This is a genomic window from Streptomyces zingiberis (genome assembly GCF_012034935.1).
In the GTDB taxonomy this organism is placed as follows: Bacteria; Actinomycetota; Actinomycetes; order Streptomycetales; family Streptomycetaceae; genus Streptomyces; species Streptomyces zingiberis.
Genome location: NZ_JAATEN010000002.1, coordinates 1 through 57,671, shown reverse-complemented (window position 1 = coordinate 57,671; position 57,671 = coordinate 1). Strand labels below are relative to the sequence as shown.

The 57,671-nt window shown below is 73.9% G+C and carries 42 protein-coding genes, 2 tRNA genes and 1 pseudogene (1 of these 45 running past the window's edge); 7 read left to right on the top strand and 38 right to left on the bottom strand.

What is annotated here, in order from left to right; genetic code table 11:
- The 5 genes and pseudogenes from HCK00_RS02515 to leuS form a co-directional block, all read right to left on the bottom strand.
- Nucleotides 1-603 (bottom strand): annotated as a pseudogene (locus tag HCK00_RS02515) (ComEC/Rec2 family competence protein); its annotated part reaches 1,965 nt to the left of the window's first position; the annotation flags it as partial.
- On the bottom strand, nt 600-1,631 hold the full coding sequence (locus HCK00_RS02510; protein ID WP_168100067.1) for a ComEA family DNA-binding protein: 1,032 nt from the start codon (nt 1,629-1,631) through the stop codon (nt 600-602). The pseudogene HCK00_RS02515 and the gene HCK00_RS02510, both read right to left, overlap by 4 nt.
- Nucleotides 1,632-2,248: 617 nt before the next feature.
- Complete coding sequence (locus HCK00_RS02505; protein ID WP_168100066.1) at nt 2,249-3,097, bottom strand: DegV family protein; 849 nt, start codon at nt 3,095-3,097, stop codon at nt 2,249-2,251.
- A 234-nt stretch (nt 3,098-3,331) separates the two neighbouring features.
- Nucleotides 3,332-4,096 (bottom strand): hypothetical protein, encoded by a 765-nt coding sequence (locus HCK00_RS02500; RefSeq protein ID WP_168100065.1) that lies wholly within the window; start codon nt 4,094-4,096, stop codon nt 3,332-3,334.
- Nucleotides 4,097-4,262: 166 nt separating this feature from the next.
- A complete protein-coding gene (gene leuS / locus HCK00_RS02495; protein ID WP_168100064.1) occupies nt 4,263-7,229 on the bottom strand; it encodes a leucine--tRNA ligase in 2,967 nt (988 codons plus the stop codon).
- Between the two features lie 372 nt (nt 7,230-7,601).
- Here leuS and HCK00_RS02490 point away from each other — a divergent pair, with 372 nt between their 5' ends.
- Nucleotides 7,602-8,999: a hypothetical protein gene (locus HCK00_RS02490; RefSeq protein ID WP_240965179.1), complete on the top strand. Its 1,398-nt coding sequence runs from the start codon at nt 7,602-7,604 to the stop codon at nt 8,997-8,999.
- Nucleotides 8,996-10,570 carry an NADH-ubiquinone oxidoreductase-F iron-sulfur binding region domain-containing protein gene (locus tag HCK00_RS02485; RefSeq protein WP_168100372.1) on the top strand — a complete coding sequence of 525 codons (1,575 nt, stop codon included), beginning with the start codon at nt 8,996-8,998 and terminating at the stop codon, nt 10,568-10,570. Before HCK00_RS02490 ends, HCK00_RS02485 begins: the two co-directional genes overlap by 4 nt.
- 524 nt (nt 10,571-11,094) lie before the next feature.
- Here HCK00_RS02485 and HCK00_RS02480 read toward each other — a convergent pair.
- Nucleotides 11,095-11,167, bottom strand: a tRNA-Ala gene (locus tag HCK00_RS02480).
- Between the two features lie 221 nt (nt 11,168-11,388).
- Here HCK00_RS02480 and HCK00_RS02475 point away from each other — a divergent pair.
- Nucleotides 11,389-12,729: a glycosyltransferase 87 family protein gene (locus HCK00_RS02475; protein WP_311765134.1), complete on the top strand. Its 1,341-nt coding sequence runs from the start codon at nt 11,389-11,391 to the stop codon at nt 12,727-12,729.
- On the opposite strand, the gene HCK00_RS02470 is transcribed toward HCK00_RS02475, so the two are convergent.
- The 8 genes from HCK00_RS02470 to HCK00_RS02435 all read right to left on the bottom strand — a co-directional run bounded on the left by HCK00_RS02470 (nt 12,719) and on the right by HCK00_RS02435 (nt 18,021).
- Nucleotides 12,719-12,952 (bottom strand): hypothetical protein, encoded by a 234-nt coding sequence (locus HCK00_RS02470; protein ID WP_168100063.1) that lies wholly within the window; start codon nt 12,950-12,952, stop codon nt 12,719-12,721. The genes HCK00_RS02475 and HCK00_RS02470 overlap by 11 nt on opposite strands.
- Entirely contained in the window at nt 12,952-13,116 is a 165-nt protein-coding gene (locus HCK00_RS02465) for a hypothetical protein (RefSeq protein ID WP_168100062.1), read from the bottom strand. Before HCK00_RS02465 ends, HCK00_RS02470 begins: the two co-directional genes overlap by 1 nt.
- 179 nt (nt 13,117-13,295) lie before the next feature.
- Nucleotides 13,296-13,368: transfer RNA gene (locus HCK00_RS02460), tRNA-Ala, on the bottom strand.
- Between the two features lie 155 nt (nt 13,369-13,523).
- Nucleotides 13,524-14,177, bottom strand: coding sequence for a histidine phosphatase family protein (locus HCK00_RS02455; protein ID WP_168100370.1), 654 nt, complete (start codon nt 14,175-14,177; stop codon nt 13,524-13,526).
- A complete protein-coding gene (gene rsfS, locus HCK00_RS02450; protein WP_168100061.1) occupies nt 14,174-14,623 on the bottom strand; it encodes a ribosome silencing factor in 450 nt (149 codons plus the stop codon). The genes HCK00_RS02455 and rsfS overlap by 4 nt, the downstream gene beginning before the upstream one ends.
- A gap of 345 nt (nt 14,624-14,968) precedes the next feature.
- Nucleotides 14,969-17,158, bottom strand: coding sequence for a LytR C-terminal domain-containing protein (locus HCK00_RS28340; RefSeq protein ID WP_168100060.1), 2,190 nt, complete (start codon nt 17,156-17,158; stop codon nt 14,969-14,971).
- Nucleotides 17,159-17,189: 31 nt separating this feature from the next.
- Entirely contained in the window at nt 17,190-17,813 is a 624-nt protein-coding gene (nadD, locus tag HCK00_RS02440; RefSeq protein ID WP_168100059.1) for a nicotinate-nucleotide adenylyltransferase, read from the bottom strand.
- A 43-nt stretch (nt 17,814-17,856) separates the two neighbouring features.
- Nucleotides 17,857-18,021, bottom strand: coding sequence for a hypothetical protein (locus HCK00_RS02435; protein WP_168100058.1), 165 nt, complete (start codon nt 18,019-18,021; stop codon nt 17,857-17,859).
- A 184-nt stretch (nt 18,022-18,205) separates the two neighbouring features.
- Here HCK00_RS02435 and HCK00_RS02430 point away from each other — a divergent pair, with 184 nt between their 5' ends.
- Nucleotides 18,206-19,273: a M48 family metallopeptidase gene (locus HCK00_RS02430; protein WP_168100057.1), complete on the top strand. Its 1,068-nt coding sequence runs from the start codon at nt 18,206-18,208 to the stop codon at nt 19,271-19,273.
- Between the two features lie 138 nt (nt 19,274-19,411).
- Here HCK00_RS02430 and HCK00_RS02425 read toward each other — a convergent pair whose 3' ends face one another.
- From HCK00_RS02425 to proB, 5 genes are all read right to left on the bottom strand, one after another.
- The gene (locus HCK00_RS02425) at nt 19,412-20,548 is read right to left on the bottom strand and encodes an SCO2583 family membrane protein (protein ID WP_168100056.1); all 1,137 of its coding nucleotides are present in this window, start codon (nt 20,546-20,548) and stop codon (nt 19,412-19,414) included.
- Between the two features lie 133 nt (nt 20,549-20,681).
- Nucleotides 20,682-21,311 (bottom strand): SCO2584 family spore wall biosynthesis protein, encoded by a 630-nt coding sequence (locus HCK00_RS02420; protein WP_168100055.1) that lies wholly within the window; start codon nt 21,309-21,311, stop codon nt 20,682-20,684.
- A 178-nt stretch (nt 21,312-21,489) separates the two neighbouring features.
- Nucleotides 21,490-22,812 carry a glutamate-5-semialdehyde dehydrogenase gene (locus tag HCK00_RS02415; RefSeq protein WP_240965178.1) on the bottom strand — a complete coding sequence of 441 codons (1,323 nt, stop codon included), beginning with the start codon at nt 22,810-22,812 and terminating at the stop codon, nt 21,490-21,492.
- A 232-nt stretch (nt 22,813-23,044) separates the two neighbouring features.
- The gene (locus HCK00_RS02410; protein ID WP_168100054.1) at nt 23,045-23,581 is read right to left on the bottom strand and encodes a DUF8830 family protein; all 537 of its coding nucleotides are present in this window, start codon (nt 23,579-23,581) and stop codon (nt 23,045-23,047) included.
- Between the two features lie 256 nt (nt 23,582-23,837).
- Entirely contained in the window at nt 23,838-25,034 is a 1,197-nt protein-coding gene (gene proB / locus HCK00_RS02405) for a glutamate 5-kinase (RefSeq protein WP_311765109.1), read from the bottom strand.
- Nucleotides 25,035-25,709: 675 nt separating this feature from the next.
- Here proB and HCK00_RS02400 point away from each other — a divergent pair.
- A complete protein-coding gene (locus HCK00_RS02400; RefSeq protein ID WP_311765108.1) occupies nt 25,710-27,857 on the top strand; it encodes a CDP-glycerol glycerophosphotransferase family protein in 2,148 nt (715 codons plus the stop codon).
- 275 nt (nt 27,858-28,132) lie between these two features.
- On the opposite strand, the gene galE is transcribed toward HCK00_RS02400, so the two are convergent.
- The 16 genes from galE to HCK00_RS02320 all read right to left on the bottom strand — a co-directional run bounded on the left by galE (nt 28,133) and on the right by HCK00_RS02320 (nt 52,003).
- Nucleotides 28,133-29,119 carry a UDP-glucose 4-epimerase GalE gene (galE, locus tag HCK00_RS02395; RefSeq protein WP_168100053.1) on the bottom strand — a complete coding sequence of 329 codons (987 nt, stop codon included), beginning with the start codon at nt 29,117-29,119 and terminating at the stop codon, nt 28,133-28,135.
- A gap of 99 nt (nt 29,120-29,218) precedes the next feature.
- Nucleotides 29,219-30,658 (bottom strand): GTPase ObgE, encoded by a 1,440-nt coding sequence (obgE, locus tag HCK00_RS02390; protein WP_168100052.1) that lies wholly within the window; start codon nt 30,656-30,658, stop codon nt 29,219-29,221.
- Between the two features lie 257 nt (nt 30,659-30,915).
- Complete coding sequence (rpmA, locus tag HCK00_RS02385) at nt 30,916-31,173, bottom strand: 50S ribosomal protein L27 (protein WP_168100051.1); 258 nt, start codon at nt 31,171-31,173, stop codon at nt 30,916-30,918.
- A gap of 14 nt (nt 31,174-31,187) precedes the next feature.
- Nucleotides 31,188-31,508 carry a 50S ribosomal protein L21 gene (rplU, locus tag HCK00_RS02380; protein ID WP_168100050.1) on the bottom strand — a complete coding sequence of 107 codons (321 nt, stop codon included), beginning with the start codon at nt 31,506-31,508 and terminating at the stop codon, nt 31,188-31,190.
- A gap of 592 nt (nt 31,509-32,100) precedes the next feature.
- Nucleotides 32,101-36,414, bottom strand: coding sequence for a ribonuclease E/G (locus tag HCK00_RS02375; RefSeq protein ID WP_168100049.1), 4,314 nt, complete (start codon nt 36,412-36,414; stop codon nt 32,101-32,103).
- Between the two features lie 216 nt (nt 36,415-36,630).
- A complete protein-coding gene (locus HCK00_RS02370) occupies nt 36,631-37,479 on the bottom strand; it encodes a TIGR03936 family radical SAM-associated protein (RefSeq protein WP_168100367.1) in 849 nt (282 codons plus the stop codon).
- Between the two features lie 367 nt (nt 37,480-37,846).
- On the bottom strand, nt 37,847-39,775 hold the full coding sequence (locus HCK00_RS02365) for a TIGR03960 family B12-binding radical SAM protein (RefSeq protein WP_168100366.1): 1,929 nt from the start codon (nt 39,773-39,775) through the stop codon (nt 37,847-37,849).
- A 106-nt stretch (nt 39,776-39,881) separates the two neighbouring features.
- Nucleotides 39,882-41,015: a rod shape-determining protein RodA gene (gene rodA, locus HCK00_RS02360; protein WP_168100365.1), complete on the bottom strand. Its 1,134-nt coding sequence runs from the start codon at nt 41,013-41,015 to the stop codon at nt 39,882-39,884.
- Between the two features lie 56 nt (nt 41,016-41,071).
- On the bottom strand, nt 41,072-43,243 hold the full coding sequence (gene mrdA, locus HCK00_RS02355; protein ID WP_168100048.1) for a penicillin-binding protein 2: 2,172 nt from the start codon (nt 43,241-43,243) through the stop codon (nt 41,072-41,074).
- Nucleotides 43,244-43,373: 130 nt separating this feature from the next.
- Complete coding sequence (gene mreD, locus HCK00_RS02350) at nt 43,374-44,117, bottom strand: rod shape-determining protein MreD (protein WP_168100047.1); 744 nt, start codon at nt 44,115-44,117, stop codon at nt 43,374-43,376.
- A 4-nt stretch (nt 44,118-44,121) separates the two neighbouring features.
- On the bottom strand, nt 44,122-45,054 hold the full coding sequence (mreC, locus tag HCK00_RS02345; protein ID WP_168100046.1) for a rod shape-determining protein MreC: 933 nt from the start codon (nt 45,052-45,054) through the stop codon (nt 44,122-44,124).
- Nucleotides 45,055-45,244: 190 nt separating this feature from the next.
- Nucleotides 45,245-46,264 (bottom strand): rod shape-determining protein, encoded by a 1,020-nt coding sequence (locus HCK00_RS02340; RefSeq protein WP_168100364.1) that lies wholly within the window; start codon nt 46,262-46,264, stop codon nt 45,245-45,247.
- A gap of 299 nt (nt 46,265-46,563) precedes the next feature.
- Nucleotides 46,564-46,977, bottom strand: a complete 414-nt coding sequence (gene ndk / locus HCK00_RS02335; protein ID WP_168100045.1) for a nucleoside-diphosphate kinase — start codon at nt 46,975-46,977, stop codon at nt 46,564-46,566.
- Between the two features lie 305 nt (nt 46,978-47,282).
- Nucleotides 47,283-47,621, bottom strand: a complete 339-nt coding sequence (locus tag HCK00_RS02330; protein ID WP_168100044.1) for a DUF4233 domain-containing protein — start codon at nt 47,619-47,621, stop codon at nt 47,283-47,285.
- Nucleotides 47,622-47,624: 3 nt separating this feature from the next.
- A complete protein-coding gene (gene folC / locus HCK00_RS02325; RefSeq protein WP_168100043.1) occupies nt 47,625-49,145 on the bottom strand; it encodes a bifunctional tetrahydrofolate synthase/dihydrofolate synthase in 1,521 nt (506 codons plus the stop codon).
- A 221-nt stretch (nt 49,146-49,366) separates the two neighbouring features.
- Nucleotides 49,367-52,003 carry a valine--tRNA ligase gene (locus HCK00_RS02320; RefSeq protein WP_168100042.1) on the bottom strand — a complete coding sequence of 879 codons (2,637 nt, stop codon included), beginning with the start codon at nt 52,001-52,003 and terminating at the stop codon, nt 49,367-49,369.
- Nucleotides 52,004-52,124: 121 nt separating this feature from the next.
- Here HCK00_RS02320 and HCK00_RS02315 point away from each other — a divergent pair, with 121 nt between their 5' ends.
- Entirely contained in the window at nt 52,125-53,111 is a 987-nt protein-coding gene (locus tag HCK00_RS02315) for a hypothetical protein (protein WP_168100041.1), read from the top strand.
- A gap of 337 nt (nt 53,112-53,448) precedes the next feature.
- The gene (locus HCK00_RS02310) at nt 53,449-54,291 is read left to right on the top strand and encodes a hypothetical protein (protein ID WP_168100036.1); all 843 of its coding nucleotides are present in this window, start codon (nt 53,449-53,451) and stop codon (nt 54,289-54,291) included.
- A 117-nt stretch (nt 54,292-54,408) separates the two neighbouring features.
- Here the strand turns inward: HCK00_RS02310 and clpX are convergent, their stop codons facing one another.
- The 3 genes from clpX to HCK00_RS02295 all read right to left on the bottom strand — a co-directional run bounded on the left by clpX (nt 54,409) and on the right by HCK00_RS02295 (nt 57,238).
- Nucleotides 54,409-55,698 (bottom strand): ATP-dependent Clp protease ATP-binding subunit ClpX, encoded by a 1,290-nt coding sequence (gene clpX, locus HCK00_RS02305; RefSeq protein ID WP_168100040.1) that lies wholly within the window; start codon nt 55,696-55,698, stop codon nt 54,409-54,411.
- Nucleotides 55,699-55,879: 181 nt separating this feature from the next.
- Nucleotides 55,880-56,566 (bottom strand): ATP-dependent Clp protease proteolytic subunit, encoded by a 687-nt coding sequence (locus HCK00_RS02300; RefSeq protein WP_168100039.1) that lies wholly within the window; start codon nt 56,564-56,566, stop codon nt 55,880-55,882.
- A gap of 69 nt (nt 56,567-56,635) precedes the next feature.
- Nucleotides 56,636-57,238, bottom strand: a complete 603-nt coding sequence (locus HCK00_RS02295) for an ATP-dependent Clp protease proteolytic subunit (RefSeq protein WP_168100363.1) — start codon at nt 57,236-57,238, stop codon at nt 56,636-56,638.
- Nucleotides 57,239-57,671: the final 433 nt, after the last annotated feature.

Sequence of the window (57,671 nt, the reverse complement as noted above, 5' to 3'; positions counted from 1 at the left end):
CACGGTGCCGTCCGGTCCGAGGATCCGCCGGGCCTCCCCCGCGACCACGACGACGGGCGGGACGGTCCGGGGCCCGTTCACCCGCGGACGGGTGAGCCGCGGATCCCCGGTGACCTCGGCCTCCACCGTCACCTGCGCAGCCTGCCGGGCCAGACCGGGAAGCGGCCCCCGGTACAGGTCCGCCGCGTGCAGCGCGGCGGACCCGGCCGCCGCCGAGGCGCACAGCAGAACTCCCGCCGCCGCCACCCGCGCGCTGCCCGGCCGGGCCGACCACCGGCCCGGAGCGACGGCACCTCCTCCGGGGAGGTCCGGGGCCGGCCCCGGGCCTCCCCGGAGAGGTTCCGCACGCCGTCCCCTGGCGGGCCGCCGCGCCACCCCGGCCAGGACACGCCGGGCAGGAGCGGCCGCCAGCAGCGCCACGCCCGTGACCGCACAGCACACCGCGCCGACCGCGCCGGCGGCGGGGCGTGCCCCGAGCGCGACGGCCGCTGCGGCCCAGCCCGCCACGGCGCAGGGAATCAGCCGCAGATCCACCGGCCCCTCCCTCACCGGCCGCGGCACGTCCGGTGGGGTTCCGCGGTCGCGACGGGCCGTGCGGGTCACGGCCGCACCAGCGGGCTGATGTCTGCGAAACGGCGTTCTCCGATGCCGTTGACCTCACGGAGCTGATCGACAGAGCTGAACCCGCCCTGCTGGTCACGATGGTCGAGAATGCGCTGGGCCAGCACCGGGCCGACGCCCGGCAGCCCGTCCAGCTGCTCCAGGGTGGCAGTACCGAGACTGATCGGCGCGGTGGGGGTGCCCCCACCGCCGCCGACGGCGGGCGTCCCCGGCCCGGCCGCTCCGGCCGGGGCCCCGCCGGCGGCGGGCGGGTCCGCCGCCGGGGCGCCCACCACGATCTGCTCGCCGTCGGTCAGGATCCGGGCGCGATTGAGCCCGTCGGTGTCGGTGCCGTCGCGGACACCGCCCGCCGCGCGCAGCGCGTCGGCGACCCGCGAGCCGGCGGGCAGCCGCTGGACGCCCGGGCGGCGCACCTTCCCCACCACGTCCACCACGACGGCGCCGCCGCCGGCCACGGCCGGTGCGGAGCCATGGGCGCGCGCGGGTGCCGCGCCACCCGGCCCTGCGGCGGTCCCGGGCTCGGCCGGGGCTTCCGCGGCGGCCGGTTCCGCCGACCGCGCCCGCACCGTCTCCGCGCGCCCGGTCCAGAAGTGGTAGCCGGCGTACCCGACGGCGAGAGCCAGCACGACGGCCAGGGCCGCGAGGGTTCTCGGGTCGGTACCGCACCGCGCCCGCACCCACAACGGGAGGCGTTCGCGGACCGCGAGCCACCAGCGGGTGGGCCAGCGGACTTCGGGCTCCTCCGCACGGCCTCCCCCCGCCGGACCGGGGACGACGGAGGGGAGAGGCCCGCTCTCCGGCAGTTCGCCGAAGAGCCTGCCGGCCCTGGCCCGCGGAGTGACGGACGGCCCGGGCCGGTCGTGTCCCGGGGCGGTGGGCCGCCGCGCACGGTGGCGATGCCGGGGGTGCCGGTCGCTGTCCGGGGCCCGGCCCGGGGCCCGGTGGGGATCGCCGCTGCCGTCACGGAGGAGCGCGGAACGATCGGCTACGGAGCGTGAGGAGAGGTCCATGGCGGCGACGGTAGAGGAGCCCGGAGGAACTCCGCCGGGACCACCGCGGAGCTGTGGACAACTCACCAGTTGTGGATAACTTCATGACCGGATCGAAGGAAAAGCCGGTCCTACCCCACCTGTTCGGCCCGTTCTCCGCTTCACTGCGAGACATGAACCGATCTCGCGTCTCCGCCCCGCTCCGCCGTCGGGTCCTCCCGGCCTTCGCGACCGTCCGGGCCAGCCGGACCACCCGCGCGGTCCCGGGAGCCCGGACCATCCGGGCCGTCGGCCTCTTCGGTGCTCCGGGTGCTCCGGGTGCTCCGGGTGCTCCGGGTGTACTCGGTCTCTTCCGGCGCCGGGTCTCCGGGGCCTTACAACGTTCCCCGGCGGCACGCGCGCGGGGCCCGGCCGGTGGGCCGGTACCACCGGACTCCCTGGTTGCTCCCGGCGCCACTCACCGGCCGAGGGGCGACCGGCCCCGGCCGGCCGCGACGGATCCGGGCCCCTTCCATCCACCTGGGCCGCCGCCGTTCCGTCCCTCCTCCGTGCCTCGGCCCGCTGCGCCAGGCGAGCCGCCCTGGCCCGGGCGCCCGCCGGAGTGGAACCCGCCCGGCCGCCCGGGAGAGGAGACCGATTCACAACCGGGGGGAGACCACCGTCCCGAGCAGCCCGGGGCCGGTGTGCGCGCCGATGACCGCGCCCACTTCGCTCACCAGCAGTTCCCCCAGCCCGGGGACGCGGGCCCGCAGCCGTTCGGCCAGGGACTCCGCCCGGTCGGGAGCCGCGAGATGGTGCACCGCGATGTCCACCGGAGCCGTCCCGGCCCGCTCCACGGCGATCTCCTCCAGCCGGGCGATGGCCCTGGAAGCCGTGCGGACCTTCTCCAGGGCCTCGATCCGGCCCCCGGCCAGTTGCAGGAGGGGCTTCACCGCGAGGGCCGAGCCCAGCAGGGCCTGTGCCGCCCCGATCCGGCCACCACGCCGCAGATAGTCGAGGGTGTCCACGTAGAAGTAGGCGGTGGTGCCCTCCGCCCGTTTCTCCGCGGCGGCCACGGCCTCGTCCAGGGTGCCGCCGGCCTCCACGGTCTCCGCCGCCGTCAACGCGCAGAACCCGAGGGCCATCGCGACCATGCCGGTGTCCACGACCCGCACCGGGACCGGCGCGTCACGCGCGGCGAGCACCGCGGCGTCATAGGTGCCGGAGATCTCCGACGACAGATGAAGGGAGACGATGCCCGTCGCGCCGGCCTCGGCGGCCTGGCGGTAGGCGGTGGCGAACATCTCCGGACCGGGCCGGGACGTGGTCACGGGGGTTCGCCGCCGCAACGCCTGGGCGACCGATCGTGCGGACACCTCCGTGCCCTCCTCCAGCGCCCGGTCGCCGAGTACCACGGTCAGCGGCACGGCCCGCACGGCATGCCGGGCCATCGCGCTCTGCGGCAGATAGGCCGTGGAATCGGTGACGATCGCGACATGGCGGGACATGACAAGGAGGTTATCGGGGGGAGACAAGAGCGGATACCGGGGGGACCACGGCCCCTGCCGCCACGCGACCGGACGGCCTCGCGGGGTGCGGGCCGCCGGGGCGCACGGGCGGTACGGGCACACCCCGCCACGGCGCAGCTGGGCGTCCCGGGCCGCGGAGACCTCCCGTGACCGTGGCTCCCGTGGTGGCCGTCGGCTTGGTCCTCGCCGTGGTGCCGGCCATGACGCGGAGGGTCATGTGGTGCTCTCGGGGCGGCGGGTCTTCTCCCAGGGGAAGCCGGTGGCGGCGCGTGGGTCCCGAGCGGTGATGGCCGGTGGTTCCTGACGCGCCGGACCCGCCGTCCCGGCCGGGGAGCCCGGTGCGGCGCCGTCCCTCCCCCGTGCTCCGGCGGATCCGGCGCTGCCGGCGGCCCGGCCTCCGGGGGTGCCGCCGGTCGCCTCGGAGGGATCGTCGGACGGGGCCCAGTGCCGTAGCGCTCCGGCCTCCATCTGAATGCGTCCGCTCAGTTCCGCCAGATCGTCGTCGGCGAAGCGCTGTGCCCGGTCCTGGGCCGCCCAGCGCAGCGCGTCCGCCGAGTGCACGATGCGCTCCGTACGCTCCCGCAGCTCCGGTAGACGGGCGGCGAGCCCGGCGCGGTCCGGCTCGCCCTCCAGGCGCCTCAGCTCGGTGTCCAGTTCCCGCCCATGGGCGTTGAGCCGGTCGAAGAGGCCGAGCGCCTCACCGAGTGAGGGGTCCTCCGGCGCCGCGGCGCGCAGGGTCTGCTCGGTGGCCCGGAGGGAGGCGCGGAGACCGACCCGCAACTGCGCGACCTCGCCCGCGGCCCCGGGCCGCGCGAACTGCCGGGCCCTGAGCGTGGTGTCCTCCACGGTGCGGCGGGCCTGCTCGACCGTCCGGTCGACGCCGCGCTTGGCCGCGCCCACCGCCTTGGCCGCGGCGTACACCCCGGCCGCCACGAAGAGTACGAAGAGGAGAACCACCACCATGATCGCGGCTTCCATGAGCGTTCCCTCGCAGTCTTCCGGAACCGATGCGCGCCGAGCGGCGCCACCCGTCCCCGGCCTGCGGGGCGGCGCGCGCCATGTCCTCCACCGTAAACGGCCGGGGCGGGCGGCGGGTTCCTCCGAACCCCCGCCCGCCCCGGGGCGGTCCCCTACGGGTCGCCGGTCACGCCGGGACGATGTTCACCAGCTTCGGCGCCCGCACGATGACCTTGCGGACGCCGCCGTCGCCGAGCGCCGTCCGCACCGGCTCCTGTGCCAGGGCCAGCTGCTCCAGTTCGTCCTCGGAGATCGACGGGGCCACCTCCAGCCGGGCCTTCACCTTGCCCCTCACCTGGACCACGCAGGTCACCGTCTCGTCCTGGACGTACGCCGGGTCGGCCACGGGGAACGCCGCGTGGACGACGGAGCCCTCATGCCCCAGCCGGTGCCACAGTTCCTCGGCGATGTGCGGCGCCAGCGGCGCGACCAGCAGCACCAGCGGCTCGGCCACCGCGCGCGGGACGGGGCCACCCGACTTGGTCAGGTGGTTGTTCACCTCGGTGATCTTGGCGATGGCGGTGTTGAAGCGCAGTGCGGCCATGTCCTGGGCGACCCCGTCGATGGCCTTGTGCAGCACGCGCAGGGTCACCTCGTCGGGTTCGCCGTCGGTGACGGTCACCGCTCCGGTGCCCTCGTCGACCACGTTCCGCCACAGCCGCTGCAGCAGGCGGTACTGCCCCACGACCGCCCGGGTGTCCCAGGGCCTGGAGACGTCCAGGGGTCCCATGGCCATCTCGTAGAGCCTGAGGGTGTCCGCGCCGTATTCGGCGCAGATCTCGTCGGGGGTGACGGCGTTCCGCAGCGACTTGCCCATCTTGCCCAGCAGCCGGGAGACCTTCTCCCCCCGGTACCAGTAGGCGCCGTCGCGCTCCTCGACCTCCGCCGCCGGCACGGCGATGCCCCGGCTGTCGCGGTAGACGAAGGCCTGGATCATGCCCTGGTTGTAGAGCTTGTGGAAGGGCTCGGCGGACGACACGTGCCCCAGGTCGTACAGCACCTTGGACCAGAAGCGGGCGTACAGCAGGTGCAGCACGGCGTGCTCGGCACCACCCACGTACAGATCCACCCCACCGTGGGGCATTCCTTCCCGGGGCCCCATCCAGTAGCGCTCGTTCTCCGGGCCGACCAGCCGCTCGCCGTTGTGCGGGTCCAGGTAGCGCAGCTCGTACCAGCAGGAGCCGGCCCAGTTGGGCATGGTGTTGGTCTCGCGCCGGTACTTCCGGGGGCCACGGCCGTCGCCCAGGTCCAGGGTGACGTTCACCCAGTCCTCGTTCCGGGACAGCGGGGTCTCCGGCGAGGTGTCGGCGTCGTCCGGGTCGAAGGTGCGCGGGCTGTAGTCCTCCACCTCCGGCAGTTCCAGCGGCAGCATCGACTCGGGCAGCGGATGGGCGATGCCGTCCTCGTCGTAGACGACGGGGAAGGGCTCGCCCCAGTAGCGCTGGCGGCTGAACAGCCAGTCGCGCAGCCGGAAGTTGACGGTGCCCTCGCCGAGGCCCCGCCCGCTCAGCCACGCGGCGGCCCGGGCCTTGGCCTCCGTGACGGTCAGCCCGTCCAGCGACAGGCCGGGCCCGGCGGAGTTGATGATCCGCGCGTCGTGGGAGACGAAGGCGTCGTCCCAGGTGTCCGGGTCGGTGGAACGGCCGTCGGACGGCTCGACGACGCAGCGCACGGGCAGGCCGTAGGCGCGGGCGAAGGCGAAGTCCCGGGCGTCGTGGGCGGGAACGGCCATGATGGCTCCGGTGCCGTATCCCATCAGCACGTAGTCGGCGACGAAGACCGGTACGCGCTCCTCGTTGACCGGGTTGACCGCGTAGGCCCCGGTGAAGACGCCGGTCTTCTCCTTGGCGTCGGCCTGCCGCTCGACGTCCGACTTGGCGGCGGCCCGCTTGCGGTACTCGGCGACGGCCTCGGCCGGAGTGGCGTGCCCGCCGGTCCAGGAGGAGGGGGTGCCCTCCGGCCAGGCCGCCGGGACGACGCCGTCCGCGCCGGAGACCAGCTCGTGTTCCGGCGCCAGCACCATGTAGGTGGCCCCGAACAGGGTGTCCTGGCGGGTGGTGAAGACGGTGACGGCCCGCTCGGCGCCGGCCTCGGTGCGCACCGGGAAGTCGACCCGGGCTCCCTCGCTGCGGCCGATCCAGTTGCGCTGCTGCAGCTTGATGGCCTCCGGCCAGTCCAGCGCCTCCAGGTCGTCGAGCAGCCGGTCGGCGTAGGCCGTGATGCGCATGTTCCACTGGCGCAGCTTGGCCTTGAAGACGGGGAAGTTGCCCCGCTCGGAGCGGCCCTCGGCGGTGACCTCCTCGTTGGCCAGCACGGTGCCCAGCCCGGGGCACCAGTTGACCGGCGCGTCGGAGGCGTAGGCCAGCCGGTACTCCCCCAGCAGGTCGGCGCGGCCCTTCGCGTCCAGCTCGCTCCAGGGCCGCCGCCCCCGCGGGGTCTCCCGCTCACCGCTCTCGAACTGCTCGACCAGGGTCGCGATCGGGCGGGCCCGGTCCGCCTCCCGGTCGTACCAGGAGTTGAAGATCTGCAGGAAGATCCACTGCGTCCACCGGTAGTAGTCCGGGTCGATCGTGGCGAACGCCCGGCGCTTGTCGTGGCCCAGGCCCAGCCGGCGCAGCTGGGACGTCATCTTCTCGATGTTGGCCTCGGTGCTGGCCCGGGGGTGGGTGCCGGTCTGCACGGCGTACTGCTCGGCGGGCAGGCCGAAGGCGTCGAACCCCAGCGTGTGCAGCACGTTGTGGCCCGTCATTCGGTGGTAGCGGGCGTAGACATCGGTGGCGATGTACCCCAGGGGGTGGCCCACGTGCAGGCCCGCACCCGAGGGGTAGGGGAACATGTCCATGATGTACTTCTTGGGCCGTGCGATCGCCGGGGCCGCGTCCGCCGTGTCCGCCGTGTCCGTCGTGTCCGCGGCGTCAGCCGGGTTCTGCGCGTGCGCGCCGCGCGGCGCCAGGTCGCCCGTCGGGTTGGGGGCCTCGTAGACGCCCTCGGCCTCCCAGAAGTCCTGCCAGCGTGCCTCGATCTCGGCCGCCAGAGCCGCCTCGTACCGGTACGGCGCCATGGCGGAACCGGGGGCGGGGGGGGAGTCGCTCATCGTGTCAAAGCTCCATCGATCGTCTCTGCCGCCTGCGCGGAAACTGTCCGGAAATGGAAAGACCCCTCACACAGGAGGGGACGCCGCGCCGATTCCGGCCCGGGGATCCGGGGAGACCGGCGTTTCCGGTTCTCCGGGACCGCCGTGGCCGGGACTGATCAGCGCGGCCCGCTAAGCAGAAGGCGTACGGCACGCATAGGGCTCAGGGTACCGCAGCGGCCCTCGGCGCCGCACGGGACGCCGATTGAACGCTCCGCCCCGCGGATCCGTATGGGTCGTTCGAGCAAATATCCAAACACCCGGACGTCGCCGATCAGGCCACCTAGCATGCGGAGCCGGGACCCCTTCTTCGCACCACAGGAGTCGCCTCGCATGAAACCTCGCCGCAAGGTTCCACGCACTCTCCCCACCACGCCCAAGCCGGGCATGTCCCAGCAGAAGGTGTTCGCGGTATCCGTCACGCTCCTGCTCGTGGTCCCGTTCGTGCTGGCCCTGGCCACGGGCGAGCGTTTCCGCGCGTTCTTGAACTTCGGGGCCGGGGTCCTCTCCCTGCTGACCCTCACGGGGTCGGTGGTCTGGGGCCTGATCGCCGCCCACCGGGTCCTGCTCAACCCGCGTGACCGGCTGCTGGCGCAGGGCGTCCACCGGGCGGTGGCCGTCGCCTCGATCGGGTTCCTGGTGGTGCACGTCGTCGTCAAGGTCTCGCTGGACCACGCCCCGGTGATCGCCGCGCTGATCCCCTTCAGCCTGGGGCTGAGCGGCGCCGGGGGGCTGATCGGCATGGGCTCGCTGGCGGCGTACCTCATGGTGGTCGCGGGTGCGACGGGGGCGCTGCGCAGCACCTTCGTCCCCAATCGCGAGGTGGCCGGCCGCTGGCGCGCCATCCACTGCGTGGCCTATCCGGCCTGGTGTTTCGCGCTGGTGCACGGCCTGTACGCGGGGCGCCCGGCGGCCGGGTGGGTGACCACCATGTACGCGCTGTGCCTGGCGGCGGTGGCGGTGGCGCTCTCCGTCCGGCTGCTGCCGCTGCCGAAGCGCCGCCGGCTCGCGCAGCTCGTGCTGGAGAGGGTGAAGCCGGGGGCGGACTCCCTGGGTCCCGGCGCGTCCGCCGCGTCGGGAGGGCGTTCCGGCGCCGACCCGGCCCGGGACCCCTCGGTGGCGCCCCTGCCGGGGGCGGGGCCGCGCCCCCGCCGGGCGAGCATCCCGGCGGAACCGGCTCCTCCGCGGGAACAGCTCCGGCCGCCGCTGGACTCGACCCGCGCGGTGCCGATCGGCAGCGGCATGGGGGTGGGGATATCCGCCGGTTACCGAGCGATGTCCAGCCCGGACCAGACCGGCGGGATACCGGTGGTGGAACCCCTGGCCCCCCAGCCCGGTGGTCCGGGTTACCCGGACCCCACCACCCGGCCGATGCCCGCCTACGGGTCCGGTGGCCCCGGCGGGGGCTGGGATCCGTCGCCGGGCGGCCCGCTCGGCGGGACGCCCGATCCGCTGACGGCCCCCCTGCCCCGGCAGCCGGGCGACCCGTTCGCCGATCCCTACGCGCGCGACCCCGGCCGCACCCCCGACCCGCTGACCGAGCCGTTCCCCGGCGTCTCGCAGCTCCAGTCCTCGGAGCGCTGGCCGACGCCCTCCCCACCGCCGCCGGCCGCCGCGGAGAACATCCGGCCCACTCCCCAGCCGGATCCGCTGACCGACACCTCGACAGGATTCTCCTATCCACCCCCGCCCGGTGAACCCTGGCAAGAGCCCGCAGGAGGCCGACCATAAACGCCGAGCTGCCCGACGTACTCGATCTCCGAGTCGTGGGAGTCCCCCAGCTGACAGCCGGTCTCGACCAGGCCCAACGCCTGGATCTCGACATGCACCTGAAAGTGCACGGACCGCTCCAGCCCATGCCCGGGGAACGCCTGGCCGAACTGGCCGAGCTGATCTCGCTCAAGGGCAAGGGCGGCGCCGGTTTCCCCTTCGGCAAGAAACTGCGGGCCGTCGCCAAATCCGCGATACGCCGCGGAGTTCGCCCGGTCGTCGTGATCAACGGCAGTGAGGGGGAGCCCAACTGCCGCAAGGACACCCTGATCATGAACCGCGCGCCGCACCTGCCGCTGGACGGGGCGCTGCTCGCGGCCGAGGCCCTGGGGGCGCGCACCCTGGTGATCGCCGTGACCCGGGACTCCACCGAGGCCTCGATGCGCCAGGCGCTCGCCGAGCGCGGGCTCTCCGACCGCCGCGGACAGTCCCTGCGGGCGCGCGTCATCCGCACCCCCGAACGCATGGTCTCCGGCGAATCCTCGGCCGTGATCCGGGCGGCGAACGGCGGTCCCTCGCTGCCACCCGGCCGCAAGGTCCGCGCGTCGGACTCGGGTGTGGCCAACGCTCCGACGCTGCTGTCCAACTGCGAGACCTTCTCCCAGCTGGCGGTGGCCGCGCGTCTCGGCGCCAACCGCTACGGCAGCATCGGGCTGGCCACCGAGCCCGGCACGGTGATGCTGACGGTCTCCGGTTCCGTCCCCCGGCCGCTCGTCATGGAGGTGCCCAGCGGGGTCCCGCTCCGCTACGTGCTGGAGCTGGCCGGGGCGCCGCCGATGCCCCAGGGCGTCCTCTCCGGCGGCTACCACGGCAAGTGGATGGACGGGATGTCCGCGCACGGCGCCACCATCTCCCGGGCCTCGATGGACGCGGCGGGCGGGGCGCTCGGGGCGGGGGCCCTGCTGCCGGTGGGGCCGGACACCTGCCCGCTGGGCGAGTGCCTCCGGGTCGCCAACTGGCTGGCCGCCGAGACGGCCGGCCAGTGCGGCCCCTGCAAGCTCGGACTGCCGGCCGCGGCGGCGGGCCTCGCCGAGGTGCTCGGCGGTGGCGGCCGCACGGCGCTGGAGGCGCTGCGGCAGGTGACCCAGTCGGTACGGGGCCGGGGGGCGTGCGCGCACCCGGACGGCTCCGTGCGGTTCCTGACCTCATCCCTGTCGGCCTTCACCGACGACCTCGCCGCCCACGCCCTCCAGGGCGGCTGCGGGCGGCCCACCCACGGTGTCCTGCCCCTCCCGTCCCCGGGCTACCAGGAGGAGGGTGTGCCCAGCGGGCAGAAGCTCATGGTGGACTGGACCCTCTGCAAGGGCCAGTTGATCTGCGTGGGGGTGCTGCCGGAGCTGGTCCGCATGGGCCCGGACGGCTTTCCGGTGCTGGCCGACACGCCCGTGCCGCTGCATCTGCAGAACGAGGCGGTGCGCGCCGTCCGCCGCTGCCCGGAACTGGCGCTGCGGCTGGAGGAGGCTCCGGCGCCCCGCAGCGCCCTTCCCCCGGGTGGAGGAGGAGGCCGCAAAGCCCTTCCGCGCGGCAACTGAGCGCACGGGCACAGCCGCCGGACCCGCCCGGAACGCCCGCATGGACCGTCCCGGCCCCCACCGGGCCGGGACGGTCCGGGCGCGGAGAACGCCGGTCCGGGCCACTCCGGGCACCCCATCCCGCAGACGGGCCGGCACCGCCCGTCACGAGCAGAACCGCGTGGCCGGAAGCGCCGGGAGACGGCCACCGGACACCGGACACCGGACACCGGGAGAGTGACCCGTCCGGTAAAGCGGCGGGGCCGGCACGGCGGCCCCGCGGGCCGGGACCCGGGGGTCCGAACCAGGGGCCCGGAATTCCGCTGCCGGGAATGTTCAGCCGGCCATCGGCCACCGGTGACGGGAAAACCGCCGGGACCCCGCCGCACGGCCCGCTCGGGCCCCGGCGCTCCGCCGTCCGGTGCGGGCTCACGCATGCCGACAGGGCCGCCTCCGCTGGGGAGACGGCCCTGATTCTTCGGTGATACCGGGAATCCTGCCGCGAGGGCACTCACGCCCTTCCGTCCGCGACGGACCCTCCGAGGTGGAGCTAAGGAGAATTGAACTCCTGACCTCCTGCATGCCATGCAGGCGCTCTACCAACTGAGCTATAGCCCCTCGGTTCCGCCCGGTTTCCCGTGGCGGCTGCGCCAACATTACACGGATCCAGCGGCTCAACACCAAATCATTGGCCTCCCCCGACTCGGGCATCCGTCCTATTAGCATCGGTCCCCGCGCCCGGAGCACAGCCGGGTCCGTCCCCGAGCCCCCGTCTGGAGCCCCGCAGCGTGTCCGCTACGGAGTCGGCCGAGAAGGCCCTCGCCCTTCCCTTCTCCGCGGTGGCCCGCGCGCTGGTCCGCGACCGCCCCGTGCTCACCGCCCTCGGCTGCTGCTTTGCGTCCTTCGCCCTCTTCTGGGTGGCGCAGCGCCTCATCGGGGTGTCGATGGTCGACCTGATGGTCTACCGGGCCGAGGGCTGGGCGGCCCGCGCCGGGCAGGATCTGTACGGGGCGCCCTTCACCGAGGCCCAGCTGCCCAACACCTATCCTCCGTTCGCCGCTCTGCTGTTCATGCCGCTGACGCTGTTCCCGGTGGGCGAGATGAGGACCCTGGCGACGGCGGGGAACCTGGCGCTGCTGGTCGCCCTGGTCCACCTGGCGCTGCGCACGGTGGGCCGCCCACGCCGGTGGCCGAGGGCGGCGGTGACGTTCGGGGTGGCGGCCGCGGCGGTCTGGTGCGAGCCCGTGTGGACGACGCTGCGCTACGGGCAGATCAATCTGCTGCTGGCCGTACTGGTGCTGTGGGACCTGTCCCGCCGCCCAGGGGACGCCGGTCACCGGTGGGCGGGGATCGGCACGGGGATCGCGGCGGGGCTGAAGCTGACCCCCGCGCTGTTCGCCGTGGCGCTGGCCGTGGCGGGCGTGGCGAAGGCAGCCGGGGAGGTGCGGGCCCGGCGCCGGCACGGCGCCCCCCGGCCCGGTACCACGGCCCTGTGGAACCCGCTGCTGCGCCGGTCGGCGACGGCGTGCGCCACGTTTTTCGCGACCGTCGCGCTGGCCGGGGTGGTACTGCCGCGCGACTCCCTCCGTTTCTGGACCGAGGTGGTGGTCAACCCGGACCGTCCCGGGCTGGTCGAGCAGACCGCCAACCAGTCCCTGCGCGGGGTCGCCGCGCGGCTGCTGCACACCCCCGAACCGGGCCTGTGGTGGGCGGGTGCCGCCACGCTCGCGGTGGTGGCCGGGCTGGCCGTCACGACGGCCGCGTTCCTCGCAGGGCTCGACGCCTGGGCGGCGGTGGCCTGCGCCATGACGGCTCTGCTGGTCAGCCCGGTCTCCTGGTCGCACCACTGGGTGTGGTGCGTGCCGCTGCTGGTCCTGCTGGGCTCCGAGGCGCTGCGCCGGCCGGGCCGTCCGGCATGGTGGGTGGCCACCGCCGGCACGGGGCTGGTCTTCTGCTCGTACGCCCTGTGGTGGGTGCCGCATGCCCCGGGTGAACGGTCCGAACTGGACCAGAACGCCGGGCAGATGCTGCTCTCGGCGGGCTATCCGCTGCTGGCCGTGGCGTTCCTCTGCCTCGCGGCGGTCGTCGCGCTGCGCGCCCTGCGGCGCCGGGCCGCCGCGCGCCCCACGCCGCCGGCACGGTCGCCCGGCGCCCGGACGCCGGCCCCGGTCAGGCCGTGACGAACGAGTAGAAACGCTTCAGCGTGCAGTACTCCTCCAGCAGCCGCCCGTAGATGGGCTCGCCCTCGAGTTCGCGGTAGGTCTCGATGGGGTCGCCGACGATGATCAGCGCCCGGGCGCACTCCTCGCACCAGTACTGGTAATCGGAGTTGAGCGGTTCCATGTCGCGGACGACGGGCGTACCGCTGCTGCACCAGTCGCACTTCCGGCTGTGGGCACCCATCAGTCACTCCAACTGTGGCCACAGGCCGTGCAGACGTAGGAGACTCCGCCGTTGTCCCCGAGCACCTGGGCCACGAGGGACGATCCGCAGGAAGGGCAGTGGAGCCGGGTCGCGGCGGCGCGGACGCGAGGGCGGGGGGCCGCCTCGATCACGCTCGCCGGCATCTCGCTCCCTTCCTGTCAGGGATCCGATTCTGCCATGGGACCACCCGTCCGGTCAGCGCCCCCGGAGGGACCGGCCGGGCGGTGCCGCCGCACGCCGTCCGGTCCCTCCCGGAGGGCCGCACCGCGGCGCCCCGCAACGCGATGATCCCGCCTCCCTGAGGGAGACGGGATCGAAGGTGTGGAGCTAAGGAGAATTGAACTCCTGACCTCCTGCATGCCATGCAGGCGCTCTACCAACTGAGCTATAGCCCCGCGCCACCTGCGCTCCGTCCGGTTCTCACCGGTGCGCCGTGAACGAGCAGTAGCTTAACCGGTGACCGGCCCGAATGAGAAATCCGTTCCGGGCCCCGGGCGGCGGCCGCGTCCGTCCCACGCCGTCGTCGCGCGGCCCGTCCGCGGACCGGCCCTCAGGTGTCGTCGCCGAGCACGGGCTGGGGAAGGGTCCCGGCGTTGTGCTCACTCAGCCGCCAGCCGCGCACGCCCTCGCTCAGCACCGACCAGCAGCAGTTGGAGAGCCCGCCGAGCGCCTCCCAGTGCTGCGCCTCCAGGCCCAGCAGCCGGCCGATGGTGGTGCGGATCGTGCCGCCGTGGCTCACCACGACCAGCGTGCCGCCGTCCGGCAGCTTGTCGGCGTGGCTCATGACCACCGGCGCCGCGCGGTCGGCCACCTCGGTCTCCAGTTCCCCACCGCCGCGCCGCACCGCCTCGCCCCGCTTCCAGCGGGCGTACTGCTCACCGTGGCGCTCGACGATCTCCTCGTGCGTCAGCCCCTGCCAGCTACCGGCGTAGGTCTCCCGCAGGGCCGGATCGTGGGTGACGTCCAGGCCCGACAGGGTGGCCAGCTCGGCGGCCGTGTGGGCGGCCCGCCGCAGGTCGGAGGCGATGATGGTGTGCGGCTCCAGGGCCGCGAGCAGCCGCGCGGCGCGCCGTGCCTGGGCGACGCCCTCCTCGGTCAGGTCGATGTCGGTCGTGCCCTGGAAGCGGCGCTCCACGTTCCACGCGGTCTGGCCGTGCCGCCACAGGACGATGCGCCGCCTGCGGCCTCCTTCGATCCGGTTCAGTTCAGCTCACCGTCCCGGCCCGGCCCGTCCTCGCCGGCCTCCGCGGTGCGCGCGTGCTCGTCGGCGCGGCCGCGGGTGGCGACGGCGTCGGCGGGCAGCTCGAGCTCCGGACAGTCCTTCCAGAGCCGTTCCAGCGCGTAGAAGACGCGTTCCTCACTGTGCTGGACGTGCACCACGACGTCCACGTAGTCGAGCAGCACCCAGCGGGCCTCCCGGTCGCCCTCGCGGCGCACCGGCTTGGCGCCGAACTCCTTGTTCAGCCGCTCCTCGACCTCGTCGACGATCGCCTTCACCTGGCGGTCGTTGGGGGCGGAGGCGAGCAGGAAGGCGTCGGTGATCGACAGCACGTCGCTGACGTCGTAGGCGATGACGTCGTGCGCGAGTTTGTCGGCGGCGGCCTGGGCGGCGGTTTTGATCAGCTCGATGGAGCGGTCCGTGGCGGTCACAGGCAGGCTTTCGGATCGGGAGACAGGGGACCGGCCGTGGAGCAGGGGCGCCACGACCGGTATCCAGGATCGCACGCCCGGCGGGGCACGCCGTACGGCTCCGTCCGGCGGGACGGCCCGCGCTCCCGGCGGGGCCGGACGCGCCGGCCGGGCGGCCTCCCACGCGGCGGTGGCCCGGGGCCCGGGCGCCGGCCGGCTGACCACCCCACCGCACCGGCCCCGGCGGGCGCCCGCCCATGGCATGCGTCACACCGTGTGGCCCGGCGTGCCCGGCGCCGGGCACGCCGGGCCACACGGCGCGGGGGACGCCGTCACCACCCGCGCCGAGCCGCCCGGACCGGCCGGCTACCCGCCGGTGGGCCGCTCGAAGTCGCTGCCGAGGACCACGGTCACATCGGCGTTCGCCGCCCCCTGCCCGCGGCTGACCGCGCTCTCGGGCAGCCCCAGTGTGACCGCGATCTCCTTGGCCTCCGCCTCCTGCCCGGGGTCGGAGTAGGTCACCTCGGAGCGCGGCCGCACCGCCCCCGCGCTCCCGTCGCCGGCCCCGGCCCCGGCCCCGGCCCCGATCACGGTGTACCCGCCGTTGACCAGGACGACCCGGGCCGCCTCCGCCGCTCCGGCGTCCCCGCCGGCGCTCCGCACACTGACCCTCGGCGTGGAGTCGGGGTCGGCGTTGGTGACGTCACCGCCGAGGATCTTCTTGACGACCGTCTCGGCGGTCTCCGGACTCAGCGTCCCGTCCCGCTCGACGGGCAGCAGCTCGGTGGAGTACTCCCCGCCGTCCCCGCTCTTGGCCCGCTCGCCGAGCTGGGCCAGGGAGGCCCCGAGCTGTTCCTCGGTGAGCGACGGGTCGGGGACCTGGTTGAGGGAACGGACGGTGGTCGTCGCCATCTTGGCGTCCCCGGGCATCTTCCGCAGCACGGCGCGCAGGACCTCGCCGAAGCGGCGGAGCTGGTCGGCCTGGTCCTCGCCGGTGCGGAGCAGAGTGGCGTAGGCCACGGCCGCCTGGCCGCCGAGTTGCTGGCCGGCGCCCTGTTCCACCAGCGGGTCGTCGCCCTTCTTCTCCCCGGGCACGGCCGCGTCGGTGTCGAGCGTGATGCCGCCCACCAGTTCGACGAGGTTCTCCAGATACGGGGTGTCGAGCCGCCAGCTGTGCTCGATCTCGGAGCCGAGGAGCGTGTTCAGGGCGTCACGGGTGGGTCCGTTGCCGCCCTCCTCCACCGCCTTGCCCAGCGTGGTGGAGCCGCCGCCCTCGGCGGTGACCGCGAGGGCGTTGGGGAGCAGCAGCGTCGTGCCCCGGCCGGTGGTCTCGTTGTCGACGAGGAGGGCGGTGGAGCTGCCGCCGCCCTTCGTGTTCCGCAGATGGACGATGATCACGTCGCGCTGTTGGGGGCCGCCCGCGGCCCGGGTGGTGCCGCCGTCGCCGGAGAGGCCCGGCAGGCCGCCCGTGTGCCAGAGGTAGCCGGTGCCGCCGAGCAGGGCGAGTACGAGGAGCGCGACCAGCGCCACGACCCGGTTGCGGTTCTTCCGCTTGCGCTTGTCCCGGCGTTCGGTGCGGGTCTCGGCGAACTTCAGCCAGTCGATGACGTCCTCGGCGTCCTCGTCCGGCTCCTCGATGAAGGCGAACTGCTCGGTGCGGTAGTCCTCTGCGTCCCCGGTGGCCCCGGTGGCCCCGTTGGCTTCGGGATCACCCGCGCCGCCGGTACGGTCCGGGCCGCCGCTCCCGCCGTCACCCCGCTCCCCGGCCCCTTCGGCCGGGCCCCCGCCCCGCCGGCCCCGGCGTCCGCGCCCGGAGGCGCCTGACGGCTCCGGACCGGGTCCCGCGGCGCCGGCCCGCTCCTCCTGCCGCGGCAGCCGGGACGAGTCGCCGGACCGCGGTCCGGGTGCGGGCGATGGGTCCTGCGGGACGTACCGGTCCTGCCGGTCCTGCCGGTCCTGCCGGTCCTGCTGCCCGGTGTCCGCGGGGTTCGCGTGGCCGACGGCACCGGTGGGGCCGGCGGGGGCGTGACCGGAGGGGACGGCGGAATCCGGGGAGGCGTAGTCGGCCGGGTCGTAACCGGGGCCGGGGTACCCGGGGGTGGCGTGTCCCGCGCCGGCGTAACCGGGGCCCGCGGGGCCGGGGGCGCCGTAACCGTAGGCGCCGTAGCCCTCGTGCCCGCCATGGCCCGCGCCGGCGCCATACGCTTCGTTCCCGCCGGCGTAACCGCCGTAGCCCTCCTGGCCGGTGGGCTCCTGCGGGTACTGCGGCTGCGGGTACCCGTACTGCTGGTACTGCTGGTACTGCTGTTGGTGCTGCTGAGACTGCTGGTGCTGCTGCTGGGGCTGCTGGGGCTGGTAGGAGGGGTCGTAACCACGCTGCGGGTCAGGGCCGCCGCCGTACGGGCCGTAGGGCCCGTTCCCGCCGCCGGGGGCATCCGGCCCGGTGGCGGGGCCGCCATCCGCGGGAGGGGCGGTTCGGCGCCCGGTGTACGGGTCGTAGTAGGGGTCCCCGCCGTCCTCGGGCCGTCCGTACCGACCGGAGTGTGCGTCGTTCACCCGTGCCCCTTCCCGTGCTCGGCCGGACCGCTCAACCGGCGTCCCGGTACAGGCCGCGCTTGTCGATGTAGCGCACCACCCCGTCCGGCACCAGATACCAGACGGGTTCGGCGGCCGCCACCCGCGCCCGGCAGTCCGTCGACGAGATGGCGAGCGCCGGGACCTCGATCAGCGAGACCCCGCCGTCGGGCAGCCCGGGGTCGGAGAGCACGTGCCCCGGCCGGGTGACGCCGATGAAGTGCGCCAGCGAGAACAGCTCGGGCGCGTCACGCCAGCCGAGGATCTGCGAGAGGGCGTCGGCCCCCGTGATGAAGAACAGGTCCGCGTCGGGGTTGAGTTCCCGCAGCTCCCGCAGCGTGTCGATGGTGTAGGTCTTGCCGGCCCGGTCGATGTCGATCCGGCTCACCGAGAACTGCGGGTTGGAGGCGGTCGCGATCACCGTCATGAGATAGCGGTCCTCGGCCGGGGAGACCCGCTGGTGGCTCTTCTGCCACGGCTGCCCGGTCGGCACGAACACCACCTCGTCCAAGTGGTACTTGGCGGCGACCTCGCTGGCCGCGACCAGGTGGCCGTGGTGCACCGGATCGAACGTCCCGCCCATCACGCCGAGCCGGCGCTTGGCCGGACCGGTCACAGGCATGTCCTGCTCTCCCATGCGTGCAGAGCCTACTTGCCGGTCCGGTGCGGCGCCCCCGTCCTCAGCGGTCGCGGTTGAGGCGCGTGGTGATCCACAGCAGCAGGAGCAGCCCGACGAGGGCGCCACCGCCGGTGAGGTAGGGGCTGAGGCTCTCGTGGTTGCCGCCGTGCTCGCCGCCCTCGGAGGCGAGCAGGACCAGGGCGTGGGCGGAGCTGGGGAGAGTCATCGCGCGGACCATCCAGGGTTCGTCGGGCAGGGACGCTTGGGGACATCGTAAGCGGGGCCCCTGTGCAACCCGACGGCGACTCCTGGCGTCCTAGGGAGCCGACCGGCACGCCCCGGATGTCGGCCCGCCCGTCTAGGGTGGCGGCACCGGGCGAGGCCATTTCCCGGCCGACAGAGGGGGCCAGATGACCGATCCGAGCCAGGAGCGGGTGCCGGAGCGCAGCCGCAGGCGATTCCCGGGGATCTCTTCCCGCGCGTACGAGCACCCCGCCGACCGCTCCGCGCTGGTCGCGCTCCGCAAACTGAGCGGGTTCGACACCGTGTTCAAGGCGCTCAGCGGGCTGCTGCCGGAGCGGTCGCTGCGCCTGCTGTTCCTGTCGGACTCGGTGCGCGTCGGTGAGCTGCAGTTCCCGCATCTGCACACCATGCTGCTCGACGCCTGCCGCATCCTGGACCTGGAGAAGGTCCCCGCGATGTACGTGACGCAGAATCCGCAGCCCAACGCCATGTGCATCGGCCTCGACGAGCCGATCATCGTGGTCAGCACGGGTCTGGTGGAGCTGCTGGACGAGGAGGAGATGCGCGCGGTCGTGGGGCACGAGGTGGGCCACGCCCTCTCCGGCCACTCGGTCTACCGCACGATCCTGCTCTTCCTCACGGGTCTGGCCGTGAAGGTCGCCTGGATACCGCTGGGCAATGTGGCGATCATGGCCATCGTCACGGCGCTGCGCGAGTGGTTCCGCAAGTCGGAGCTGTCGGCGGACCGGGCGGGCCTGCTGGTGGGACAGGACCTCCAGGCGTCGATGCGCGGCCTGATGAAGATCGCCGGTGGCGACCATCTGCACCAGATGAACGTCGACGCCTTCCTGGCCCAGGCCGAGGAGTACGAGAAGGGCGGCGATCTGCGCGACTCCGTGCTGAAGATCCTCAACGTGCTGCCGCGCAGTCACCCCTTCACGACGGTCCGTGCCGCCGAGCTGAACAAGTGGGCGGCGAGCCGTGACTACCAGCGGCTCATGGACGGCCACTACCCGCGCCGTGACGAGGACGCGGACACCTCGGTGAGCGATTCGTTCCGCGAGTCCGCCGGTCACTACGCCGACACGGTCCGCAGCAGCAAGGACCCGCTGATGGGCCTGGTACGGGACATAGCCGGCGGCGCCGGGGATCTGGGCGGCAAGCTGCGGGACCGGTTCACCGGCGCCGCGAACGGCCGTGGCCAGGACGGCGCCCCCGGGCCGAAGGGCGAGTAACGGGGGTGCCCCGGCCCCGGTCTCCCCGGCCCCGGTCTCCCCGGACCCGGCCGGTGGTCCGGCGGCAGACGGCCGCGAGCACCCGCGAGCGGCGCGGGCAGGCGGCCGGGGAGCGCGGGGCATCGGGAGCGCGAGGAGTCAGCGGGAGCGCCCGGGCAGGTCCGGCTGGGCGGCACCGGCCAGCACACCGCAGCCCCCGGAGGCGGGGCGGCCGTCCGCGGTGTACGGATCGGTCGCGGCCGGACCGGCCCGGGCGGCCCGCTCCCCGGCGAGCAGCGGCCGGAGGTACTCGGCCGTCTCCGCGGAACAGCTCATCGGCCCGGCCCGCAGCCGGCTCTGCACCACCTCGAGCTGGTGGTCGCGGAGGTCGCCGCGGTCGAAGCGGAAGCGGGTCTCGCGGCGCACGGTGAACAGCGAGGCGCGGTCCGCGTCGCGGCCCTCCCGCGCCTTCTTCCCGCCCCCCTCGCGCCGCTCCCCGTCCGCGGAACGGGCCGGTTTCACGGCGTAGACGAAGGTGTGGTCGCCGGTGACCTCCAGCTGGTCCGGTCCCGCCTCCGTGACGGTGAGACTGCCCCGGACCCGCACACCGGTGTCGGCGAGCGTCACCTCACCGGGGTGGAAGCGGAGCAGCCAGCCGGTCGCGGCGTGCCGGCCGTCGTCGTCCGGCTCATCCATGCTGCGGTCGAACTGCGCGTGCTGCCCCGGGTCCACCAGCACCCGCACCGGCCGCACGGTCGAGCCGGTGAGCACCTCCGGGTCGAGGGAGGAGCGCACGAGGTACTCCTTGGCCGCGTCGAGGGCCGAGAGCACCTGCGTGTCGGTGAAGTTGCCGGTGCGCCGCGCGGCGGGCATCGCCACGCCGTCCGCGCCGGTCCGGAAACGCGCCGCGGGGCTGTGCGCGAAGAGTTCGCCCGGCTCACCGCCGGGCACGCCGTCCCGTGGCGCCAGCGGCAGCACGGCGCTGCGCAGCGGCTCCGGCTCGCGTTCCGCCACGGCCTGGTAGGGGCTGCGGATCCCCAGGTACACGGCCGTGCTGAAGGCCATCGTGATCAGCAGGACCAGCAGCAGGACCTGACGGTGGCCGCGGGTCCGGCTCCACGGACCGCGGTCACGCACCGCGGGGGCGCGGTCACCGAGACGCTCGCGGGCCGAGGACTCCTGAAGCCGGGCAGCGCGTATGAACGACTCGTCGAAGACGACGGATCGGTAGTCGTCGTCGCCACCGCCCGGGACGCCCTTGGGTGTCCCCTCAGGTGGGTCTCCAGGTCCGGCCATACCAACAGAGTGGGCCGGAAGGGCACCAGGTAAACGCGGGTTCCGGCGCCAATCGGGGAGTGCGGCGGCAGCCCGGGGGAACGGCTCGCGGGGCCTCCCGCCGTCCCGGGACCGGGCCCGCGCGGGACCGGCCCTACCGCCCGGCGGCCGAGGCGGTGGGCGCCGGGGACTCCGCCGGGACCCGCGGCAGGACGTCCCCCGCGCCGTCGGGGCCCCGGAGCCCGCCGACCCGGTCGCCGTCCACCCCCGTGGTGGCCGGCGGCGGCGCGGGATCCTGCCCGGCCCCGCTCCCGCCGCGGTAGACGGCCACGAAGGCGAGGGCCACCATGCCGACGCCCATCACCACGGCGAGCACCCAGGCCACCGACCGGTGCCAGCGGGTCCGGCTGCGGTACGGGCGCAGGGCGCCGCCGTAGGGCCCGTAGGGGTCGTGCGGATCGTGGCTGCCGGGGCCCTGCGGCTCGTCGGGACCGGAGTGGTACCAGCCGTCCGCCGTCTCGCGCTCCGGGCGGCCGACGCCGTAGAGCTCGTACAGCTCCTCGTCGGTCGTCGGGATGCCGGGCCGGCGGGCCGCCTCGGCCTCGGCCGCCCGCGCCTTCGCGGCGGCCAGCATCCGCTCGACGGCGCTGGGTTCGCGCACCGGGGCGGACCGGACGAAGTCCTCGTCGAAGACCACGGAGGCGAACGCGTCGTCCGCCGCTCCGTGGTGGCTGTCGGGCTCGTCGCCGTCCGGGAACGGCTTGCCCCCCGCATCCTCCGGCACCCGTCCAGCGTAGCCGCGGACCGCCGGGTTGGGCAGGGCGGGAAACGGAAAATCGGCCCGGCCCGCCGGAGGGCGCCCGGGGCCCGCGCTCGCCGGCGGTGCGACGGCGCGCTGGGACAGCCCGGCGCGAGGGCCGGCCGGGGCGGCGCCCCGTCGCGGCGCGGCCGGCGCGCGAGGGTCAGCGCGAGGGCCGGGGCCCACCCCGCACATGTCCGTCGCCGGTGACCACGTACTTGGTGGAGGTCAGCTCCGGCAGGCCCATCGGGCCCCGGGCGTGCAGCTTCTGGGTGGAGATCCCGATCTCCGCGCCGAAGCCGAACTGGCCGCCGTCGGTGAACCGGGTCGACGCGTTCACGGCCACGGTCGTGGAGTCCACCAACTGGGTGAACCGGCGGGCGGCGGCCTGCGAGGTGGTCACGATCGCCTCGGTGTGGCCGGAGGACCACAGCCGGATGTGGGCGACGGCCGCGTCGAGGGAGTCCACCACGGCGGCGGCGATGTCATGGGAGAGGTACTCCGTCTCCCAGTCCTCGGCGGTGGCCTCGACCACCGTCGCGCCGCTGTCGACGCGCTCGGCGAGCTCCCGCACCCGCTCGTCGCCGTGGACCGTCACCCCGGCCTCGGCCAGCGCCCGCAGCGCCAGGGGCAGGAACGCCTCGGCGACGTCCTGGTGCACCAGGAGGGTCTCCGCGGCGTTACAGACGCTGGGCCGCTGCGCCTTGGAGTTGATCAGGATCTCCACGGCCATGGCCAGGTCCGTCTCGGCGTCGACGTAGACGTGGCAGTTGCCGGTGCCGGTCTCGATGACGGGCACGGTGGCCTCCTCGACGACCGTCCGGATCAGCGAGGCGCCCCCGCGCGGGATGAGCACGTCGACCATGCCCCGGGCCCGCATCAGCTCCCGCACCGGCTCCCGGCCCTCCCCCGGCACGAGCTGGACGGAGTCGGCCGGCAGCCCGGCACCGCCGACGGCGTCGCGCAGGACCGTCACCAGCGCCAGGTTCGAGGCGCTCGCGGAGGAGGAGCCGCGGAGCAGCACCGCGTTGCCGGCCTTCAGGCAGAGCGCGGCGGCGTCCACGGTGACGTTCGGCCGCGCCTCGTAGATGATCCCGACGACGCCGAGCGGCACCCGCACCTGACGCAGGTCGATGCCGTTGGGAAGGGTCGAGCCGCGGACGATCTCACCGACCGGGTCGGGCAGGGCCGCCACGTCACGGACGTCACCGGCGATGGCGCGGATGCGCTCGGGGGTGAGGGTCAGCCGGTCGATGACGGTCGCACCGGTACCGGCCTCCCGGGCCCGCGCGACATCTTCGGCGTTGGCCTCGACGATCTCCGCGGTGCGCACCTCCAGGGCGTCGGCGATCGCGAGCAGCACGTCGTCCTTGACCGAACGCGGCAGCGGGGCGATCTCGGCGGCCGCGGCGCGGGCGCGGTAGGCGGCGCGGATGACCGGGGACTGCGGCATGGGGTCGGCCAGGGGCGAGGGGAAGACGCTCATGGGCCCAGGGTACTGAGCCGTACCCCGCGGTCACGGGATGTTCCGCAGCGCGAGACGGCCACCGTGGCGCGCCGGCGGCCGGGGCGGCGGGCGACGGGGCCGGGCGGAGACGCGGCGGGACCGGGCGGAGACGGGGCACAGACGGGACCGGGGCGGGGCCGGGGCGGCCGCACGGCATCCGGTGGACGGCCGCCGGGCAGGCGGGGAGCCTCCGGCCCGGGCGGCTCCATCGCTAGAAGGGGTGTACGCCGATGGGGGAGACGGGCGGCCGGCCGTACCCCTCGGTGACCCGCTGGTGATAGGTGTCGCGGTCGACGACCTCCAGACCGACGATCTCCCACGGCGGCAGACCGGCCGTGGCGCGGTGCTCACCCCACAGCCGGAGGGCGACGGCCGCCGCGTCGTGCAGGTCCCGGGCCTCCTCCCAGTAGCGGATCTCGGCGTGGTCGGCGGCATAGCGGCCGGTCAGCAGGAAGGGGTGGTCGTGGGCGAGCCGCTCCAGCCCGCGCCGGACGTCGGCGGGCGGGGTCCGCTCCCCCGCGAGGCTGAGGGTGACATGCCAGAGACGGGAGGGTTCGCGCCGCTCCGGCTCCGCGCCGGGCGCGCTCCCGGGCTCCGCCCCCGGCGCGGCGGGCACCGTGAGCGCCGTGACGGGAGCCGCGGCCGGGACGGTGGAGCGGGCGGGCCCGGTCCCGTTGCGGCGGACGGCGTCCGGTCTTCCCCGCTCCTCCGCGGCCCGGGGCCGCGCCCCTGGGCGCCCTCGTCTCACCGGCGGCCTCCTCCGCTCCCCGGCGCTCCGCGCCCCAGCGGGCGGAGCCGGTACCGGCGGACCGGCTCCGTCCGCGGAGCGCGGTCCCGGTACGCCGTTCCCGGCGTCCCGTACTCAAGAGTTGACCAGCCCGTGAGGGAGCCGCGCGGGGTTTTCCGGAAGGTCTCCGCGGAAGGGCCCCGTCCCGGACGGGCGGCGCCGGTGCCCGCGGTGCGCCGGAGGCGCCCCCGGCCGGTCCCCGGGCGGGCCGGTCACGTCACCGCGGCCCGGGAGCCGTCCGCCCTCCCGGGGCGCCCAGCAGGACGAGGTCGTCGCGGTGCACGACCTCCCGCTCGTAGGCGGGCCCCAGCTCGCGGGCGAGGTCCCGGGTGGAGCGGCCGATCAGCCGGGGGATCTCACGGGCGTCGAAGCTGACCAGGCCGCGGGCCACCGGCGTCCCGGCGGTGTCCCGCAGTTCGACCGGGTCCCCGGCCCCGAACTCGCCCTCGACGGCCGCGATGCCGGCGGGCAGCAGCGAGCTGTGCCGCTCGGTGACGGCCCGCACCGCGCCGTCGTCCAGGATCAGCGCGCCCAGCGGGGTGGAGGCGTGGGCCAGCCAGAGCAGGCGGCCCGCGGAGCGCCGTCCGGTGGGGTGGAAGTAGGTCCCGGCGGGGCGGCCGGCGAGGGCGTCGGCCGCCCGGCTGGCGGAGGTGAGCACGACGGGGATGCCCGCGGCGGTGGCGATCCGGGCGGCCTCGACCTTGGTGACCATGCCGCCCGTGCCGACCCCGGCCCGGCCGGCGCTGCCGATGGAGACCCCGGCCAGGTCCCCCTCACCGCGGACCTCGGCGATCCGCGAGGTACCCGGGGTGGCGGGGTCGCCGTCGTAGAGGGCGTCCACGTCGGAGAGGAGCACCAGCAGGTCGGCACGGACGAGATGGGCGACGAGCGCGGCGAGCCGGTCGTTGTCGCCGAAGCGGATCTCGTCGGTGGCGACCGTGTCGTTCTCGTTGACGACCGGGAGGGCGCCCATGGCCAGCAGCTTCTCCAGGGTGCGGTAGGCGTTGCGGTAGTGGGCCCGGCGGCTGGTGTCGTCGGAGGTGAGCAGCACCTGGCCCACCCGGATGCCGTACCGCGCGAAGGACGCGGTGTACCGGGCCACCAGCAGCCCTTGGCCGACGCTGGCGGCGGCCTGCTGGCGGGCCAGGTCCCGGGGACGGCCGCGCAGCCCGAGCGGGGCGAGCCCGGCGGCGATGGCCCCGGAGGAGACCAGCACGACCTCCTTCTCCCGCGCCTTCGCCGGCTGCCCGCCGGCCGCCGCGGCGAGGGTGTCCACCAGGGCGTCCACGCGGTCGGCGTCCAGACCGCCCGCCGCGGTCGTCAGCGACGAGGAGCCGATCTTCACCACGATCCGCCGGGCCGCCGTGACCTCCGCACGCCGCCCTTCCTCCACCGCTCCCGCTGCCCCTGACACCGCGCGTCCTCGCTCTCTCCTGCGCTCTTGCCGATCCGTCCGCCGCCCGCCGCCCGCCGTCCGGGCCCACGGTGCCGGGCCGGGACCGGACGGACCGGTACGCCCGGACGGCGGGCCGACGTCCCCGTGGAACGCGGAACGCCGGAGCCCGAATCCCGGAGCCCGGCTCCCGAATCTACGCCAGGCCGGCGCGCGGGCGCCCGGGCGTCCGGCCAGCGGGACGCCGGCGGGGGCACCTGCCTGGGGGAAGTGAACGGAAGCGCGGCACGGCGGGGCGCACGCTCCGGCGCGTGACGCACTGCGGAGGCCGGCGCGGGGGCGGCGCGAGGTGGACGCGGGGGCGGTCCCGGCACGCGGTCACGGCCGCCGAACCCCCGGCCTCCGCACGGACGTCGGGACCGCCGGAGGTGTCGGAAACCGCCGGGGAAGCTCCGGGAACGTCGGGAAACGGTCACACGGAGTCAGACGGTCGGCCACCCCGGTGACACCCCTCCCGTGAAATTGTCAGAGGGGCGGCGCACATCATACGGTCGGTGGTTGTTCTCCGTGGCCGCGTATCAGCCCGCGCCACGCACCGGCCCGCCGTGGCCACCCCCGTCCTCTCCGCACCCCTCCCTCCCGTTCCCCTCCCGTTCCCCTCCCATTCCCTTCCCTTTCCCGCCAGGAGCCCAGCTCGTGCCCTCTGCCGGACCAGTCCCCCGCCGCGCCGTGCAGCTCACGGCGCTCCTCGCGATGTTCGCGGCCTACACGTGCCAGCTCGCGGGAGCCCTGCTGCCCCAGGTGTCCCTCTTCGTCATCGCCTCGGCGGCGGGCCTCGCCCTCGACCTGTACCTCCAGATGAAGCAGCCAGGGCTGCTCTCGCTGCTGGGGAAGGTCCGCTTCGACGTCACCGTCCGGCAGCTGCTGCGGGACATGCTGATCGTGCTGGGGATGCTCCGGATGGAGGGCATCAACCCGATCGCGGAGCACTCACCGCTCACCATCGGGCTGCTCGCCTTCTACATGACGCACTTCGCGTGCCAGGCCGCGGCGGTGCTGGTACGCCGCCGCCGCACCCTGCCGATCGTCACCCGGAACATCGACACCAGCGGGCTGCGGCTCACCGCCGCGCCGCCGCGGATCCTCTCCCGCCGCCCCGGTCACCGGCTGCTGACCTTCTCGCTGCCGGTCACCGCGGGCCTGCTGGCCACGGTCGTGACGCGGGACGCCTTCTGGGGCGGCGTCGGGCTGGCGCTGGCGCTCGCCACCGCCGTCGCGGGCACCCTGTACCTGGCGAGCTGGCTGCTGCCGGCCAAGAGCCCGGCGAGCGAGACCGAGGCCCTGGAGTGGCTGCGCACCTGGCTCGAGGCGTACCGGCCCACCGTCGGCCTGTACTTCTCCGGCGGCACCACCTCCGCGTACCAGGCCAACATGTGGCTCTCGACGCTGCCGCAGCTCGACGGCAAGCCGGTGATCGTGCTCCGCGAGCGGTTCATGGTGCAGAAGATCGAGGCCACGGACGTGCCGGTGGTGTGCATCCCCAAGGTGGCGCACCTGATGCTGCTGGAGCACTCCACGATCAAGATGATGCTGCACCCGGCCAACTCCGGTAAGACCTCGCAGGTACTGCGCATCCCCTCGATCAAGCACGCGTTCATCAACCACGGCGAGAGCGACAAGCTCTCCAGCTGCAACCCGTACGCCAAGGCGTACGACGAGGTCTGGGTGGCCGGCCCGGCGGCGCGCGAGCGCTACCAGCTCGCCGACATCGGCGTGGAGGACAAGGACGTGGTGGAGGTCGGCCGGCCGCAGCTCGCACCGATCCGCCCGTACGCCGGCCCCCCCGCCGACAACGGCCCGACCACGGTGCTCTACGCCCCCACCTGGGAGGGGTGGACCACCGACCCCGGCAACACCTCGGTGATCCTGGCCGGCGAGAACATCGTGCGGCAGCTGCTCGCCGACCCGGGCGTGCGGCTGATCTACAAGCCGCACCCGATGACCGGCTCGGTCGATCCCCGCGCCGGCCGCGCCAACGAGCGCATCATGGCCATGATCACCGAGGCCAACACCCGGCGTGACGGGTCCCGCCCCGGTGCGGAGACCGCCGCCGAACTCCGCCGCCGCACCGTGGAGCTGGACCGGCTGACGAGCACGCACTTCCGCGCGGACGCCGACGAGGCCGAGCGCATGATGCTCCAGTCGGTGCCGGACACCGGGCGGGGCGAGGCCGTGGCGGCGGCGACCGCCGCCTGGGAGCGGGCGTACTGGGCCTCCGTGCCGGAGTGGGAGCACCAGATCATCACCGGTCCGCGCCCCGCCCTCTACACCTGCTTCAACCACGCCGATCTGCTGATCAGCGATGTGTCCAGCGTCGTCTCCGACTACCTGACCAGCGAGAAGCCCTACGCCGTGGCCAACACCAGCGGGCTCACCGAGAAGGAGTTCCGGGCGGGCTTCCCGACCGTGCGGGCGGCGACCGTGCTCTCCCGCGGCGCCAAGGAGATCCCGGCGCTGCTGGAGGCCGTGCGCCACCCGGAGAAGGACACCCTGGCGGCGGCCCGCGCCGAGCTGAAGACGCATCTGCTCGGCCCCGCCGAGCCGCCGTCGCTGGCCCGGTTCAACGCCGCGGTGCTGGCGCTGTGCGCCGAGGCCGACGCCCGCCGGGACCGCATGGCGGCGCGGCCTCTGTCGGAGGTGCCCACCCAGCGTGAGGGTGCCGAGGAGACCGCCGCCGAGCTGGCCTCCGAGGAGATCGAGCTGGAGCCCGCCGGCCCCGGGGAGCCCTCGGACGCGGCCGAGCCGGCGGACACGCCGGACGGCACGGACCCGGTCAACGCCTGACCTGACGCGCCGGGCGCCACGCCGCCCGTCGGCCGGACGGCACCACAGAGGAGCGGGGCCCCGGGGAGTCTCCCCGGGGCCCCGCTCCGTCGTGCCACGGCTTCGCCCACGGCACCGCACGGCCGTGCGCCACGCGGGCGCCACGGCCCGTGGCCGGTGGACGGCGGCAGGCCGGCCCGGGGGCCGGCGACCGGCGACCAGGGCTCCCCGGCGGTGCCGATGAGCGCTGAACGACAGCGGGGTGGCCGAAGACCGGCCCCCGGCCGCCGTTCCGGTCAGCCCGTGGCCCCGGTCCGCTCCGGGTGCCGGGCCAGCCGGCCCTCCCACGCCGAGGCCACCATGGAGCGCACGTCGTGCCGGGCGGCCCAGCCGAGTTCCTCGGCGATCAGATCGGCCGAGGCGACCACCCGCGCCGGGTCGCCGGGCCGGCGCTCCACGACCTCGGGCTCCGCGGACAGCCCGGTCACCGAACCGATGACGCCGATCATCTCCGCCACCGAAACCCCCTCGCCGCGCCCGATGTTGAGCACCAGCCGGGCCCCGGGGTCGGCGATCAGCCGCTGGACGGCCGCCACATGCGCGGAGGCCACGTCCTCGACGTGGATGTAGTCCCGCACGCAGGTCCCGTCGGGCGTCGGGTAGTCGGCGCCGAAGACCGCGGGCGGGCGCCCCTCGGCCAGCCGTTCGAAGACCATGGGGACGAGGTTGGTGACGCCCGTGTCCGCGAGGTCCGGCGAGGCCGCACCGGCCACGTTGAAGTACCGCAGCGAGGCGGTGGCCATGGCGTGCGCCCGGCCGGCCGCGGCCACCATCCACTCCCCCGCCAGCTTCGTCTCACCGTACGGATTGATCGGGGCGCAGGGTGTGGCCTCGGTGACGAGTTCGGTGTCCGGCATCCCGTACACGGCGGCCGAGGAGGAGAAGAGGAAACGGCCCACCCCGGCGCCGACGGCCGCCTGGAGGACGGTGCGCAGCCCTTCGACGTTCTCCCGGTAGTAGTACAGCGGCCGCTCGACGGACTCGCCGACCTGCTTCTTGGCCGCGATGTGCACGACACCCGTCACCGCGTGCTCGCGCATCACCCGGTCCAGCAGTGCGCCGTCGAGGACCGAGCCGCGCTCCAGCGGGACCCCGGCGGGCAGCCGCCCGGCCACCCCGCTGCTCAAGTCGTCCAGCACCACGGTGGATTCACCGCTGCCGGCCAGCGCCCGCACTACGTGGGAGCCGATGTATCCGGCGCCACCTGTGATCAACCACGTCATACCGCCACCTTATGCCGTGCCCCGGCACGTCCCGGGCACACGCGGGCGGCCCGCCCCGCGCCACCACCCGGGAGCGCCGGTGCCGGGCGGGCCGCCCGGTCAGGCGAAGGGGTCGAAGCCGCGGTACTCCTGCTCGGCCTCGTCCCGCTGGGCCTCGCGCTCGCGGCGCCGGGTGACGGCGGGGCGGGGTGCCTCGAAGCGGTGGTCCTCACCTCGGCGGCCGAGCATCTCGGCCCCGGAGGCCAGGGTGGGCTCCCAGTCGAAGACGACCGCGTCCTCCTCGGGGCCGATCGCCACCCCGTCACCCGCGCGGGCACCTGCCTTGACCAGCGCGTCCTCCACGCCGAGGCGGGACAGCCGGTCCGCGAGATAGCCGACGGCCTCGTCGTTGCTGAAGTCCGTCTGCCGCACCCAGCGCTCCGGCTTGTCACCGCGCACCCGGTAGAGGTTCTCCCCCTCGCGGGTGACGGTGAAGCCCGCGTCGTCCACCGCCTGGGGGCGGATGACGATGCGGGTGGCCTCCTCCTGCGGCTTGGCGGCGCGCGCGTTCGCGACGAGCTCGGCCAGCGCGAAGGAGAGCTCCTTCAGACCCATGTGCGCCACGGCGGACACCTCGAAGACGCGGTACCCGCGGCCCTCCAGGTCCGGGCGGACCATCTCGGCGAGGTCCTTGCCGTCCGGGACGTCGATCTTGTTGAGGACGACGATGCGGGGCCGGTCGTCCAGGCCGCCGTAGCTGCGCAGCTCCTCCTCGATGACGTCGAGGTCCGAGAGCGGGTCGCGCTCGGCCTCCAGGGTGGCGGTGTCCAGCACGTGCACCAGCACCGAGCAGCGCTCGACGTGGCGCAGGAACTCCAGACCCAGGCCCCTGCCGTGGCTGGCGCCCGGGATCAGCCCGGGGACGTCGGCGACGGTGTAGACGGTCGAACCGGCCGTCACCACGCCGAGGTTGGGCACCAGGGTGGTGAACGGATAGTCGGCGATCTTCGGCTTGGCGGCGGAGAGCACCGAGATCAGCGAGGACTTCCCGGCGCTCGGGTAGCCGACCAGCGCCACGTCGGCGACGGTCTTGAGCTCCAGGACGATGTCCCCGGCGCGGCCCGGCTCGCCCAGCAGCGCGAACCCGGGGGCCTTGCGCCGGGCGGAGGCCAGCGCGGCGTTGCCGAGGCCGCCCCGGCCACCCTGCGCGGCGACGTAGGACGTGCCCGCGCCGACGAGGTCGGCGAGGACGGTGCCGTGCCGGTCGAGGACCACGGTGCCGTCGGGCACCGGCAGCACCAGGTCCTGGCCGTCCTTGCCGGAGCGGTTGCCGCCCTCCCCGGGCCGGCCGTTGGTGGCCTTGCGGTGCGGGCTGTGGTGGTACTCCAGGAGCGTGGTGACCGACGGTTCGACGGTGAGGATCACATCGCCGCCCCGGCCGCCGTTGCCGCCGTCGGGCCCACCGAGTGGCTTGAACTTCTCCCGGTGCACGGAGGCGCAGCCGTGGCCCCCGTTACCCGCGGCGACGTGCAGTTCGACGCGGTCCACGAAGGTGGTCATGGGAAGTGCCTCCTGTTGTGCGCACCGGCCGGCCCGCGGCCCGGTGACGGGGGTGTACTGCTGTGCTGCCCGGCGGTCGGCCGCCCCGAAGGGCGCGGGCGGCGCCGGACCGCGGACGCGGTGACGCCGGGCCGCCCGGGACGGAGCGGCGGCTCCGGCGTCAACACGCCGAGGGCGGACCGTCTTCCCGTCACGCCGCTGGAGCGTTGCGGGAAGGGCGGCCCGCCCTCGGTGCTGTTCCGTGCGTCCGGGGCCGGTTACTCGCCGGCGGGGACGATGTTGACGACCTTGCGGCCGCGGCTGGTGCCGAACTGCACCGCACCGGCGGCGAGGGCGAACAGCGTGTCGTCGCCGCCGCGGCCCACGCCGTTGCCCGGGTGGAAGTGGGTGCCGCGCTGGCGGACCAGGATCTCACCGGCGTTGACGACCTGACCGCCGAAGCGCTTCACGCCGAGCCGCTGGGCATTGGAGTCGCGCCCGTTCCGGGTGGACGACGCGCCCTTCTTGTGTGCCATGTCTTCTCAGTCCCTTACTTCGCAGCCGCGGGAATGTCGGTGATCTTCACCGAGGTGTACTGCTGACGGTGACCCTGACGCCGGCGGTAACCGGTCTTGTTCTTGTACCGCAGGATGTCGATCTTGGCGCCCTTGTGGTGGTCCACGATCTCGGCCTGGACCTTGATGCCCCCGAGTACCCACGGGTCGCTGGTGACGGCCTCGCCGTCGACCACGAGCAGGGTCGAGAGCTCGACCGTGTCGCCGACCTTGCCGGTGGAAATCTTGTCAACCTCAACGATGTCGCCGACCGCAACCTTGTGCTGCCGGCCACCGCTGCGCACGATGGCGTACACGCGGATCTCTCTTCCTGCTCGCAGACGGGACCCCTGATGCCAGCCGCTCACGCGACGGCGCGGACCCGGCTGGATCCGCACCGCGACTTCCGGAAGGACAAGCGGCCTCCCCCGGACGGTGCCGGGAGGGAAGTGCTCAAGGGGGTGGCGTACACACGCCGACCGCCAAGGTTACGGGGCCTTGACACGCCGGTCAAACCAGCTCCGTCCCAGGCCGACCGGGGCGCGGGCGTCCGCTCCCGGGGGCCGGGGCCCGCCCGGTACCGGGTGGCGGGCGCGGGGTGTCCGGCCCGGCACGGCAGGGCGAGAGCAGGCGGCCGGGGTGCTCCCGCAGGGCCACGGATGCCCCACGCCGGCCCGTGGGCGGTCATGGACCGCGGTGGACGGCCACGGACCGCGGTGGGCGGACATGGATCGCGGTGGGCGGACATGGGCGGCTCCCGCCGGGGAGTGCCGCTCCGGGCCGCGTCCCCGGAGCAGCCCGCGGATACCACCTCCGGCGGCCACGAACGACGGCGCCGGGCCGGTGCCCGCCTCCGGGGAGGCGGGCACCGGCCCGGCGTACCGAGCTCCGGCCGGGGGCCGGGTCAGGTCACCCCTCGTCGGCCGAGGCCGCGGCCGGAGCGGTGGACTGCTCCGCCGCCACCGCCTTCTTCGAGGTCCGGCGGGTGGTGGCCTTCTTCGCCGTCGTGCTCTTCTTGGCGGCGGCCTTCTTGGCGGTGGCCGCCTCCTTCTTGGCGGGCGCCTTCTTGGCCGCGGCCTTCTTCGCGGTGGCCTTCGCCGTGGACTTCGCCGTGGCCTTCGCCGCCTTCTTCACCGTCCGCTTGGCGGGAGCGGCCTCGGGGCTCTCGGCACCCTCGCCGCCCGCACCGGTGCCGGCGGCCTCGGCCGTCCCGGCGGCCGGCTGCTCCGGCTCCCCCTCCGGCCCGGCGGCCGCGGCGGCCTCCGGGCTCCCGGCGGCGGGCACCTCGGCGGTCACCGACGCCTCGGGGACGGACTCCGCCACGGGGGCGCCGCCCTCCGCCGGCTCCTCGCCCTTCGGCGGTCCGGCCGGCGACGTGGCCTTGCGGACCGCGCGGCGGCGGGTGCGGGCCGGCGGCGCGGGCTCGGCCACCGCGGGCTCGGGAGCCCCGGTACCGGCGGCCTCCGTCCCGGCCGTCCCGGACTCCGCGGCCCGGGACTCCCCGGTCCCGGAGGTCCCGGACGGAGCCTGCGCCCCGGCGTCGGCACCGCCGACGACCACGACGGCGTCCCCGGTCACCTCGGTGGCCTGCGGCGGGCCGGCGGGGGCGGACGCCTTCCGGACGGCCCGGCGGCGGCCACGCCGCCCGACCCGGCCGGCCGCGGCCTCCGCCTCGGCGGCGCTGCTGTACAGCTCCTCGTCCGGCTCGAAGGCCGGCTCGGGCAGGGCCACCGGGCCGGTGTCCTCCGTCGCCGCCTCGGCCGGCGCCTCCGGGGAGGCCACGGCCGCGGCCACGGCCTCGCCCTCGGCGCCCGCGTCCGACGGCTGCGGGGCGTGCACGTGCGGCTCCGCCGCGGCACCCTTGCCCTTCTTCTTGCGCTTGCCCCCGCCGCCACCGCCGGCGGCCGTCACCTGGTCCACGTGGACGATGAGCCCGCGCCCGTTGCAGTGCACGCAGGTCTCGGAGAAGGACTCCAGCAGCCCCTGGCCGACCCGCTTACGGGTCATCTGCACCAGGCCCAGCGAGGTGACCTCGGCGACCTGGTGCTTCGTCCGGTCCCGGCCCAGGCACTCCAGCAGACGGCGCAGCACCAGGTCCCGGTTGGACTCCAGCACCATGTCGATGAAGTCGATCACGATGATGCCGCCGAGGTCGCGCAGCCGGAGCTGGCGCACGATCTCCTCCGCGGCCTCCAGGTTGTTCCTGGTGACCGTCTGCTCCAGGTTGCCGCCCTGGCCGGTGAACTTCCCGGTGTTGACGTCGACGACGATCATCGCCTCGGTCCGGTCGATCACCAGGGAGCCGCCGCTGGGCAGCCAGACCTTGCGGTCCAGCGCCTTCATCAGCTGCTCGTCGATCCGGTAGGAGGCGAAGACGTCGACCTCGGAGGTCCACTTCTGCAGCCGGCCGGCGAGGTCCGGGGCGACGCCCGCCACATAGCTGTGGATGGTCTCCCAGGCGTCGTCACCACTGACGACGACCTTGGAGAAGTCCTCGTTGAAGATGTCCCGCACCACGCGGACCGTCATGTCCGGCTCGCCGTGGAGCAGGGTGGGGGCACCGCCGGACTTGGCCTTCTTCTTGATCTCCGCCCACTGCTGCTGGAGCCGCTCGACGTCCCGGGCCAGCTCCTCCTCGGAGGCGCCCTCGGCCGCGGTCCGCACGATGACGCCCGCGTCCTCCGGGACGATCTTCTTGAGGATCTGCTTCAGCCGGGACCGCTCGGTGTCGGGCAGCTTGCGGCTGATCCCCGTCATCGAGCCCTCGGGCACATAGACCAGATAGCGGCCGGGCAGGGAGACCTGGCTGGTGAGCCGGGCGCCCTTGTGGCCGATCGGGTCCTTGGTGACCTGGACGAGCACCGACTGGCCGGACTTCAGCGCGCTCTCGATCCGGCGCGGGCCGCCGGAGGCGCCGAGCGCGTCGAAGTTGACCTCGCCCGCGTAGAGGACGGCGTTACGGCCCTTGCCGATGTCGACGAAGGCGGCCTCCATGGACGGCAGCACGTTCTGGACCTTGCCCAGGTAGACGTTGCCGACGTAGCTGGTCGCCTGCTCCTTGTTGACGAAGTGCTCGACGAGGACACCGTCCTCCAGCACCCCGATCTGGGTGCGCTCGCCGCTCTGGCGGACGACCATCACCCGCTCGACGGCCTCACGCCGGGCCAGGAACTCCGCCTCGGTGATGATCGGCACCCGGCGGCGGCCCTGCTCACGGCCCTCGCGGCGGCGCTGCTTCTTGGCCTCCATCCGCGTCGAGCCCTTGATGGACTGCACCTCGTCGAAGCCCGTGCCGGGCTCCTCCTTGCGGCGCGGCTCACGGATCTTGACGACCGTACGCTCCGGGTCGTCCTGGGAGGCGTCGGGGGACTGCTCGCCGGCGTCACCGCTGCGGCGCCGGCGACGGCGGCGACGGCGGCTGGAACTGCTGCCGGAGTAGCCGTCCGCGCGCTCGTCGTCGCTGTCGTCGCTGTCGGCGCTGTCGGCGCTGCCGTCCGCGTTCCCGTCGGCGCCGTTCCCGTCGCCGTCGTCCGGCGCGGCGCCCGAGTCCCGGGCGGACTCCTGGTGCCCGGCCTCCCGCTCCGCGCCCGGCTCGCCGTTCCCGGCGGCCTCGGCGGCTTCTGCGGCCTCGGCGGCCTCTGCGTCGGCGTCACCCTTGCGGCGGCGACGGCCGCCCCGGCGCCGGCGGCGGCCCGGGCGGTCCCCGGCCTCCTCCTCGCCGGCCTGCGGCTCCTCGGCGCCGGACTCCGGCTCCTCCTCGGTCCCGGCCCCGCTCTCCGCCTCCGCGGCGGGCCGGGCCTCCCTGGCCTCCTCGGCCGCCGCACCACGACGGCGACGGCGGCGCGGGACGGCGTCCGCCTCGGTGTCACGCTCGGCTCCGGTCTCCCGTTCCGCCTCCTCCGCGGCGGCCGCGGCCGCGCGCTCCGGGGTCTGGAACATCGGCTCGGTGAACACCGGCGGCTGGAACACGGCCGTCGGCGGGCGGGCGGCCCGCGACTGCGGACGCTCGCCCGCCGCCGCGGGCTCCTCCGCGGACCGGGGCGCGGTGAACCGGGCGCGCGTCCTCGGCGCCGCACCGGCGGCGGGCTCCCCGGCCTCCGCCGCGGACTGCTTGCGCTCGGCCCGGCGGCGGGTGCGGCGCGGCCGCTCCTCGGCGGCGGAGCCCTCCACCGGCTCCGCCGCCTCGGGGGCCGTCCCGGCCTCGCCTGCGGCGGGCCCGGACGTCTCGTCGGCCGACGGCGCCACCTCCGGCGCCGCCAGGCCCGTCTCCGCACGGCGTCCGCGCGCCGTCCGGCGCCGGGTGCGGGTCTCCGCGGCCACCTGCTCGGCCTCGGGGACCGTCGCGTCCTCGCCGGTCACGGAGCGCTCCGCCGGGGGGCCGGCGTCCGTGGCCTCGGCGGAGGGCTCGGCGGTGCCGCCCTGCGCGGCCTCGGTCTCGTCCGCCGCGGCGGCGGCCTGGGCCTGCGCCGCGGCCGGAGCCGAGGCGGCGCGGGCCGCGCGGCGGCGGGTGCGGCGCGGGGCCCCCTCGCCGGACGCGGCGGATTCTGCGGATCCTGTGGATTCTGCGGATTCGGCAGATGCAGCGGCGGTCCCCCCGGCCGGGGCGACCGCGGGCGTCTGATCGCCGGCGACGGCCGGCTCGGCCGGATCGCCGTCCCCGCTCACGGCCGGCGCGCCGGCGGGCGCGGTGGCCTTCCGGACGGCACGGCGGCGGGTGCGCGGCGCGGGCTCCGCGGTGGCCGGTGCGGCCGTCCCCGCGGTGAGCTCGTCGTTCTCCTGCGCCGCCACCTCGGGCGCGGCCGTCCGCGGTGCGGAGGTGAGCTCCTCGCCCTCCTCCTGCTCCTCCTCGTCCGCCGGGGCGGCGGGCTCCTCGGCCACCCGCGGGGCACCGGCCGGTGCCGTCGCCTTGCGGACCGCGCGGCGGCGCGTACGGGCGGGCGGCGCGGCGCTCGCGGGCGCCTCGGCCGCGGCCGGCTCTCCGGTCTCCTCCGCCACCGCGTCGGACAGCGCGGCCGGCTCGGCCGGCGCCGGGACGGAGTCGGCGATCACCACCGCGGCCTCGGCCGCCTCCTCGGCAGCGCCCTCCACGGGCGGGCCGGCCGGGCGGGACGCCGCCCGGCGCCGCCGGCGCGGCGGCAGGGTGTCGCTGGGACTGCTGTTCTCGGTTGTCTCCCCGGGGACGCGCTCGGGCGCCGTCTCCTCGGGCTCCATGGACTGGGGCATGCGGGCATTTCTCCCGTCACGCTCCCGGGCGCCGCACCTGATCCGGCCGCGGCCGCGTGATGTGCGCGGTTCCGCGGCCCGGGGCGCGGGCGCCGCACGGGAGCTGTCGTCTCGCTCGCCGTTCCGTGGGGACGGACCGGCGAAAGTCTGCTGTGTCAGTGCGTCGCCGGCCCCGGGTGACTCCCGGCGCGTCGGCGACGCGGCGGCGACCGTTCCTCAGCGGGTACCGGTACCCGCGCGCACTCCTCCGCCGGAGGGCGGAGCCTCCGTCGCGGCGGCCGGTACGGCGGCCGTGGGTGGGGCGGCCGTGACAGCCTCGCGGTCGGGCACGAGCGGGTCGGTCACCGCACCGGACTCCTCATCGAGCAGCCCCTGCGCCAGCCTGGTCACCGCTGCGGGGACCGGCGGCGCCAGGTCGGCCGTAGCTCGGAGGCCGGACAGGACGTCGTCGGGTCGTACGGCGGGTGTCGCGTGCCGCACTACCAGGCGCAGTATCGCACAGGCCGGGGTGCCCGGCCCATCGGCCGGTGCCTCACCGGCCTCCAGGCGGACCACGGCGGCCCGCGCGTCGAAGGCCCGCACCCCGTTCTTCGTCCGGCGCTTCACCTCCACCGAGCCGGCGGCGAGGAAGGCCGCCACGGCGTGCCCGGCCTCCGCGGGGTCCACGCCCGGGAGCCGCAGCTCCCACTCGGACGCCTGGAGCCGGTCGGCCAGCCCGGAGGTCCGGACCTCGACGGCGTCGACGACGTCCAGCCCCGCCGGGAGCGACCGGTCGAGCAGCGCCCGGAGCGTCTCCGGGTCCCGCGGCTCGGTCAGGGCGATCTCCAGATACTCGGCCTCACTGCCCGTGCCGGTGGGTGCGGCATTGGCGTAGGACACCTTGGGGTGCGGGGTGAAGCCGGCCGAGTACGCCATCGGCACCTCGGCGCGCCGCAGAGCCCGTTCGAAAGCCCGCTGGAAATCGCGGTGGCTGGTGAACCGGAGGCGGCCCCGCTTGGCGTAGCGCAGCCGGATACGCTGCGCCGCCGGTGCGGGCGGGGGGCCTTCGGGCTGTCGCTTGCCCAGGGTCGCTCAGTCCTTCGTGAGTCGCGGTCGTCCTCTCCCCAGGGTACGTGTCATGCCCCCGTGAAGTTCCCGGAGGGCCGCGTTCCCTCGCCGGACGGGGCCCGCGGAGCGGGCCGGGCCACCGGCGAGGCGGGCCGGGGCGGCGTCAGCGGAGGCCCTGTCCGGCCGCCGCGCACCCGTCTCCGCGAGGCCCGTCCGCCGGTGCCCGGCGGGTATCGGCGCACGGCGGGCACCGCGTCACGCGGTGTCCGGGGGAGCACCGTCCCGCCGGCGCCTCCGGCCGGAGCACGGCCGTGGCACCGGCGGGGGGCACCGGCGGCGGGGGGCGGGCGGGGGGGCGGGCGGCCGCTCCCCGGCCGCCCCGGGCCTACTTGTTGACCACGGACAGCGGCAGCAGCTTCTTGCCGGTGGGCCCGACCTGGATGTCGAGGTCGAGCTGCGGGCAGACCCCGCAGTCGAAGCACGGGGTCCAGCGGCAGTCCTCGACCTCGGTCTCGTCGAGGGCGTCCTGCCAGTCCTCCCAGAGCCAGTCCTTGTCCAGGCCGGAGTCGAGGTGGTCCCAGGGCAGGACCTCCTCGTAGGTCCGCTCGCGGGTGGTGTACCAGTCGACGTCCACGCCCTGCGGCGCCAGCGCCTTCGCCGCGCACTCCATCCAGCGGTCGTAGGAGAAGTACTCGCGCCAGCCGTCGAACCGACCGCCGTCCTCGTACACGGCGCGGATGACGGCGCCGATCCGCCGGTCGCCGCGGGAGAGCAGGCCCTCGACGATGCCGGGCTTGCCGTCGTGGTAGCGGAAGCCGATGGAGCGGCCGTACTTCTTGTCGCCGCGGATCTTCTCCCGCAGCTTGGTCAGCCGCGCGTCGGTCTCCTCCGCGGAGAGCTGCGGCGCCCACTGGAACGGGGTGTGCGGCTTGGGGACGAATCCGCCGATGGAGACGGTGCAGCGGATGTCGTTGGAGCCGGAGACCTCGCGCCCCTTGGCGATGACGTTGACCGCCATGTCGCCGATCTGCAGCACGTCCTCGTCGGTCTCCGTGGGCAGGCCGCACATGAAGTAGAGCTTCACCTGGCGCCAGCCGTTGCCGTAGGCGGTGGCGACCGTGCGGATCAGGTCCTCCTCGGAGACCATCTTGTTGATGACCTTGCGGATGCGCTCGGAGCCGCCCTCGGGGGCGAAGGTGAGGCCGGAGCGGCGGCCGTTGCGGGTCAGCTCGTTGGCGAGGTCGATGTTGAAGGCGTCGACCCGGGTGGACGGCAGGGAGAGGCCGACCTTGTCCTCCTCGTAGCGGTCGGCCAGGCCCTTGGCGATGTCGCCGATCTCGCTGTGGTCCGCGGAGGAGAGGGAGAGCAGGCCGACCTCTTCGAAGCCGGTGCTCTTCAGGCCCTTGTCGACCATCTCGCCGATGCCGGTGATGCTCCGCTCGCGCACCGGGCGGGTGATCATGCCGGCCTGGCAGAAGCGGCAGCCACGGGTGCAGCCGCGGAAGATCTCCACGGACATCCGCTCGTGCACCGTCTCGGCGAGCGGCACCAGGGGCTGCTTGGGGTACGGCCACTCGTCGAGGTCCATGACGGTGTGCTTGGAGACCCGCCACGGCACCCCGGAGGCGTTGGGCACGACCCGCCCGATCCGGCCGTCCGGCAGGTACTCGACGTCGTAGAACTTCGGGACGTACACGCCGCCGGTCTTCGCCAGCCGGAGCAGCAGCTCGTCGCGGCCACCGGGGCGGCCCGCGGCCTTCCAGTCCCGGATGATGTCGGTGATGGCCAGCACGGCCTGCTCGCCGTCGCCGATGACGGCGCAGTCGATGAACTCGGCGACCGGCTCCGGGTTGAAGGCGGCGTGCCCGCCGGCCAGCACGATCGGGTCCTCGTCGGTGCGCTCGGCGGCGGTCAGCGGGATGCCCGACAGATCGAGGGCGGTGAGCATGTTGGTGTAGCCGAGCTCGGTGGAGAAGCTCAGGCCGAGGACGTCGAACGCCTTCACGGGGCGGTGCGCGTCCACGGTGAACTGGGGCACCCCCTGCTCGCGCATCAGCTTCTCGAGGTCGGGCCAGACGCTGTAGGTGCGTTCGGCGAGGACGCCCTCGCGCTCGTTGAGCACCTCGTAGAGGATCATGACGCCCTGGTTGGGCAGTCCGATCTCGTAGGCGTCCGGGTACATGAGCGCCCAGCGGACGTCACAGGCATCCCAGTCCTTGACGGTGGAGTTGAGCTCTCCGCCGACGTACTGGATGGGCTTCTGTACGTGCGGGAGAAGCGCTTCCAGGCGTGGGAAGACCGACTCGACAGGCATCGTGATGTCTCTCATGAGCGGATAGGGGGACCATCCAGCGTACCGCCCGTGCCGGGCCCCTCCCGGCGCGGGCGGCGCGGGCCGGGGACCGCGGGGGCGGAGCGGGTCAGGCGGACATGGGCCGCTGCACCTTGATCGACTGGAGCAGGCCGACGGCGATCCAGACCGCGAACATCGAGGTGCCGCCGTAGGAGACGAACGGCAGGGGCAGCCCGGCGACGGGCATGATGCCCAGGGTCATCCCGATGTTCTCGAAGGACTGGAAGGCGAACCAGGCGATGATGCCGGTGGCCACGATCGTGCCGTAGAGCTCGGTGGTGTCGCGGGCGATGCGGCAGGCGCGCCAGAGGATCACGCCGAGCAGCAGTATGATCAGCCCCGCTCCGAGGAAGCCGAGCTCCTCCCCGGCGACGGTGAAGATGAAGTCCGTCTGCTGTTCGGGGACGAACTGGCCGGTGGTCTGGGTGCCGTTGAAGAGGCCGGTGCCGTGCAGGCCGCCGGAGCCGATGGCGATGCGGGCCTGGTTGGTGTTGTAGCCGACGCCCGCCGGGTCCAGCTCGGGGTTGGCGAAGGCGGCGAACCGGTTGATCTGGTACTCGTCGAGCACCCCGAGCTGCCAGACGAGGACGGCGCCGGCGGCCCCGGCGCCCATCAGGCCGAAGACCCAGCGGTTGGACGCGCCGGAGGCGAGCAGCACCCCGAGCACCATCACCGCCATGACCATCACCGAGCCGAGGTCCGGCATGAGCATGATGATCGCCATGGGCAGGGCGGCAAGCCCGAGCGCCTGGAGGACGGTGCGGTGGTCGGGATACGTCCGGTCCCCCGCGTCCACCCGCTCGGCCAGCAGCATCGCCATCCCGAGCACAATGGTGATCTTGGTGAACTCCGAGGGCTGGAGGGAGAAGCCGCCGATGTCCAGCCAGGCGTGCGCCCCGTTGATCGTCGTGCCCAGGGGGGTCAGGACGAGGGCGACGAGCACCACGGAGAGCCCGTAGAGCACCGGCACCGCGCCGCGCAGGGTGCGGTGGCCCAGCCAGACGGTGCCCACCATGAGGACGAGACCGATGCCGATGTTGACGGAGTGCCGGACGAGGAAGCCGTACGGGTCCCCGTTGTTCAGCTCGGTGCGGTTACGGGTGGCGGACCACACCAGCAGCGAGCCCAGCCCGGAGAGCGCCAGCGCGGCCAGCGTCAGCGGCCAGTCCATGCGGCGCAGCACCGAGTCGCGGGCGGTCATCCGCTCCCAGACGCCCTGCTTGGGGGCGTAGCGGCGGACGGAGAAGCCGTGGGCGGTCACTCGGCGCCCCCGGGTCCGGTGCCGGTGCCGGTGCCGGGCTCGTCTTCCTTCAGATGCTTCTCGGGGAGGATCTCGGCGGCCTTGATGGAGCCGTCGGGGCGGATCTTCGGGAGGTTCTTCTGCGGCTCGGGCAGCAGGGCCCGCTTCTTGTCGATGCCGCCGCCACCGCCGATGCCGTAGAGGGCGTTGTAGATGTTGCGCACGGCGGGGGCGGAGGCGCCGGAACCGGTGCCGCCCTGGGAGATCGTCATGACGATGGCGTAGTCGTCGGTGTAGGTGGCGAACCAGGAGGTGGTCTGCTTGCCGTAGACCTCCGCGGTGCCGGTCTTGGCGTGCATGGGGATCTCGTTCTGCGGCCAGCCGCCGAACCGCCAGGCGGCGGTGCCGCGGGTCGCGACGCCCTCCAGGGCGGAGTCCATCTGCTCGAGCGTCTTCTTGCTCACCGGCAGCTTGCCGTTCACCTTCGGCTCGATCTTCTCGACCTTCTTGCCGTCGGGGCTGACGATCGCCTTGCCGAGGGTGGGGGCGTGCAGCGTGCCGCCGTTGCTGAGCGCCGCGTAGACGGCCGCCATCTGGATCGGGGTGACGAGGGTGTCCCCCTGGCCGATGGAGTAGTTGATCGCGTCGTAGTAGTGGAGCAGCATGCCGCCGAGGCAGTTCTCCCGGGAGAGCCGGGTGACGTAGTCCTTCTTCTCGGGCCACTGCTCGGCGCGCTCGCACCAGGTGTCCTTGCTGGCCTTCCAGTAGTCCTTCTTCCACTGGCGGTCGGGGATCCGGCCGGAGACCTCGTTGGGGAGGTCGACACCGGTCTCCTTGCCCAGGCCGAACTGGTGGGCGGTCTTGTAGAACCAGTCCTCGGCGCTCTTCTTCGGCTTCGTGCCGCCGTCCTTGCGCCACTGGTCGTGGGCGAGCCGGTAGAAGACGGTGTCGCAGGAGACCTCCAGCGCGCGGCCGAGGTCGATCGAGCCGTGGTCCTCGGACTCGAAGTTCTTGAAGGTCTGCCCGCCGACCGAGTACGAGCTGGTGCAGGGGTAGCTGCCGCCGAAGTCGTAACCCGCCTTGACCGCGGCGGCGGTGGGGACGACCTTGAAGATGGAGCCGGGGGCGGCCTGGCCCTGGATCGCGCGGTTGAGCAGCGGGTAGTTGGACTTCTTCCGGGTCAGCTTCGCGTAGTCCTTGCCGGAGATCCCGCCGACCCAGGCGTTGGGGTCGTAGTCCGGGTTGGAGGCCATGGCGACCACGCGGCCCGTCCTCGCCTCCATCACGACGATGGCGCCGGCGTCGGCCTTGTAGTTCCGGTTGGTGTTGCGGTCGAACTCCAGGCGGGCCGCCTTCATCGCCTTGTCGAGTTCCTTCTCGGCGAGGGCCTGCACCCGGGCGTCGATGCTGGTGATCAGGTTGTGGCCGGCGACGGCGGGGCTGGACTCGGTGGTGTCCATGACCCGGCCGAGCTTGTCCACCTCGTAGCGGGTGACGCCGGCCTTGCCGCGCAGCCAGGAGTCGTAGGTGCGCTCCAGGCCGGAGCGGCCCACCTGGTCGGAGCGGAGGAAGGGCGAATCGCCGTCCTCGGCCTCCTTGATCTCCTCGTCGGTGACCGGCGAGAGGTAGCCGAGGGCCTGCGCGGTGTCGGCGCCGCTGGGCGCGGCGTAGCGCCGTACGGCGGTGGGCTCGGCGATGATCCCCGGGAACTCCTCGGCCCGCTCGCGGATCACCAGCGCCTGCTGGGTGGTGGCCTCGTCGGTGACCGGGATGGGCTGGTACGGCGAGCCGTTCCAGCAGGGCTGCGGGGTCTCGGAGTCGCAGAGCCGGACCTTCTCCCTGACCTCCTTCGGCTCCATCCCGAGCAGATCGGCGAGGCGGACCAGCACGGCCTCGCCGTCGTCCTTCATCTTCATCAGCTCGGTCCGGCTGGCGGAGACGACGAGCCGGGTCTCGTTGTCGGCGAGCGGCACGCCGCGGGCGTCGAGGATGGAGCCGCGGACGGCGGGCTTGACCACCTGCTGGACGTGGTTGCCCGCGGCGGCCGCGGTGTACTCGTCGCCGTTGCGGATCTGGATGAACCACAGCCGCCCCGCGAGGGTGGCCAAAAGGGAGAGGACGAGGACCTGGATGGCGACGAGCCGGAGGGTGACCCGGGTCGTGCGTCCGGTCTCCCGGATGTTGCTCACAGCACTGCCCCCTGAGGTGACGGAGCCGGCGGCGCGGTCCGGGCCGGGCGGCCGGTGCGCGTCGATCGGTCGGTGCGGAGCCGGCCGGCGCGGGGCCGGCCGCTGCGCGGGAGTCGGTCGGGGTGCCGGCTCACAGCCGCTTGACCCCCTTGATCCGTCCGGTCTTCACCCGGGAGGAGCGGCCGCCGGTGAGGAGACCGCCGCGCTGGCCGCCGATGCGGCCGCCCAGCCGGCCCGTGCCGCCGAGTCTGCCGCCGCCCAGCTTGCCGGTGGAGCCGCGCAGCCGCTGGCCCGCGCCCGAGCTGAGCCACCCGCCGTAGACGGAGCCCTCGGCCCCGGCCGTGCCGCCCCCGGCGGCCTCCGCCAGCGGGTCCTTCTCGGTGCGGCGGGCCAGGGCCATCACGCCGGGCACCACGAAGGGCGCCAGCAGCAGGTCGTACAGGGCGGCGGTGAGGAGCAGGCCGGGCAGGCCGACCTGGCGGGCGGAGGTGTCGCCGACAAGGGCGCCGACGCCCGCGTAGAGCAGGGTGGTGCCGACCGCGGCGAGGACGACGGCCGCCAGCGGGGCGGTGGCGGAGCGGAGCCGGCCGCTCTCCGGCTTGGCGAGGCCGGTGAGGTAGCCGACCACGCAGAGGACGAGGGCGTAGCGGCCCACGGCGTGGTCGGCGGGCGGCGCGAGGTCGGCGAGCAGCCCCGCGGAGAAACCGACCAGGGCGCCCCCCACATGGCCGTAGACCAGCGCCAGGCCCAGGACCACCAGCAGCGTCAGGTCCGGCACCGCCCCGGGAAGCTGCAACCGGGCGAGGACGCTCACCTGCACGACCAGGGCGACGACGACGAGGACGGCCGAGAGCAGGACGGATTTGAGGCGCACGGTGTCAGTTCCCGTCGAGAGCGGCGGCGGTGGGCGTGGTGGTGACGGTGACCGTGGGCGTCGGCTCGGGCCGCTTCGGCTTGGGGGGCAGCACGGTGTCGCGGGGGTTCTTCGCGGGCGGCTGGACGACGACGCCGACGAGGTCCAGCTTGGTGAAGCCCACGTAGGGGCGGACCTGCACGGTACGGGTCAGCTCCCCCTTGGCCGGGTCCACGCGGGTGACCTCGCCCACCGGGACGCCGGGGACGAAGGGCCGGTTGCCCTGCGAGCCGAAGGTGACCAGCCGGTCGCCCTTCTTCACCACCGTCCTGCCGTTCAGCAGCTGTACGCGCAGGTCGCGGTCGCCCTGGCCGGTGGCGAAGCCGAGCTCGTCACTGCCCTCCAGCCGGGTGCCGACGGTGAAGTCGGGGTCGTTGGCGAGCACCACCGTCGCGGTGGACGCGGCGACGGTGGTGACCCGGCCCACCAGACCGTCCCCGTTGAGCACGGTCATGTCGCGGGTGACGCCGTCGTCGCGGCCGACGTCGATGGTGACCGTCCAGGAGAACCCCTGGGCGGCTCCTATGGCGATGACCTGGGCACCCTTGATGCCGTACCGGCCGGCGCCGGCGGCGCCGAGCATCTTGTCGAGTTCGGCGGCGCGGCCCCGGGTGCGCTCGTCGCTGCCGAGCTTCAGCTTCAGCGCCGCGTTCTCGCGCTCCAGTGCGGCGATCCGGCCGTGGCGCTCACCGGAGTCGCGGACCGCGCCGATGGCGTTGCCGATCGGGTCGACGGCCGACGCGACGCCGTTCTCCACCGGCCCGAAGGCGGACGCGGCGGCGTCCCGGGCGCCGTTGAGCGGTGACGCCTCGCCACCGCGGATGTCCACCGTGATCAGCGCGAACGCGACGGCGATCAGCAGCACCAGGAGCAGCCGGCTCTCTCGTGTGTCCCTCACCTGCGGCGGCGTGCCTTCCTTGTCGGACGGACCCGGCGCGGGCCGGGCCCGTCGGCGTCGTCAGCCGGAGTCCGCCGTTCCGTCCGGAGAGGGAACCGGCCCGGCTGTGCGGTCCTGTGTCCGGTCCTACCGGGACCGGGGGCGGGTGACGCGCCGTACGGGCGGGTAGCGCCCGTACGGCGCACCGCGGTCAGCGGCGGGGCTGGGCGTCCAGCACCTGCTGGAGCGCCTCGAACTCCTCGACGCACTTGCCGGAGCCGAGCGCGACGGAGTCCAGGGGGTTCTCGGCGATGTGGATCGGCATGCCCGTCTCCTCGCCGAGCCGCTCGTCGAGGCCGCGGAGCAGGGCGCCGCCGCCGGTGAGGACGATGCCGCGGTCCATGATGTCGCCGGAGAGCTCGGGCGGGCACTTGTCGAGGGTGGTCTTGACGGCGTCGACGATGGAGTTGACGGGCTCCTCCATGGCCTTGCGGACCTCGGCGGCGGAGATGACCACCGTCTTGGGGAGGCCGCTGACCAGGTCACGGCCGCGGATCTCGGTGTGCTCGTCCTGGCCGGAGTCGAAGGCCGAACCAATGGTGATCTTGATGCTCTCGGCGGAGCGCTCCCCCAGGAGGAGGCTGTACTCCTTCTTGATGTGCTGGATGATCGCGTTGTCCAGTTCGTCACCGGCGACCCGGATCGACTGGGCGGTCACGATGCCGCCGAGGGAGATCACCGCGACCTCGGTGGTGCCGCCGCCGATGTCCACCACCATGTTGCCGGTGGCCTCGTGGACCGGGAGGCCCGAGCCGATCGCGGCGGCCATCGGCTCCTCGATGATGTGCACCTGCCGCGCGCCGGCCTGGGTGGACGCCTCGATGACGGCGCGGCGCTCCACCCCGGTGATCCCGGAGGGCACGCAGATCACCACGCGCGGGCGGGCCAGGTACCGGCGCTTGTGGATCTTGAGGATGAAGTAGCGGAGCATCCGCTCGGTGATCTCGAAGTCGGCGATCACGCCGTCCTTGAGGGGGCGGACCGCGACGATGTTGCCGGGGGTACGGCCGATCATCTTCTTCGCCTCGGCGCCCACCGCCAGGATGCCGCCGGTGTTGGTGTTGATGGCGACGACCGAGGGCTCATTGAGGACGATGCCGCGGCCCCGGACGTAGACCAGGGTGTTCGCGGTACCGAGGTCGATAGCCATGTCACGGCCGATGAACGACATGTTGTTCCCCATGAGGATATGTCTGGCCTTCCCAACTGGAGATGATGGCGTTTGAGGTCAGGAGGAAGGAGCGGTGGGTGTGAGGAACACCATGGTAGTCACGACCTGGGCCACTCCGCGCGACGGCCCTCCCATTGTCCCGGGGAGGCGCCCGCGCCCTCGTCATGCTGACGTCGTGTCGGGCCGCGGGGTTCCCGCACGGGCCCGGAAATCGCCCTGGGGCGGCCGGTACCTCCCGGCCGCCCCAGGTCAGGCGCGGTAGAAGCCTGATGTTCCGTCAGATTTCCGCCGCCGCGGACTCAGGCCGACGCGGGGAAGAAAAGCTTGAACTCGCGTTCGGCGGACTCCTCGGAGTCCGAGGCGTGGACGAGGTTCTCCCGGACGATGGTGCCGAAGTCACCGCGGATGGAGCCCGGCGCGGCGGCGATGGGGTCGGTGGGGCCGGCCAGCGTCCGCAGCCCTTCGATCACCCGTTCGCCCTCGACGGCCAGGACCACCACCGGACCGGAGGCCATGAATTCCATCAGCGGCTCGTAGAACGGCTTGCCGGCGTGCTCGGCGTAGTGCTGCTCCAGCACCTCGCGGCTCAGCTCGCGCAGCTCCAGCGCGCTGACCCGCCAGTCCGCCTTGCGCTCGATCCGGCCGATGATCTCGCCGATCAGCTTCCTCCTGACCGCGTCCGGCTTGAGGATGACGAGCGTGCGCTGGCTCACGGTAAGGGCTCCTTCGTCCAAGGGGGTGGGGTGGGACGAGGCTACAGGGGCACCTCGCACCGCCCGCACACCGCGTCGGCCCCGCACCGGGGAGGCCCGGCCACCGCACAGCCCCGCGCCCCCGGACCGGACCGGGGCCGGCCGTCTCCGTCGCCCCGCCTCCGCGGACCCGGACCGGACGGACCACCCGTAGGCCGGTCAGCGCACCGGGCCCCGGCCGCCGGCGCCTCAACCCCGCGCCCGGGCCGGACGGCCGGACCGCAGGCCGGCCAGGCGGTCACCCCGCGCGCCGCCCGCGCCGCGGCTCAGGCCGGGAGGGACGTGGCGTGGCGCGCCCTGGCCTCGTCGATCCGGCGGCCGTAGTGCACGGACGCCCACCACAGCCCCGCGAAGCAGGCGCCGAGGAAGAACATCATCGGCACCACCACCCCGGCGGCGATCAGCCCCATCTGGAGGGCCCAGCCCACGGCGACCATGCCGGGCCGGGACACCACCCCGGCCAGCGCCAGGCAGAGCACCATCGCCGTGCCGCTCACCGACCAGACCAGCCCGGCGGAGAGGTCCGACATCCGCTGGGCCACCAGCCCGGCGAAGCCGATCACGAAGAACTCGCCGATCAGCGTGGACGCGCAGAGGGTACGCATCGTTCAGCCCCTTCCCATCAGCAGCCGGGCCTCACCGACCGTGATCACCGACCCGGTCACCAGCACCCCGGCGGAGGCGTACTCGCCCTCCTCCTCGGCCAGCGTGACCGCCGCCTCCAGCGCGTCGTCCAGCCGGGGCTCGACCTGCACCCGCTCCTCGCCGAAGACCTCCACGGCGATCGCCGCCAGGGCGTCCACGTCCATCGCGCGGTGGGTGGAGTTACGGGTCACCACGACCTCGGAGAGGACCGGTTCGAACGCCTCCAGCAGGCCCTTCACGTCCTTGTCGCCGCTCGGCCCGACCACGCCGACGAGCCTGGCGAAGCCGAACGCCTCGGAGACCGCCGCGGCCGCCGCGCGCGCCCCCGCCGGGTTGTGCGCCGCGTCCAGGACGACCGTCGGGCTGGTCCGCACGACCTCCATCCGGCCCGGGGCGGCCACGGAGGCGAACGCCGAACGGACCGTCTCCTGGTCCAGCGGGCGGGCGTGGTCGGAGCCGACGCCGAAGAACGCCTCCACCGCCGCGAGCGCGACGGCCGCGTTGTGCGCCTGGTGCTCGCCGTGCAGCGGCAGGAAGACGCCCGGGTACTCGCCGCCGAGCCCGCGCAGCGTCAGCAGCTGCCCGCCGACCGCGACCTCCCGGGCGACCACGCCGAACTCCATGCCCGCGCGCGCGACCGTGGCGTCCACCTCGACGGCCTTCTTCAGCAGGACCTGCGCGGCGTCCACCGGCTGCTGGGCCAGCACGACCGTGGCGCCCTGCTTGACCACCCCGGCCTTCTCGCGGGCGATCTCCCCGGGCGACGTGCCGAGCCGGTCGGTGTGGTCGAGGTCGACGGGCGTGACGACGGCGACGCCGGCGTCGATCACGTTGGTGGCGTCCCAGCTCCCGCCCATGCCGACCTCGACCACCGCCACGTCCACGGGCGCGTCGGCGAAGGCGGCGAACGCCATGCCGGTGAGCACCTCGAAGAAGGACAGCCGGTGCTCCTGCGCGGCGTCGACCAGATCCAGGAACGGGGCGATGTCCCGGTAGATCTCGACGAACCGCTCGGGGGTGACCGGCGCCCCGTCCACGCTGATGCGCTCGGTCACCGACTGGACGTGCGGGCTGGTGTACCGGCCGGTGCGCAGTTCGAAGGAGGCCAGCAGGGCCTCGATCATGCGGGCGGTGCTGGTCTTGCCGTTGGTGCCGGTGATGTGGATGGACGGGTAGGCGCGCTGCGGCTCCCCGAGTACATCCATCAGGGCGCCGATGCGGGTCAGCGAGGGCTCCAGCCGCGTCTCCGGCCAGCGGCCGAGGAGCGCGCTCTCGACCTCGCGGAGCTCCCGGTCGACGGCCGGGTCCGCGGGCCGGGACGGGATCTCCTCCGGCTTCGGCGGCCCCGCCTGGGTCCGCAGGGTGCGGCTGCCGGCCTCGATCACCGCGAGGTCCGGGTCGCGTTCGGTCTCCGCCCCGACGATTCTCTCGAAATCGTCGGGGTCGCCGGATTCGGGGGTCCCGTGCGGTACGCGCTCACTCACGGGGCTCAGTCTACGGAGCCGTCCGGGCGCCCCGTCCCCGGCAGGGCCGTGCTCCTGGTCACCCGCCTCCCCGGCCGGGTGAGGGCACCGGTCACCCGGTTGACGGCCCCCGGCCGGGGCCCGGAGACACCACCGCCCCCGCCGGCCGGACGGCCGTGCAGGGGCGGTGGGACGGAACCGGGAGCGGTGCCTCGCCCGGCCGGGGAGGCGGCGAGCTCTGCTCAGCCCTGCGGCAGCCGGCCGAGCTGGCCGCCGATCCGCTCGATGTCCGCCTCGGCCGCGGTGAGCCGGGCGCGGATCTTCTCCACGACATGCTCCGGGGCCTTGGCGAGAAACGCCTCGTTGCCGAGTTTCGCCGTGGTCTGCGCCTTCTCCTTCTCCGCCGCGGCGAGGTCCTTGGAGAGCCGGGCCCGCTCCGCCGCCACGTCGATGGTGCCGGAGAGGTCCAGGGCGACCGTGATCCCCGCGACCGGCAGGGTGGCGGTCGGCGAGAAGTCCTCCCCCTCCGGCTGGAGACGGAGCAGCTGGCGGACGGCCGTCTCGTGCCGCGCCAGCTCCGAGCCGGCGAGGTCCAGCCGGGCCGGGACCTTCTGGCCGGGCTGGAGTCCCTGGTCGGCGCGGAACCGGCGGACCTCGGTGACCACCCGCTGGACGGTCCCGATCTCCAGCTCGGCCGCGGCGTCGCGGAAACCGCTGTCGGACGGCCACTCGGCGATCACGACGGACTCCCGGCCGGTGAGCGCCGTCCACAGCGCCTCGGTGACGAACGGCGTCACCGGGTGCAGCAGCCGCAGCACGACGTCGAGCACCTCACCGAGGACCCGGCGCGAGGTGTCCGCCGCGGGGCCGCCGGCCTGGAACACCGTCTTGGTCAGCTCCACGTACCAGTCGAAGACCTCGTCCCAGGCGAAGTGGAAGAGGGCGTCGCTGAGCTTGGCGAACTGGTAGTCCTCGTAGTAGGCGTCGACCTCCGCGACCACGGCGTTCAGCCGGGAGAGGATCCAGCGGTCGGCCGCCGACAGCTCCCCGGCCGGAGGCAGCTCTCCCTCGACCGTGGCGCCGTTCATCAGCGCGAAGCGGGTGGCGTTCCAGATCTTGTTGGCGAAGTTCCGGGAGGCCTGCACCCAGTCCTCGCCGATCGGGACGTCGACCCCGGGGTTGGCGCCGCGGGCCAGGGTGAAGCGGACGGCGTCGGAGCCGTACTCGTCCATCCAGTCCAGCGGGTTGACCGCGTTGCCGAAGGACTTCGACATCTTCTTGCCGAACTGGTCGCGGACCATGCCGTGCAGGGCGATGGTGTGGAACGGCGGGGTGCCGTCCATCGCGTAGAGGCCGAACATCATCATCCGGGCCACCCAGAAGAACAGGATGTCGTAGCCCGTGACCAGCACGGAGTTCGGATAGAACTTCTCCAGGCTCTCGGTCCGGTCGGGCCAGCCGAGCGTGGAGAACGGCCAGAGGCCGGAGGAGAACCAGGTGTCGAGGACGTCGGCGTCCTGGTGCCAGCCCTCGCCGGACGGCGGCTCCTCATCCGGGCCGACGCAGACCGTCTCACCGCCGGGGCCGTACCAGACGGGGATGCGGTGGCCCCACCAGAGCTGGCGGGAGATGCACCAGTCGTTGAGGTGGTCGACCCAGCCGAAGTAGCGGGACTCCATCTCCTTGGGGTGGATGGCGACCCGGCCGTCGCGGACGGCGTCGCCCGCCGCCTTCGCCAGCGGCCCGACGCGGACCCACCACTGCATCGACAGCCGCGGCTCGATGGTGGTCTTGCAGCGCGAGCAGTGGCCCACCGAGTGGGTGTACGGGCGCTTCTCGGCGACGACACGGCCGTCGGCGCGCAGGGCGGCGACAATGGCGCTCCGCGCCTCCAGCCGGTCCAGGCCCTGGAAGGGACCGTGCGCCGTGATGATCGCGTGCTCGTCCAGGACCGTGAGGCTCGGCAGGTCGTGCCGGCGGCCGATCTCGAAGTCGTTCGGGTCGTGCGCGGGCGTCACCTTGACGGCGCCGGTGCCGAACTCCGGGTCGACGTGCTCGTCGGCCACGACCGGGATCCGGCGGCCGGTGAGCGGCAGTTCGATCTCCGTGCCGACGAGATGGCGGTAGCGCTCGTCCTCCGGGTGCACCGCGACGGCCGTGTCACCCAGCATCGTCTCGGCCCGGGTGGTGGCCACGACGATGGAGTTCTCCCCCTCGCCGTAGCGGATGGAGACCAGCTCGCCCTCGTCGTCCTGGTACTCCACCTCGATGTCGGAGATGGCGGTGAGGCAGCGGGGGCACCAGTTGATGATCCGCTCGGCGCGGTAGATGAGGTCGTCGTCGAAGAGCCGCTTGAAGATGGTCTGGACGGCGCGGGAGAGCCCCTCGTCCATGGTGAAACGCTCGCGGGACCAGGCCACGCCGTCGCCCAGCCGCCTCATCTGGCCGGAGATCTGGCCACCGGACTCGGCCTTCCACTTCCAGACCCGCTCGACGAACGCCTCGCGGCCCAGGTCGTGCCGGGACCTGCCCTCCTTGGCCAGCTCGCGCTCGACGACGTTCTGGGTGGCGATGCCCGCGTGGTCCATGCCGGGCTGCCACAGCGTCTCGTACCCCTGCATCCGCTTGCGGCGGGTGAGGGCGTCGATCAGCGTGTGCTCGAAGGCGTGGCCCAGGTGGAGGGAGCCGGTGACGTTGGGCGGCGGGATGACGACGGTGTAGGGCTCCTTGCCGCTCCCGGCGTCCGCCTCGAAGTAACCGCGGGCTACCCAGCGCTCGTAGAGCGGACCTTCCACGTCGGCCGGTGCGTACTGAGTCGGCAGGTGGGCGGGGGCGCTGCTGTCGGCCCCGGCCTCGGGGCGCTGGGTGTTGTCGGTCACGACCGCCAGTCTAAGGGCGTGGCCACCGCTGTTACGAACCCGTTGCCGCCCCGGGGCGGAGCCCGCACCAACCGTCGGGGAGGATGGCTCCCAACTGTCATGTGCACCTAGGGGGATCCCGATGAGTCACCACCAGCCGCCGCCGCAGCCGGGGCCGTACGGGGGCGGAGCGCCCGGGCCGTACGGTGCGGGCGGGGCGGGCGGCGCCCCCGGCTACGGGTATCCGGCCGGGACCCCGGGGCAGGCGCCTCCCCCGCCGCCGCCTCCCCCGCACCACGGGGGTGCCGGGCCCTACGGGCAGCCCCAGCAGCCGGGCCCCTACGGCGGGCACCACGGGCACCCCGGCCACCCCGGCCATCAGGGTCACCCCGGGTACCCCGGACAGACGCCGCCGCCCTACGGGCAGACACAGCAGCCGTACGGCCAGATGCCGCCTCCCCCGCCGCCCTCCGGTGCCGGCAAGGGGAAGCGGATCGGCATCGTGGCCGGGGTCGCCGTCGCGGTGGCGGCGGTCGTCACCGGAGCGGTCCTCCTCACCGGCGGCGCGGACGACGACGGCCCGCACCGGCTGACCACGCCCCAGAAGGTGGCCGGTGAGTACGAGCGCAAGGGCGAGGGCCGGGACGACTCCGGGCTGAGCGGCAAGGACCGGGATTCCCTCGCGAAGCTCCCCGGCGTCAGGGACCCGCACCCGGTCCAGGCGGAGTACCTCACCACCACCAAGAAGCAGATGCTGCTGACCGGGGTCTGGGGCGAGATCGACAACCCGGAGCAGGTCATCGACGCCATGTTCACGGTGTTGCGGACCTCCGCGCAGGACCAGGGCAACGTCGAGGTCATCGGCTCCCCGGAGGACGCCGAGCCGGACGGCCTGGGCAGCGCCGTCATGAAGTGCCAGAAGTTCAAGACCACCAACGACGACCCGTCCGCGCCGGTGAAGACCGCCGAGATCCCGGTGTGCATCTGGTCCGACTCCAGCACGGTCGGCGGCGTCATGGTGATCGATCCGCTCGCCGTGCTCGCCGGCAAGGCCGATCTGGAGGCCGTCGCCGAGGAGACCGCGAAGGTGCGCGGCGACGCCCGCGTCAAGATCGAGGACGGCGGCTGAACCCCGGGCGGCGGAGCGGGCGGCGGAACGGCCGCCGCGGCACGTCCCGTACGGCCCGTACGTCCACCGGCGGCCGTACGGGTCACACACCACCCCGGCCCGCCGGCGTACGCGCCGGCGGGACCGCGCCGCGCTCCCGGCGCGCGGCGGAGCACCACACCCACGCGCCCGAATACAGCAAGCGAACCGAACCCACCGCAGAACGCCACGGAACACCACCGGGACACGCGCCGGAACCGGCCCCGCCGGAACCGCGCGCCGACCGGTGGAACCACCCGGCACCACCGGCACGATCCGCCCCGCAGGCGCGATCGGCCCGTCACCAAGGGGGACCCCTATGAGTCAGCACCAGCCTCCGCCGCCGCCCGGCCCGTACGGCGGGCAGCCGCAGCCCGGACAGCAGCCCGGCCCCTACGGCGCACCGCCCCCGCAGGGCTACGGGTACCCGCAGCAGGGGCAGCAGGGGGCGGGCCCCGCGCAGTTCCCGCAGCAGCCCCAGCCCGGCTACGGCTATCCGCAGGGCGCGCCCGCCGGGCAGCCCTGGCCGCAGACCCCGCCGCCGCCTCCCTCGCGGGGCCTCGGCAAGGGCGCCGTCATCGGCATCGCCGTCGGCGCGCTGGTGGTGCTGGGCCTGGTCGGCGCGGGCGTCACGGCGCTACTCGGGGGCGAGGAGGGCACCGAGAAGCTGACCACGCCGAAGACACTGCTCAGCGGCGAGTACGAACGTTCCCAGGACAGCGCCGAGTTGGCGCGGCAGCGGGACGTCCTCCAGAAGGAGCTGCCCTCGGACGGCACCGCGGTGGTCGGCCAGTACCTCAAGGGCGGCAGCGTGGAGCAGGGGGCGCTGATCCTCTCGGGGGCCTGGGGTGACATCGACTCCGACCCGGCGGAGATGCGCGGTGACGCCCTCGACGGCATGGTGCAGGGCCAGCCCGGCTCCGAAGTCGTCCAGGAGAAGAAGGACTTCCAGGTGAACGGCGACACCCTGAGCTGTCAGGTCGTCAAGGCCGGCCAGGGGCTCGCGGAGATGTACATGCCCGCCTGCGCCTGGGCGGACAGCTCCACCATGGCCGTCGTCGCCGTGGTCTCCACGGACTACACCTCCGAGGGCTCCGTGGACCTCGACGCGTTCGCCAAGACGGTCGGGAAGGTCAAGGGCGAGACCGTCGAGCCGCGGTGACGCGGAAGCGCGGGTGAGCGCGGAGGGGCGGACCGGTCCGGCCGGTCCGCCCCTCCGCGCTCACATCCCTCCGCCGGTCCGGCGCCCGGGCGCCGTGGCGCGCGGGCCTCCACCGCGTCAGGCGCTCTTCTCGTGCCGTTCGCCCGCCTCGCCCCCGCGGCTGCGGGGCACCAGGGTCGGATTCACGTTGGAGTGCACGACATCGGCCGTGACGACGACCCGGGCCACGTCCTTGCGGGAGGGGACCTCGTACATCACCGACATCAGCACCTCCTCCATGATGGCGCGCAGGCCGCGGGCGCCCGTGCCGCGCAGGATCGCCTGGTCGGCGATGGCCTCCAGCGCGGGCCGGTCGAAGTCCAGCTCGACGTTGTCGAGTTCGAAGAGCCGCTGGTACTGCTTGACCAGGGCGTTGCGCGGCTCCACCAGGATCTGCAGCAGCGCCTCGCGGTCGAGGTTGTGCACGGAGGTGATGACCGGGAGCCGGCCGATGAACTCCGGGATCATCCCGAACTTCACCAGGTCCTCCGGCATGACCTCCTGGAACTGGTCGCTCGCCTCGATCTCGCGCTTGGAGCGGATGGTGGCGCCGAAGCCGATGCCCTTGGCCCCCGCCCGGGACTCGATGATCTTCTCCAGCCCCGCGAAGGCACCACCCACGATGAACAGCACGTTCGTCGTGTCGATCTGGATGAACTCCTGGTGCGGGTGTTTCCGCCCGCCCTGCGGCGGCACCGAGGCGGTGGTGCCCTCCAGGATCTTCAGCAGCGCCTGCTGCACGCCCTCGCCGGAGACGTCACGGGTGATCGACGGGTTCTCGCTCTTCCGGGCGACCTTGTCGATCTCGTCGATGTAGATGATCCCCGTCTCGGCCTTCTTGACGTCGTAGTCGGCCGCCTGGATCAGCTTGAGGAGGATGTTCTCGACGTCCTCGCCGACGTACCCGGCCTCGGTCAGCGCGGTGGCGTCCGCGATGGCGAAGGGGACGTTGAGCATCCGGGCCAGGGTCTGTGCCAGCAGGGTCTTGCCGGAGCCGGTGGGGCCGAGCAGCAGGATGTTCGACTTGGCCAGCTCGATGCCGTCGTCCCGCCCCTCCCGGCCGCCGTTCTCCCCGGCCTGGACCCGCTTGTAGTGGTTGTAGACCGCGACGGAGAGGGCCTTCTTCGCGGCCTCCTGACCGACGACGTACCCCTCCAGGAACTCGTAGATCTCCCGGGGCTTGGGGAGTTCGTCCCAGCGGACCTCGGAGGTCTCCGCGAGTTCCTCTTCGATGATCTCGTTGCAGAGGTCGATGCACTCGTCGCAGATGTAGACACCCGGGCCTGCGATGAGCTTCTTCACCTGCTTCTGGCTCTTTCCGCAGAACGAGCACTTGAGCAGATCGCCGCCGTCACCGATACGTGCCACGAGGTGCTTCCCCTTCGCCTGGGATCCGCCCTGAACATCGGACCCTGGTGCCTGTCTGGGTTGTCCGCGGTCCGCGACGCGGTCAGTTCGCCACGGCCCGCCGCCCCCTCCCCGACGGTACCTTGCCGGGCCCCCGGTCCGGGCCCCCCTTGGGCCGAACTCGGCCCAAGGGGGTGCCGCGTCACAGGGAGGCGGAGCTCTTCCGGGTCGAGATGATCTGGTCGACCAGGCCGTACTCGAGCGCTTCCTCCGCGTTGAGGATCTTGTCGCGCTCGATGTCGTCCCGGATCTTCTCCAGAGGCCGGGTGGAGTGCTTGGCCAGCAGCTCCTCCAGCTTGGCGCGGGTCCGGATGACCTCGTTCGCGGCGATCTCCAGGTCGGAGACCTGGCCCCGCCCGATCTCACTGTAGGGCTGGTGGATCAGCACCCGGGCGTTGGGGAGGGCCATCCGCTTGCCGGGGGTGCCGGCGGCGAGCAGCACCGCCGCGGCGGACGCGGCCTGGCCCATGCACACCGTCTGTACGTCGGGCTTGACGAACTGGATGGTGTCGTAGATCGCGGTCAGCGCGGTGAACGAGCCGCCGGGGCTGTTGATGTAGATCGAGATGTCCCGGTCCGGGTCCATCGACTCCAGGCAGAGCAGCTGCGCCATGACGTCGTTGGCCGAGGCGTCGTCGATCTGCACCCCGAGGAAGATCACCCGCTCCTCGAAGAGCTTCGCGTAGGGGTCGTACTCCCGCACGCCCTGGGAGGTCCGCTCGACGAACCGCGGGACGATGTAGCGGGCGTCGGGCTGCGGACCGGTGTACCGGCCGGAGTACGGGGCGCTGTCGCCGCCGGGGAGGCCGCTGCCGGAGAGATTGTTCATATGACTGTTCACCGTCCTGGTGGCGAATCTGTGGACTGGGGCCGGGCTGACTCGGGCTGCCACCGGGGATCAGGCCCCGGTGCCGCCCCCGCCCGGAACACCGGCGGCGGAGGGCATGACGTCGTCGATGAGGCCGTAGTCCTTGGCCTCCTGGGCCGTGAACCAGCGGTCGCGGTCGGAGTCGTGGGTGATCTGCTCGACGGACTGGCCGGTGTGGTGCGCGGTGAGCTCCGCGAGCGTGCGCTTGTTGCGCAGCAGCCGGTCGGCGTGGATCCGGATGTCCGAGGCCGAGCCGCCGAGGCCCGCGGACGGCTGGTGGATGAGGATCTCGCAGTTCGGCAGCGCGAAACGCTTGCCGCGGGTGCCGGCGCTGAGCAGGAACTGGCCCATGGAGGCGGCGAGGCCCATGCCGATCGTCACCACGTCGTTCTTGATGTACTGCATGGTGTCGTAGATCGCCATGCCGGCCGTCACCGAGCCGCCGGGACTGTTGATGTAGAGGTAGATGTCCTTGTCCGGATCGGCGGCCAGGAGCAGCAGCTGCGCCGTGATCTTGTTGGCGATGTCGTCGTCCACGGGCTGGCCGAGGAAGATGATCCGCTCATTGAGCAGCCGGTTGTAGACCTGGTCGCCGAGACCGCCGAAATTGGGCTCAGCGGCGGCGGAGGGCATCGGGATCGTCACGTGTCCACCTGCTCTAGTCGGACGGCGACGGGCCGTCTCAGCGTGTCTTTCGGGTCGTTCGGGCCGGGGATCCGGCGGGAGGCCCCGGGCGCTCGCGGCGCCTGCCGGAGACTCCCCTGCCCCCGTATCTACGGACCCTAACGCGCTGGTCGGCGGGCGCCATCCCGCATGGTCAGCTGTTCGCTGTGAGCGCAGGCCCGGCGGAGCGCGGCGCGCGGGGGCCCCGCGCGGCCCCGCAGCGGCCCTCCGGCCGCCCTCTGAGGACACGGGCGGGCCCGGATACACGGCGGGCCCGGGCGCGGGCGTGCGGCCGGGCCCGCCGGTGACGGTCGCCGCCCGGCCGGCGGAGGGGTCCGCGGCCGGGAGCGTATGGGTCAGGCGCCGGCCTGGCCGCTCTCCGCCGCCTTCTCGGTGGCCCTTT

Coding starts and splice junctions, on each gene's coding strand:
- HCK00_RS02510 (WP_168100067.1), bottom strand. CDS start 1,631: ATGGACCTCTCCTCACGCTCCGTAGCCGATCGTTCCGCGCTCCTCCGT.
- HCK00_RS02505 (WP_168100066.1), bottom strand. CDS start 3,097: ATGTCCCGCCATGTCGCGATCGTCACCGATTCCACGGCCTATCTGCCG.
- HCK00_RS02500 (WP_168100065.1), bottom strand. CDS start 4,096: ATGGAAGCCGCGATCATGGTGGTGGTTCTCCTCTTCGTACTCTTCGTG.
- leuS (WP_168100064.1), bottom strand. CDS start 7,229: ATGAGCGACTCCCCCCCCGCCCCCGGTTCCGCCATGGCGCCGTACCGG.
- HCK00_RS02490 (WP_240965179.1), top strand. CDS start 7,602: ATGAAACCTCGCCGCAAGGTTCCACGCACTCTCCCCACCACGCCCAAG.
- HCK00_RS02470 (WP_168100063.1), bottom strand. CDS start 12,952: ATGGGTGCCCACAGCCGGAAGTGCGACTGGTGCAGCAGCGGTACGCCC.
- HCK00_RS02465 (WP_168100062.1), bottom strand. CDS start 13,116: ATGCCGGCGAGCGTGATCGAGGCGGCCCCCCGCCCTCGCGTCCGCGCC.
- nadD (WP_168100059.1), bottom strand. CDS start 17,813: ATGGGAGAGCAGGACATGCCTGTGACCGGTCCGGCCAAGCGCCGGCTC.
- HCK00_RS02435 (WP_168100058.1), bottom strand. CDS start 18,021: ATGACTCTCCCCAGCTCCGCCCACGCCCTGGTCCTGCTCGCCTCCGAG.
- HCK00_RS02430 (WP_168100057.1), top strand. CDS start 18,206: ATGACCGATCCGAGCCAGGAGCGGGTGCCGGAGCGCAGCCGCAGGCGA.
- HCK00_RS02425 (WP_168100056.1), bottom strand. CDS start 20,548: ATGGCCGGACCTGGAGACCCACCTGAGGGGACACCCAAGGGCGTCCCG.
- HCK00_RS02415 (WP_240965178.1), bottom strand. CDS start 22,812: ATGAGCGTCTTCCCCTCGCCCCTGGCCGACCCCATGCCGCAGTCCCCG.
- galE (WP_168100053.1), bottom strand. CDS start 29,119: ATGACGTGGTTGATCACAGGTGGCGCCGGATACATCGGCTCCCACGTA.
- obgE (WP_168100052.1), bottom strand. CDS start 30,658: ATGACCACCTTCGTGGACCGCGTCGAACTGCACGTCGCCGCGGGTAAC.
- rpmA (WP_168100051.1), bottom strand. CDS start 31,173: ATGGCACACAAGAAGGGCGCGTCGTCCACCCGGAACGGGCGCGACTCC.
- HCK00_RS02375 (WP_168100049.1), bottom strand. CDS start 36,414: ATGCCCCAGTCCATGGAGCCCGAGGAGACGGCGCCCGAGCGCGTCCCC.
- HCK00_RS02365 (WP_168100366.1), bottom strand. CDS start 39,775: ATGCCTGTCGAGTCGGTCTTCCCACGCCTGGAAGCGCTTCTCCCGCAC.
- rodA (WP_168100365.1), bottom strand. CDS start 41,015: ATGACCGCCCGCGACTCGGTGCTGCGCCGCATGGACTGGCCGCTGACG.
- HCK00_RS02340 (WP_168100364.1), bottom strand. CDS start 46,264: ATGTCGTTCATCGGCCGTGACATGGCTATCGACCTCGGTACCGCGAAC.
- HCK00_RS02330 (WP_168100044.1), bottom strand. CDS start 47,621: ATGCGTACCCTCTGCGCGTCCACGCTGATCGGCGAGTTCTTCGTGATC.
- HCK00_RS02315 (WP_168100041.1), top strand. CDS start 52,125: ATGAGTCACCACCAGCCGCCGCCGCAGCCGGGGCCGTACGGGGGCGGA.
- HCK00_RS02310 (WP_168100036.1), top strand. CDS start 53,449: ATGAGTCAGCACCAGCCTCCGCCGCCGCCCGGCCCGTACGGCGGGCAG.
- HCK00_RS02300 (WP_168100039.1), bottom strand. CDS start 56,566: ATGAACAATCTCTCCGGCAGCGGCCTCCCCGGCGGCGACAGCGCCCCG.
- HCK00_RS02295 (WP_168100363.1), bottom strand. CDS start 57,238: ATGCCCTCCGCCGCCGCTGAGCCCAATTTCGGCGGTCTCGGCGACCAG.